Origin of the sequence: Streptomyces sp. NPDC046197, assembly GCF_040646295.1 — a bacterium.
Taxonomy (GTDB): Bacteria; Actinomycetota; Actinomycetes; order Streptomycetales; family Streptomycetaceae; genus Streptomyces.
Genome location: NZ_JBEYZY010000007.1, coordinates 40,408 through 98,078, shown reverse-complemented (window position 1 = coordinate 98,078; position 57,671 = coordinate 40,408). Strand labels below are relative to the sequence as shown.

General features: G+C 72.1%; 48 protein-coding genes and 2 tRNA genes (1 of these 50 running past the window's edge). 20 read left to right on the top strand and 30 right to left on the bottom strand.

The window, feature by feature from the left end; genetic code table 11:
• Positions 1 to 2,991, top strand: the 3' portion of a protein-coding gene (locus tag AB0A61_RS12390; RefSeq protein ID WP_361290267.1) for a S41 family peptidase. Its footprint begins 390 nt before the window's first position; the window shows 2,991 of its 3,381 coding nt (coding positions 391-3,381); its start codon lies beyond the left edge, outside the window; the stop codon is at positions 2,989 to 2,991.
• A gap of 129 nt (positions 2,992 to 3,120) precedes the next feature.
• On the opposite strand, the gene AB0A61_RS12385 is transcribed toward AB0A61_RS12390, so the two are convergent.
• From AB0A61_RS12385 to AB0A61_RS12370, 4 genes are all read right to left on the bottom strand, one after another.
• Positions 3,121 to 3,327, bottom strand: coding sequence for a hypothetical protein (locus tag AB0A61_RS12385; RefSeq protein ID WP_361290264.1), 207 nt, complete (start codon positions 3,325 to 3,327; stop codon positions 3,121 to 3,123).
• 77 nt (positions 3,328 to 3,404) lie between these two features.
• A complete protein-coding gene (locus AB0A61_RS12380; RefSeq protein WP_361290262.1) occupies positions 3,405 to 4,289 on the bottom strand; it encodes an SDR family oxidoreductase in 885 nt (294 codons plus the stop codon).
• The gene (locus AB0A61_RS12375) at positions 4,286 to 5,233 is read right to left on the bottom strand and encodes an alpha/beta hydrolase (protein WP_361290259.1); all 948 of its coding nucleotides are present in this window, start codon (positions 5,231 to 5,233) and stop codon (positions 4,286 to 4,288) included. Before AB0A61_RS12375 ends, AB0A61_RS12380 begins: the two co-directional genes overlap by 4 nt.
• A complete protein-coding gene (locus AB0A61_RS12370; protein ID WP_361290256.1) occupies positions 5,230 to 6,807 on the bottom strand; it encodes an NAD(P)/FAD-dependent oxidoreductase in 1,578 nt (525 codons plus the stop codon). The genes AB0A61_RS12375 and AB0A61_RS12370 overlap by 4 nt, the downstream gene beginning before the upstream one ends.
• A gap of 220 nt (positions 6,808 to 7,027) precedes the next feature.
• Between AB0A61_RS12370 and AB0A61_RS12365 the strand changes: the two genes are divergently transcribed.
• The 3 genes from AB0A61_RS12365 (at position 7,028) to AB0A61_RS12355 (ending at position 9,093) form a co-directional block, all read left to right on the top strand.
• A complete protein-coding gene (locus AB0A61_RS12365; protein WP_361290809.1) occupies positions 7,028 to 7,654 on the top strand; it encodes a MerR family transcriptional regulator in 627 nt (208 codons plus the stop codon).
• A gap of 136 nt (positions 7,655 to 7,790) precedes the next feature.
• Positions 7,791 to 8,309 carry a Pycsar system effector family protein gene (locus AB0A61_RS12360; protein ID WP_361290254.1) on the top strand — a complete coding sequence of 173 codons (519 nt, stop codon included), beginning with the start codon at positions 7,791 to 7,793 and terminating at the stop codon, positions 8,307 to 8,309.
• 52 nt (positions 8,310 to 8,361) lie between these two features.
• Positions 8,362 to 9,093, top strand: a complete 732-nt coding sequence (locus AB0A61_RS12355; protein ID WP_361290251.1) for a Crp/Fnr family transcriptional regulator — start codon at positions 8,362 to 8,364, stop codon at positions 9,091 to 9,093.
• A gap of 37 nt (positions 9,094 to 9,130) precedes the next feature.
• Here the strand turns inward: AB0A61_RS12355 and AB0A61_RS12350 are convergent, their stop codons facing one another.
• The 7 genes from AB0A61_RS12350 to AB0A61_RS12320 form a co-directional block, all read right to left on the bottom strand.
• The gene (locus AB0A61_RS12350; RefSeq protein WP_361290248.1) at positions 9,131 to 10,801 is read right to left on the bottom strand and encodes a hypothetical protein; all 1,671 of its coding nucleotides are present in this window, start codon (positions 10,799 to 10,801) and stop codon (positions 9,131 to 9,133) included.
• On the bottom strand, positions 10,798 to 12,450 hold the full coding sequence (locus AB0A61_RS12345; protein WP_361290245.1) for a protein phosphatase 2C domain-containing protein: 1,653 nt from the start codon (positions 12,448 to 12,450) through the stop codon (positions 10,798 to 10,800). The genes AB0A61_RS12350 and AB0A61_RS12345 overlap by 4 nt, the downstream gene beginning before the upstream one ends.
• 2 nt (positions 12,451 to 12,452) lie before the next feature.
• Positions 12,453 to 13,130 carry a hypothetical protein gene (locus tag AB0A61_RS12340; protein ID WP_361290242.1) on the bottom strand — a complete coding sequence of 226 codons (678 nt, stop codon included), beginning with the start codon at positions 13,128 to 13,130 and terminating at the stop codon, positions 12,453 to 12,455.
• 15 nt (positions 13,131 to 13,145) lie between these two features.
• Positions 13,146 to 14,873, bottom strand: a complete 1,728-nt coding sequence (locus AB0A61_RS12335) for a hypothetical protein (RefSeq protein WP_361290239.1) — start codon at positions 14,871 to 14,873, stop codon at positions 13,146 to 13,148.
• Between the two features lies 1 nt (position 14,874).
• Positions 14,875 to 17,157, bottom strand: a complete 2,283-nt coding sequence (locus AB0A61_RS12330) for a hypothetical protein (RefSeq protein ID WP_361290236.1) — start codon at positions 17,155 to 17,157, stop codon at positions 14,875 to 14,877.
• The gene (locus AB0A61_RS12325) at positions 17,154 to 18,086 is read right to left on the bottom strand and encodes a hypothetical protein (protein WP_361290233.1); all 933 of its coding nucleotides are present in this window, start codon (positions 18,084 to 18,086) and stop codon (positions 17,154 to 17,156) included. Before AB0A61_RS12325 ends, AB0A61_RS12330 begins: the two co-directional genes overlap by 4 nt.
• Positions 18,087 to 18,557: 471 nt before the next feature.
• Entirely contained in the window at positions 18,558 to 19,370 is an 813-nt protein-coding gene (locus tag AB0A61_RS12320; protein WP_361290230.1) for an exodeoxyribonuclease III, read from the bottom strand.
• Positions 19,371 to 19,456: 86 nt separating this feature from the next.
• Between AB0A61_RS12320 and AB0A61_RS12315 the strand changes: the two genes are divergently transcribed.
• Positions 19,457 to 19,933, top strand: a complete 477-nt coding sequence (locus tag AB0A61_RS12315) for a GNAT family N-acetyltransferase (protein WP_361290227.1) — start codon at positions 19,457 to 19,459, stop codon at positions 19,931 to 19,933.
• 52 nt (positions 19,934 to 19,985) lie between these two features.
• On the opposite strand, the gene AB0A61_RS12310 is transcribed toward AB0A61_RS12315, so the two are convergent.
• From AB0A61_RS12310 to galU, 7 genes are all read right to left on the bottom strand, one after another.
• Positions 19,986 to 20,059, bottom strand: a tRNA-Ala gene (locus tag AB0A61_RS12310).
• Between the two features lie 103 nt (positions 20,060 to 20,162).
• Entirely contained in the window at positions 20,163 to 21,425 is a 1,263-nt protein-coding gene (glpR, locus tag AB0A61_RS12305) for a gephyrin-like molybdotransferase receptor GlpR (RefSeq protein ID WP_361290224.1), read from the bottom strand.
• 183 nt (positions 21,426 to 21,608) lie between these two features.
• Complete coding sequence (locus AB0A61_RS12300) at positions 21,609 to 22,304, bottom strand: GNAT family protein (protein ID WP_361290222.1); 696 nt, start codon at positions 22,302 to 22,304, stop codon at positions 21,609 to 21,611.
• Positions 22,305 to 22,324: 20 nt separating this feature from the next.
• Positions 22,325 to 22,897 carry a MogA/MoaB family molybdenum cofactor biosynthesis protein gene (locus AB0A61_RS12295; RefSeq protein WP_361290219.1) on the bottom strand — a complete coding sequence of 191 codons (573 nt, stop codon included), beginning with the start codon at positions 22,895 to 22,897 and terminating at the stop codon, positions 22,325 to 22,327.
• Positions 22,894 to 23,373, bottom strand: coding sequence for a cyclic pyranopterin monophosphate synthase MoaC (gene moaC / locus AB0A61_RS12290; protein ID WP_361290216.1), 480 nt, complete (start codon positions 23,371 to 23,373; stop codon positions 22,894 to 22,896). Before moaC ends, AB0A61_RS12295 begins: the two co-directional genes overlap by 4 nt.
• Positions 23,374 to 23,458: 85 nt before the next feature.
• On the bottom strand, positions 23,459 to 24,781 hold the full coding sequence (gene glp, locus AB0A61_RS12285; RefSeq protein ID WP_361290213.1) for a gephyrin-like molybdotransferase Glp: 1,323 nt from the start codon (positions 24,779 to 24,781) through the stop codon (positions 23,459 to 23,461).
• 5 nt (positions 24,782 to 24,786) lie between these two features.
• Entirely contained in the window at positions 24,787 to 25,713 is a 927-nt protein-coding gene (gene galU, locus AB0A61_RS12280; protein ID WP_361290210.1) for a UTP--glucose-1-phosphate uridylyltransferase GalU, read from the bottom strand.
• 157 nt (positions 25,714 to 25,870) lie between these two features.
• Between galU and AB0A61_RS12275 the strand changes: the two genes are divergently transcribed.
• Complete coding sequence (locus AB0A61_RS12275; protein WP_361290806.1) at positions 25,871 to 26,464, top strand: 5-formyltetrahydrofolate cyclo-ligase; 594 nt, start codon at positions 25,871 to 25,873, stop codon at positions 26,462 to 26,464.
• A gap of 73 nt (positions 26,465 to 26,537) precedes the next feature.
• On the opposite strand, the gene AB0A61_RS12270 is transcribed toward AB0A61_RS12275, so the two are convergent.
• A complete protein-coding gene (locus tag AB0A61_RS12270; RefSeq protein ID WP_361290207.1) occupies positions 26,538 to 29,378 on the bottom strand; it encodes a penicillin acylase family protein in 2,841 nt (946 codons plus the stop codon).
• A gap of 257 nt (positions 29,379 to 29,635) precedes the next feature.
• On the opposite strand from AB0A61_RS12270, the gene AB0A61_RS12265 reads away from it, so the two are divergent.
• From AB0A61_RS12265 to mscL, 6 genes are all read left to right on the top strand, one after another.
• Positions 29,636 to 31,147 carry a potassium/proton antiporter gene (locus tag AB0A61_RS12265; RefSeq protein WP_361290803.1) on the top strand — a complete coding sequence of 504 codons (1,512 nt, stop codon included), beginning with the start codon at positions 29,636 to 29,638 and terminating at the stop codon, positions 31,145 to 31,147.
• Between the two features lie 335 nt (positions 31,148 to 31,482).
• The gene (locus tag AB0A61_RS12260) at positions 31,483 to 32,778 is read left to right on the top strand and encodes an MFS transporter (protein WP_361290204.1); all 1,296 of its coding nucleotides are present in this window, start codon (positions 31,483 to 31,485) and stop codon (positions 32,776 to 32,778) included.
• Positions 32,779 to 32,845: 67 nt separating this feature from the next.
• A complete protein-coding gene (locus AB0A61_RS12255; RefSeq protein ID WP_361290201.1) occupies positions 32,846 to 33,157 on the top strand; it encodes an FmdB family zinc ribbon protein in 312 nt (103 codons plus the stop codon).
• Positions 33,158 to 33,349: 192 nt separating this feature from the next.
• On the top strand, positions 33,350 to 34,183 hold the full coding sequence (locus AB0A61_RS12250; protein ID WP_361290198.1) for an S-methyl-5'-thioadenosine phosphorylase: 834 nt from the start codon (positions 33,350 to 33,352) through the stop codon (positions 34,181 to 34,183).
• A 333-nt stretch (positions 34,184 to 34,516) separates the two neighbouring features.
• Positions 34,517 to 35,053: a hypothetical protein gene (locus AB0A61_RS12245; RefSeq protein WP_361290800.1), complete on the top strand. Its 537-nt coding sequence runs from the start codon at positions 34,517 to 34,519 to the stop codon at positions 35,051 to 35,053.
• A gap of 57 nt (positions 35,054 to 35,110) precedes the next feature.
• The gene (mscL, locus tag AB0A61_RS12240) at positions 35,111 to 35,569 is read left to right on the top strand and encodes a large conductance mechanosensitive channel protein MscL (RefSeq protein ID WP_361290195.1); all 459 of its coding nucleotides are present in this window, start codon (positions 35,111 to 35,113) and stop codon (positions 35,567 to 35,569) included.
• 40 nt (positions 35,570 to 35,609) lie between these two features.
• Here the strand turns inward: mscL and AB0A61_RS12235 are convergent, their stop codons facing one another.
• Positions 35,610 to 35,780 (bottom strand): hypothetical protein, encoded by a 171-nt coding sequence (locus AB0A61_RS12235; RefSeq protein WP_361290192.1) that lies wholly within the window; start codon positions 35,778 to 35,780, stop codon positions 35,610 to 35,612.
• Positions 35,781 to 35,854: 74 nt separating this feature from the next.
• Here AB0A61_RS12235 and AB0A61_RS12230 point away from each other — a divergent pair, with 74 nt between their 5' ends.
• From AB0A61_RS12230 to AB0A61_RS12215, 4 genes are all read left to right on the top strand, one after another.
• Positions 35,855 to 37,093 (top strand): low temperature requirement protein A, encoded by a 1,239-nt coding sequence (locus tag AB0A61_RS12230; RefSeq protein WP_361290189.1) that lies wholly within the window; start codon positions 35,855 to 35,857, stop codon positions 37,091 to 37,093.
• A gap of 87 nt (positions 37,094 to 37,180) precedes the next feature.
• Entirely contained in the window at positions 37,181 to 38,209 is a 1,029-nt protein-coding gene (locus AB0A61_RS12225; RefSeq protein ID WP_361290186.1) for a P1 family peptidase, read from the top strand.
• Positions 38,210 to 38,708: 499 nt separating this feature from the next.
• Complete coding sequence (locus AB0A61_RS12220; RefSeq protein WP_361290183.1) at positions 38,709 to 39,926, top strand: Ig-like domain-containing protein; 1,218 nt, start codon at positions 38,709 to 38,711, stop codon at positions 39,924 to 39,926.
• Positions 39,927 to 40,101: 175 nt separating this feature from the next.
• Positions 40,102 to 40,851, top strand: a complete 750-nt coding sequence (locus AB0A61_RS12215) for a DUF6227 family protein (RefSeq protein ID WP_361290180.1) — start codon at positions 40,102 to 40,104, stop codon at positions 40,849 to 40,851.
• Positions 40,852 to 40,922: 71 nt separating this feature from the next.
• Here the strand turns inward: AB0A61_RS12215 and AB0A61_RS12210 are convergent, their stop codons facing one another.
• The 5 genes from AB0A61_RS12210 to AB0A61_RS12190 all read right to left on the bottom strand — a co-directional run bounded on the left by AB0A61_RS12210 (position 40,923) and on the right by AB0A61_RS12190 (position 47,091).
• Entirely contained in the window at positions 40,923 to 41,183 is a 261-nt protein-coding gene (locus AB0A61_RS12210; protein ID WP_361290178.1) for a hypothetical protein, read from the bottom strand.
• Between the two features lie 185 nt (positions 41,184 to 41,368).
• Positions 41,369 to 43,582, bottom strand: a complete 2,214-nt coding sequence (locus AB0A61_RS12205) for a fructose-specific PTS transporter subunit EIIC (RefSeq protein ID WP_361290175.1) — start codon at positions 43,580 to 43,582, stop codon at positions 41,369 to 41,371.
• Positions 43,583 to 43,742: 160 nt separating this feature from the next.
• Entirely contained in the window at positions 43,743 to 44,690 is a 948-nt protein-coding gene (gene pfkB / locus AB0A61_RS12200; RefSeq protein WP_361290172.1) for a 1-phosphofructokinase, read from the bottom strand.
• Positions 44,687 to 45,448 carry a DeoR/GlpR family DNA-binding transcription regulator gene (locus AB0A61_RS12195; RefSeq protein WP_361290169.1) on the bottom strand — a complete coding sequence of 254 codons (762 nt, stop codon included), beginning with the start codon at positions 45,446 to 45,448 and terminating at the stop codon, positions 44,687 to 44,689. Before AB0A61_RS12195 ends, pfkB begins: the two co-directional genes overlap by 4 nt.
• 206 nt (positions 45,449 to 45,654) lie before the next feature.
• Positions 45,655 to 47,091 carry an MFS transporter gene (locus AB0A61_RS12190; RefSeq protein ID WP_361290797.1) on the bottom strand — a complete coding sequence of 479 codons (1,437 nt, stop codon included), beginning with the start codon at positions 47,089 to 47,091 and terminating at the stop codon, positions 45,655 to 45,657.
• Positions 47,092 to 47,315: 224 nt separating this feature from the next.
• On the opposite strand from AB0A61_RS12190, the gene AB0A61_RS12185 reads away from it, so the two are divergent.
• Entirely contained in the window at positions 47,316 to 48,293 is a 978-nt protein-coding gene (locus AB0A61_RS12185; protein WP_361290166.1) for a YafY family protein, read from the top strand.
• Between the two features lie 85 nt (positions 48,294 to 48,378).
• Here the strand turns inward: AB0A61_RS12185 and AB0A61_RS12180 are convergent, their stop codons facing one another.
• From AB0A61_RS12180 to AB0A61_RS12170, 3 genes are all read right to left on the bottom strand, one after another.
• Complete coding sequence (locus AB0A61_RS12180; RefSeq protein ID WP_361290163.1) at positions 48,379 to 49,068, bottom strand: TetR family transcriptional regulator; 690 nt, start codon at positions 49,066 to 49,068, stop codon at positions 48,379 to 48,381.
• A 346-nt stretch (positions 49,069 to 49,414) separates the two neighbouring features.
• On the bottom strand, positions 49,415 to 50,413 hold the full coding sequence (locus AB0A61_RS12175) for a sigma-70 family RNA polymerase sigma factor (protein WP_361290160.1): 999 nt from the start codon (positions 50,411 to 50,413) through the stop codon (positions 49,415 to 49,417).
• 496 nt (positions 50,414 to 50,909) lie between these two features.
• The gene (locus AB0A61_RS12170) at positions 50,910 to 51,701 is read right to left on the bottom strand and encodes a class III extradiol ring-cleavage dioxygenase (RefSeq protein WP_361290157.1); all 792 of its coding nucleotides are present in this window, start codon (positions 51,699 to 51,701) and stop codon (positions 50,910 to 50,912) included.
• 194 nt (positions 51,702 to 51,895) lie between these two features.
• Between AB0A61_RS12170 and AB0A61_RS12165 the strand changes: the two genes are divergently transcribed.
• Entirely contained in the window at positions 51,896 to 52,423 is a 528-nt protein-coding gene (locus AB0A61_RS12165) for a MarR family transcriptional regulator (protein WP_361290154.1), read from the top strand.
• A gap of 135 nt (positions 52,424 to 52,558) precedes the next feature.
• Here AB0A61_RS12165 and AB0A61_RS12160 read toward each other — a convergent pair whose 3' ends face one another.
• Positions 52,559 to 54,088, bottom strand: coding sequence for an MFS transporter (locus AB0A61_RS12160; RefSeq protein ID WP_361290151.1), 1,530 nt, complete (start codon positions 54,086 to 54,088; stop codon positions 52,559 to 52,561).
• Between the two features lie 364 nt (positions 54,089 to 54,452).
• A complete protein-coding gene (locus AB0A61_RS12155) occupies positions 54,453 to 55,097 on the bottom strand; it encodes a helix-turn-helix domain-containing protein (RefSeq protein WP_361290794.1) in 645 nt (214 codons plus the stop codon).
• 268 nt (positions 55,098 to 55,365) lie between these two features.
• Here AB0A61_RS12155 and AB0A61_RS12150 point away from each other — a divergent pair, with 268 nt between their 5' ends.
• Entirely contained in the window at positions 55,366 to 56,646 is a 1,281-nt protein-coding gene (locus AB0A61_RS12150) for a M6 family metalloprotease domain-containing protein (RefSeq protein WP_361290148.1), read from the top strand.
• 82 nt (positions 56,647 to 56,728) lie between these two features.
• Positions 56,729 to 56,804, top strand: a tRNA-Arg gene (locus AB0A61_RS12145).
• Positions 56,805 to 57,671: the final 867 nt, after the last annotated feature.

Below are 57,671 nucleotides of genomic sequence, written 5' to 3'. Positions count from 1 at the left end.
CGCAAGCTGCCCTGGGGGCCGGTCTCCGACATCCAGGTCGCCGACCTCGACGGCGAGCACAAGACCCTGCTGCTGACCGGCACACCGCCCCACGAGCCGGCCTCCTGGAAGCGCTACCGGGGCGGCGCCATGGGCCGGCTGTGGCTGCACGGGAAGCGGCTGCTCGCCGACATCGGCGGCCATCTGCACTCCCCCATGTTCGTCGCCGGACGCATCGCGTTCCTCTCCGACCACGAGGGCATCGGCAACCTCTACTCGTGCGCCTGCGACGGGTCCGACCTGCGCCGCCACACCGACCACGACGCCTTCTACGCACGGCACGCCGCCAGCGACGGCACGCGGGTGGTGTACCAGTGCGCGGGCGACCTGTGGATCGTCGACGACCTGGCACCCGACTCGGTCCCGCGCCGGCTGGACGTGCGGCTGAGCGGTGCCCGGGCGGGCCGCCGTCCCTACCAGGTGCCGGCCGCCCAGCACATCGACGGCATCTCGGTCGACGAGACGGGCCGGGCGAGCGCCGTCGTCGTCCGCGGCTCGCTGCACTGGCTGACCCACCGGGACGGCCCGGCGCGCACCCTGGTCGACACCCCGGGCGTGCGGATCCGCCTGCCCGAGATGCTCGGTGCCAGCGGGCAGGTCGCCTACGTCACGGACGCCGAGGGCGAGGACGCGGTGGAGATCTCCTACCTGCCCCGCGCCACCGGCGACCGCCCGCCCCGGCGGCTCGCCTCCGGCGAACTGGGCCGCGTGCTGGAGATGGTCTCCGACCCCGAGGGCGAACGGCTGGCGCTGGCGGCGCACGACGGACGGCTGCTGCTGCTCGACGTGACGGAGGAGGCGGGGGCGGCGTCCGCCGGGGCCGCGGAAGCCGCGGAAGTCGCCGAAGCCGCCGAAGTCGCCGAAGCGGCGGGCGATGGCGCCGACAACTCCGGTGACTCCGACGGTGCCGGTGACTCGGACGACTCCGGTGAGCGGGTCGTCGAGCTCGTCCGGTCTGTCAACGGGCCCGTGCGGGACCTCACCTTCTCCCCGGACGGGGCGTGGCTGACCTGGTCGCACCCCGGGATCGGCCGCAGCCTCAGGCAGATCAAGATGGCCCGCATAAAGGACCGTCTGGTCGTCGACGTCACCAACGGCCGCTTCGAGGACGAGAACCCGGTGTTCACCCGGGACGGCCGGTATCTGGCCTTCCTGTCCTGGCGGGGCTTCGACCCGGTGTACGACGTACACACCGGCGACCTGTCGTTCCCGCTCGGCTGCAAGCCCTACCTGGTCCCGCTCTCCTCCGCGACCCCCTCCCCGTTCGCCCTGAACCCGGAGGGCCGTCCGGCCGCCGGCGGGCTCGACCCGATCGAGGACGAGGACACCGGCGAGGGCGGCGCGGTGACCGTGGAGGTGGAGGGCCTGGAGAACCGGGTGACGCCGTTCCCGGTCACCGCCTCGAAGTACTCGGCGCTGCACCCGGTCGCGGGCGGCGGTCTGGTCTGGCTGCGCTGGCCGATCTCGGGCGCGCTGGGCGAGACGTTCGTCAACCCGGACGACACCACCGGCCGGCCGACCCTGGAGTACTTCAACATCACCAAGGCGAAGAAGTCCGAACTCGTCGGCCACCTCGACTGGTTCGCGGTGAGCGGCGACGGCACCCGGCTGGTCGTCGTGGACGAGGGCGACCTGCGCGGGGTGCCGTCCACCGAACTCGGGGACAGCGACACCACGACCTGGATCGACACGCGCCGGATCCTGCACGTGGTCGACCCGGCCGCCGAATGGCGCCAGGCGTACGAGGAGGCGGGCCGGCTGACCCGCGCCTACTTCTGGGAGCCCGGCATGTGCGGCATCGACTGGGACGGGGTGCTCGCGCAGTACCGGCCGCTGGTCGATCGGGTCGCCTCGCCCGACGAGTTCGGCGACCTGCTGCGCGAGGTCCTCGGCGAACTGGGCACCTCCCACGCGTATGTCGCCGCCTCCCGCCGCAACGAGGGGCCGGCCCACTACCAGCGCTGGCAGGGCCTGCTGGGCGCGAACCTGGTCCACCGCGACAACGGGTGGGTGGTCAAGCGCATCCTGCCCGGTGACTCCTCCGACTCCAAGGCCCGCTCGCCGCTGGCCGGCACCGGCATCCGTCAGGGAGCCGTCCTGACCCATGTGGACGGCCGCCCGGTGGATCCGGTGGCCGGCCCGTATCCGCTGCTGGCGGGCTCGGGCGGTACGACGGTGGAGCTGACCTTCGCGCCGCCGGACGGCGACGGACCGCCACGCCGGGTCGCCGTCGTGCCGTTGATCGACGAGCGGCCGCTGCGCTACCAGGACTGGGTCGCCAAACGCCGGGCGGTCGTGCACGAGGCGAGCGACGACCGGTGCGGCTATCTCCACATCCCGGACATGGGCGGCTCGGGCTGGGCCCAGTTCAACCGGGATCTGCGCATGGAGGTGTCCCGGCCCTCGCTGCTGGTCGACGTGCGCGGCAACGCGGGCGGCCACATCAGCGAGCTGGTCGTGGAGAAGCTGACGCGGAAGATCCTGGGCTGGGACCTGACCCGCAACGCGCAGCCGGTGTCGTACACCTCCAACGCGCCCCGGGGACCCGTCGTCGCCCTCGCCGACGAGGCGACCTCCTCCGACGGCGACATGATCACGGCGGCGTTCAAACTGCTGGGGCTGGGGCCGGTGGTGGGCCAGCGCACCTGGGGCGGAGTCGTCGGCATGACCGGCCGCCACCGCCTGGGCGACGGCACGGTCATCACGGTGCCGATGAACGCGGCCTGGTTCGACGCCTACGGCTGGTCCGTCGAGAACCACGGCGTCGACCCCGACCTGGAGATCCCCCGCACCCCCCTGGACTGGGCCGAGGGCCGCCACGCCCAACTCCTCGACGCCGTCCACCTGGCGCTGGAGCGCCTGAAGACCAACCCCCCGGCGACCCCGCCGGACTACCGCGACGTCCCGGACCGCTCCCGCCCCAAGCTGCCGCCCCGCCCGGGACAGCCGTAGCGGCGCGAACACCCGGACAGCCGCGGCAACGCGTGGCCGCGGCTGTCCGTCCGAACGTGCAACGCAAACGTGGGGCGCCCCGGAAGACAGGGCACCCCACGCTTTCAAGGCCCAGGCCGAGCGCGGCGGCTAGGCGTCGTAGTCCTGGTTGAAGCGGTCCTCCATCTCGTCCCGCGTGTCGTCGATGTCCTGACGGGCACGGTCACGCTGCTGGGACGAACGCTCACGCTGCTGCGACGAACGCTGGCCGGCCTTCTCCCGGGACTCGCCGGTCTTGTCGTTGGCCTGCTGCTGCCGCTGCCCGGCCTGGTCCTGGAACTTGTCCTTCATGCCCATGTGGTTTCACTCCCGTTGTGGGTGAGGGGAATCGGGCTCGACCAGATTCACACGGGCGGTGACCGTACGCATGTCGATCAGTCACGGTACGTAGTGCTGCGCTGTTCGTCGGCCGCGCCACCGGCGCCGACCAGGCCCGTACGCATCCCGGTCAACCGGTCCGCGAACCGCCGCATCTCCCGCTGGCCCACGGTCCCGACGATCCCCGGCAGATACCCGCGTACGCCCTGCATCCCGCGCAGCCACCACTGCCCGTACACATGGCTCGACCGGCGCTCGATCCCGGCCACGATCCGGTCGACGGCCGGTCCGAGCGGATAGGTCTTGTTGGACGGCCACGGCAGCCGCTGCCTCAACTCCCGCATGACGTCGTCCTGATCGGCGCCGCGCACCATGTCGGTGTCGGTCCACGACAGATAGCCGACCCCGACGCGTACGCCCGTGTGGCCGACTTCGGCCCGCAGGCTGTGCGCGTACGCCTCCACACCGGACTTGGAGGCGCAGTAGGCGGTCATCATCGGCGCCGGGGTGATCGCGGCCAGCGAGGCGATCTGCAGCAGGTACCCCCGGCTCTTGGTGAGCGCCGGCAGGAACGCCCGGCCGGTCACCGCGGACCCGATGAGGTTGACCTCGATCACCCGCCGCCAGGGCTCCGGGTCGGAGTCGGCGAACGGACCGCCAGTCGCCACACCCGCGTTGGCGACGACGATGTCCACCTTCCCGAAGCGTTCCCCGACCTCCGTCGCGACCCGGGTCATCGCCTCGTGGTCGGTGACGTCGGCGTGCCAGTGGGCGCCGTCGCCGTGCAGCCGCTGGGTGACCTGCTTGAGCTCGTCCGGCTCCAGTCCGACCAGCGCCAGCTTGGCACCGCGCGCGGAGAGTTTGCGCGCGAGCAGTTCGCCGACGCCCCGCGCGGCCCCGGTGACGACCGCGACCTGCCCCTCCAGGCTCACCCTGCTCATGCGCCCTCCTTGATCCGGGCCTCGCTGCCCGCGTCGGCCCGTACGTATGTGGTGACCAGTTCCCTGATCTTCCCGGTGACCAGCTCGGGCGCCTCCACCGGCGTCATGTGACCGAGCCCTGGCAGCTCCGTCAGACCGACGCACTCCGGGAGCGCGGCGGCCAGGGCCCGTGCGTGCACCGGCGGGGTCAGCCGGTCGGCCGTGCCCGCGACGACCGCGGTCGGCACCCGCAACTCCCGTACGCCGTGGTCGAGATCGAGCAGGTCCAGCACCTTCGACCAGGTGTGCCGCACCCGGCGCGGACAGGCGTGCACGATCCGCGCGCAGGCCTCGACCATGTGCGGGGCCGAACCGGCGCCCATCGTGGCGTACTTGAGGATCCGCCGGGCGAGCGGGGTGACCGGCCCGAGCGGCGCCCGGGAGCCGAGGATGTGCCGGGTCAGCCAGGTCCGCAGCGGACCGGCCGGGATCGGTACCACGGTCGACTCGGCGACCAGCCGTGAACTGCCGGTGCTGCACAGCAGGACGGCCGCCGCGTGCTGAAGGAAGGCCGGCCGGGACGACGCGGCCATCACCGTCATCCCGCCCATGGAGTGGCCGGCGATCACCGCCTTCTCACCCGGCGCGAGCGTCGCCGCGAGCACGGCCTCCAGGTCGTCGGCGAGCGCGTCCGTGCCGCACGCCGAACTCGCGGGGCTGCGTCCGTGGCCGCGCTGGTCGTAGGCGATGACGCGGTGGTCGGCGGCCAGGTCCCGGATCTGCGCGGCCCAGAAGGCGGTGGAGCAGGTCCAGCCGTGGGCGAGGACGACGGCCGGGGCCGCCGCGTCGTCGGGTCCGTGCACCTCGACGTGCAGCCGGGCACCGTCGGCCGAGACGACGGTCAGTTCGCGGGTGGGGGCCACAGGGGCGTACGCCCCCAAGGGCACGTGCGTCGGACGGCTCACGCGTCGATCTCCCTCGGCTCCCTCGGCTCCCTGGGCTCCATCGGCTCCACGGGCTCCATCGGCTCCACGGGCTGCTGTGCCGGAGCCCTGCCGGTGGTCTTCCGGGGCGCGCGCACAAGCGTGTACTCCGCAAGGTCCACCCGGCGGGTCGCCCGCCGGAACTCCGTGGTCGTACCGGGCCAGATGGTGGTGTTGCGGCCGCTCGCGTCCAGGTACCAGCTGGTGCAGCCGCCGGTGTTCCACACCGTGCGCTTCATGCGCTCCTGCACCGTGCGGTTCCAGGCGCGCACGGCGCCCGGGCGGGCGTCCAGGGCGGCGCGCCCACCGAGGACGTCCAGCTGCCGCAGGAAGTCGGCCAGGTAGTTCAGCTGGGCCTCGATCATCAGGATCATCGACGAGTTGCCGAGGCCGGTGTTGGGCCCGATGATCGTCATCAGGTTCGGGAACCCGGCTGCCGTGGCCCCGCGCAGCGCCTCCATCCCGTTCTTCCAGGACTCGGCGAGCGTCCTGCCGTCGGCGCCGACGACCCGCTCGGCGATCGGCATGTCGGTGACGCGGAACCCGGTGCCGAAGACGATCGCGTCGGCCTCGGCCTCGCTGCCGTCGGCGGCGATCAGGGTCGAGCCGCGCACCTCGGTGAGTCCGCTCGCGACCACCTCCACATTGGGCTGCGCGAGCGCCGGGTAGTAGGTGCTGGACAGCAGGATCCGCTTGCAGCCGATGCGGTAGTCGGGGGTGAGCCTGGCGCGCAGGGCCGGGTCCTTGATGGCCCGGGCCATGTTGCGCCTGGCCAACTGCTCGACGAAACCCAGCTCGCCCGGGCGCTTGGTGAACGCCTGGACCTGCAACTCCCTGATGCCCCACAGCAGTCCGCGGCGCAGCTGCGCGGTGAGGGGCAGCGCCCGGTGCAGCCCGCGCTCCAGAGGGCTGATGGCGCGGTCGACGCGGGGCATCACCCACGGCGGGGTGCGCTGGAAGAGGGTGAGCCGTGAGACCTCGGGCTGGATGGACGGCACGATCTGGATGGCCGAGGCGCCGGTGCCGACCATGGCCACCCGCTTTCCGCGCAGGTCGTAGTCGTGGTCCCAGCGGGCCGAGTGGAACACCTTTCCGGGGAAGGAGTCCAGGCCGGGGATGTCCGGGATCTTCGGGTCCGACAGCGGCCCGGTCGCGGACACGACGACGTCGGCCGAGAGGTTCCCGCCGGTCGTCTCGATGTCCCAGCGCAGCTGCTCCGCGTCCCAGGTCATCCGCTTGACCTCGGAGTTGAGGCGGATGTGCGGGCGGAGCCGGAACACGTCCGTGACGTGCTCCAGGTAGGCCCGGATGTGCTCCTGCCCGGAGAAGGTGCGCGGCCAGTCGGGGTTGGGCGCGAACGAGAAGGAGTACAGGTGGGACGGCACGTCACAGGCGCACCCGGGATAGCTGTTGTCGCGCCAGGTGCCGCCGACGCTGTCCGCCCGTTCCAGGACGACGAAGTCGGTGATCCCCTCCCGGCGCAGCCGGACGGCAGCACCCAGCCCGCCGAACCCGGACCCGATCACCGCCACCCGTACGTGCTCGTGCTCGGCCATTCACGCCCCTCCATGCCTCGCGCAGCTCTCGGCGACTCGGCCGACCGCCCTGCTCGACTCTGCCAGTGAACACTGGCGCAATGGGGAGAGTAGAGGAGCTGCGTACCGATCGGTAGGGGGCGTGCAAGGCCGATTTGCATCAGCGGCCGCCGCCGCGGCCGGCGGCGCCACACCATAGGCTTCCCACGTGGCAGAAGACGGTGGGCGACGCGAGTACCGCATGGAGGAGCTGGCCCGGCTGGCCGGCATCACAGTGCGCACCCTGCGCTTCTACCGCGAGCGCAAGCTGATCCCGCCGCCCCGCCGCGAGGGCCGCATCGCCTGGTACGACGACCACCACCTGGCCCGCCTGCGCACCATCTCGGCTCTGCTCGAACGCGGCCACACCCTGAACGGCATCGCCGAACTGGCGGAGGCCTTCGACCACGGCCGGGACGTCGGCGACCTGCTCGGACTCGGTGCCCCCACCGAGGAGACCCCGGTCCGCCTCACCCCCGAGCAACTCGCCGACCACTTCGCGGGGGAGGTCACCGCGGAGAACCTGGCGGCCGCCATGGACCTCGGCTACCTCGGCACCGACGGCGACGAGATCGTCCACATCAGCCGCCGCCTGCTGGACGTGTCCGCCGCCCTGGTCCGCGAGGGCATCCCGCTCGCCGAGGTCCTCGCGGCCGGCAAACGCGTGCGCGAACACGCCGACGCCCTGGCCGAGCTGTTCACCGACCTGATCATGCGCCACGGCCCCGAGGACGACGTCCAGCGCCTGCGCCCCCTGGCCCGCAGCGTGGTGGAGGCGGAACTGTCCCTGGCGATGGACCGGCGGTTGCGCAAGCAGGGGCCCGGGTAACGTCCCCTGCGTCGCGTGTACGTGCGCCGTGCCCCGGCCTCCGGGTGAAGAAGAGGGCGGGTGCTCCGGCCACGGAGGGGGCTCTGCGCGGGCCCGGTGCTCAGGACGGCGGCAACTACGAGGGAGGGGACGGACCGTGTCCGAGGGGGAGCCGGTCACCCACGAGGAGGCGACCAGGCACGCCTGGCAGGTGCACGCCGTCCTCACCGAGTGGACACGCACCGCCGACGCCAAGGCGTCCTTCGCCCTGGCCCTGGAGTCCGCGGTGCTCGGCGGCGTGGCCGCCCTGTGGAGTTCCGGACACCGGTTCGGGAACCCGTCGGGCCCGCTGCCGCGCACGCTGCTGTGGACGGGACTGGTCCTGCTCGGGCTGTCCGCCCTGCTCGCGGTGCTCGCCGTACTGCCCCGCCACGAAGGGGAGGGCCGGGTGCGCTCCCCGCACCCCGACGACTTCGTCTTCTACGGGCACATACGCCACTGCGGCCCCGAGGAACTCGCCGACCGCCTCTCCCGGCACCGTCCGCTGCCCGCGCTGGCCCGGCAGCTGGTCGTCATGAGCCGCATCCTGTGGGTCAAGCAGCGGCTGGTGCGGCAGTCACTGCTCACGGCGGTCGGCGGCTGTCTCCTGCTCGCCTGCGCGGCCCTCACCGGCTGACCGCGTGACCGAGGCGGGGAGAACCGGAGAGCGGGAGAACGGGAGAACGTCCATGGGTGCGGAATTCCAGGTCGGCGGCCCGATCGGACACGGGCCCGGCAGGACTCCGTTCTGGGACCTGCTGGACGCTTCCGCCCGGGCGGCCCTGCGGGAGGCGGGCCGTGTCACCTCGTACGCGGCGCGGACACACCTGCTGCGGCAGGACGACCTCACCGACCACCTCCTGGTGGTGGGCCGCGGCTGCGTCAAGGTGACCGCCCTGTCCGCGGGCGGCTACCAGGCGGTGCTCGCGCTGCGCAACCCCGGTGACCTGCTCGGCGAGCAGGCGGGCCTGGACGGGGGACCCCGCTCGGCGACGCTCACCGCGCTCACCCCGGTAAGGGCCCTGGTGATCCCGGCGGAGGCGTTCCGGGCGGCGGCCCGCGACCATCCGGTCATCACGGGCTCCGTCCACCAGGTGCTGTCCGCCCGCCTGCGGGACGCCGACCGGCAGCGCACCGCGGCGGGCGCCGACGCCCTGGCCGCACGGCTCGCCGGCCTGCTGCTGGACCTGGCCGCCGCCTACGGCCGGCGCCATGCCTCCGGTGCCGTGGACATCGGACTTCCGCTGTCCCAGGACGACTTCGCCGGCCTGGTGCTCGGCTCGCGCAGAACCGTCAGCCGCGTTCTGGAGCAGTGGCGCACCGACGGCTGGGTCACCACCGGCCGCACCCACCTCACCCTGGACAACCCCGACGCGCTGAAGCGGGTCCGCGAGGGCGGTCCCACGGCCGGGCGGGGATGAGGCAGGGGACACGGGAGGAGCCGTGCGGCCGTACGCCTCACAGGTCCGTCCACACCCGCGTGCCCAGGCCGAACTCCTGCGCGAGCGGGTTCCACACGGCCACGAAGTCCTGCTTCGCCGCCGTGGCCTGATTGCTGGCGGTGGACGCGTCCTGCCACGCACTCGCCCCGGCGACACTGCCCGACGAGCAGCTCCCGGACACCTCGTCGACCACCCGGGCGTAGGCCTGATCGGCCTCCTTCGAGCTCTGCCAGGCGCTGCGCAGCTCCGACACGAGACCGCCGGGGAGCTGGTCGGTGCTCAGCTCGTCCAGCTTGTCGAGCAGGCTCGTCCGCGCGTCGGCCGCGTCGGAGAACACCTGCCGGGCCTGGTCCAGCCCGCTGCACCGCATCATCGACTGCACGGCGTCGGCGACACCGCTCCGTCGGCCTGCGTTCTCGGACAGCAGCGTGTTCAGCGCCGCGGCCTGCTCCTCCCGCGTGCCGGGCGTGTGCACCGAGGTCCGGCCCGTGCTGCCGCTGCCACCGCTGCCGCTGTCGGAGCCGTGACCGCGCCAGGCCAGCCAGGCCACCAGGGCGATGACGATCAAGGCGATCCAGATCGCCACCTGGGCGGCCCCGTTGGACGACTTGCGCTGCGGGCTGCCCGGCGACTGGGTGTACGGGGGCACGGCCGCGCCGGGTCGGGTCCCGCCCGCGGCCGCTCCGGCCCGCACCCGGGCGGCCGTCGGCACCCCGGCAGCCGCGTTCGCGGTGACCGTCTGCGCCCCGGCCGTCCGGGAAGCACCGGCCGTCCGGGCGGCGCCGGCCGTCCGGGTGGCGCCGGCCGTCCGGCCCGCCGTCGGCCAGGTGGTGGGCGCGTGGTCGACGGCCCGGCGCAGCGGATCGAGCCATTCGGAGAGGGCCGGCCGGTCCGACGGCGTCCGGCTCAGCCCCCGCGCGGCCAGGTCGCCCACGGTCGCGTCCATGCGCGCGAGCGCGGCCGGGTCCTGCCCGTGCTGCTCGTGCAGGAAGAGCCGCACCGCCAGCAGCGCGAACTTGTAGGTGTCCCCCTGCCTGGTCTCCGGCGCCTCGCCCTCGGGCAGCTTCCACCCGAGCGTCTGCACGGGCCGCAGCGCCCAGTCGCCCCCGACGCCCATGGCGTCGCAGTCGATGAGGAAGCAGCCGGGCCGCTGCCCGGACAGCGAGAACAGCAGGTTCTTCGGCGACAGGTCACCGGCCACGACGCCCAGTGCGTGCATGCGCTCCAGCGTGTCGGCCAGGGCGAGCAGCAGACCGAAGGTCTGCCGGGGAGACACCTCCCCGACGGTCCTGGCCACGAAGTCCTGCGGATTCAGCAGGAACTCGAAGCCCCGGGCCTTCCGCTCGCCCGAGGGCACGGTGAGGAAGAAATCGTCCGGGATCTGCCGCATCAGGAAGCCGCAGACGTCCCCTCGCTCGGTCACCAGTGCCGCGGGCCAGGCCGTGTTCCGCGCCAGCCACTCCCCTGTCGCGGTGGGCCGGCCGGGCAGGAAGGCGACCATCCGCTCCAGGGCGTCGACCCTCAACTGCCCCCGCACCTGCGGCTTGTACTCCTTGAACGCCACCGGCCAGGTCTTGTTGATCAGCCGCTTCTCGACCTCCCACACCCTGCCCTGGCCCCCGTCACCCAGGGCGCGGCCCAGGACCAGGTCGGCCCGCGGGATCCGCAGAGCCGCGGACCCGGTCACCGCGGCCCCCGCAACCGGTGCCGCGGCCAGACCGCGAGGAGCGTACGGTCGTCGTCGAACGTCTCCCGTGAGAAGTCCAGCAGGTGGGCCAGGGTCCAGGGTTCCGGCGGTGGAGTCGTCAGGCCCGAGGCGAAGAGCTCCCCCACCACACCGGTGCCGTCGCCGAGCGGGACACCGAAACCGTCCGTGCCGACCAGCAGCACCGCGTCCGCGGGCAGGGTGTACGAAATCGGCCGGGAACCGGACGACAGGCGCGGCAACGCGACCACCGCGGTGCTGGAGATCTCCTCGGAGCCCCCGTCCCCGTCGCCCAGCAACGGCGAGTACTGGCCGCGGTGCAGGCACCAGGCCGAGGAGTCCCCGGCGCGCACCAGCGTGACGTGGGTCCGGCCGTCCTCGGCCGGCGCCACCGTGCCCGCGACCAGGGTCGTCGCCAGGGTCCTGGCCGCCTCGGCCCGGTCGTGCTCCCCCGGTTCCCGGCCCCGCGCGACCCGCATGAGCAACTGGTAGGCGGCGGCCTGCAGGACCCGGGACCAGTCGGGCCCCTGCCGGTCCTGGTCCAGCTGGACCAGCAGGTCGTTGACCGCCGTGCGGCAGGCCAGCGCGGCGCCCACGTGGGACTGGGGTGCCGCCGAGACGCCGTCGGCCACGGCGAAGACGACCGTGCCGGTCGGCTCGTGCCAGGTGACGACCACGTCGTCCTGCCGGGGCAGCCCGCCGAAACGGTGCTGGTCCCCGCGCACGGAGGCCATGCGCACCGTCAGGTGCGGGGTCGACCACCCGTCGTAGATCGTGTCCGGACGGTAGGGGTCGGCCGGCGGCGGCTTCGGTTCCAGGCGCGCGGCGGGTGTGCCCAGCACGATCCGCTGCCACCGGTCGGTCTCCTGCGGGGCGGTCGGCGCGGGCGGGCCGTACCGCTGCTGCTGCGCGCCCGGTTCCGCGGGCGGTGCCGCGTGCCGGGGGCCCGGGGTCCGGTGCGTCGGCGCGCCCGGCTGCACCGGCGGGGCACCCCGCGGGTCGCGCACCACGGGGAGTCCGGCGTCGGGCCGCGACGCCGGGTCCGGGCCGGCGTACTCGGGGACGGTGTACTGCGGCACCTCGTACCCGGGGACGGCGTAGTCGGGGACGACGTACGGAGCCGCCGGGGGCGGTGGTGGGGACGCCCCGGGACCGCCCGGTGCCGCGGGCGGGTTCGCGGGCCGGGGCGGGGCCCCGCCCGTGGAGCCGGGCGGGCCGGACGGCGCGGGATTCGGCCGCGCCTCGCCGCGCCGGGGCCCGCCGTAGCGCGGCTCACCGTGCCGGGGGTCGCCCTGCCGGGGCTCGCCGTACCTCGGCTCACCGTGCCGGGACTCGCCGTACCTCGGCTCACCGTGCCGGGACTCGCCGTACCTCGGCTCACCGTGCCGGGGCTCGCCATACCCCGCCTCGCCGTAGCGCGGCTCACCTTGCCGGGGCTGGTCGTAGCGGGGCTGGTCCGGTCGTGCGTCCGGCGGTGGGGGTGTGCCCGGTGCGTGGGAGGACGGTCCGGGGTCGCCCTGCGGATGTGGCTCCGGGTGGGGCGGGGACGCGGCCGGGTCGGCCGGCCGCGTCTCTTCCGGCTGATCCGTTCCCCGGCCCTTGCCCCGGCGGAACAGCGAGCGCTTGTCCACCGTCAGACCTCGTCGATCGCGAGCCGGAAGCCCTCCGGCTTCTCCACCACGAGCTCGGGCTGCCCGGACGCCATGGCGTTGCCCGACTCCACCACGCTCTTGGTGAGCGCCGTGAAGAACTTGGCGATCGAGTCGCCGAGTTGGGACCCGGGGATCGACATGAACGCGAACTCCTGCCGGGTCGCTACCGACAGGATGGTCTGGGCCTGGGCCTCGCCGATACCGAACGCGATGATGTTCGGCGCCGCGCCCGTGACGGACCGGTCGGTGAGCCGCCGATGCGTCTGACGCCACTCCTCACCACAGGTCGGCTGCCCGTCGCTGAGGAAGAAGACCGCGGGGCGGTGGACCCGGTAGCCCTGGGACTTCAGCGTCCGCACGTCCTGCGGAATGCGCTCCAGCAGCGCCTGGAACGCCGCGTCGTAGTTCGTGCCGCCGCCCGCCGACAGCCGCGGCAGCTCGTTCTCGCTTCTGAGATCGGCCAGAATCAGCCGTTCGGCCACCCTGTTGGCGAAGCCGAGCACGGAGAACCGCACCTTGGCCGCCGCCATCGGCTCGCCCAGCAGCGCGACATGCAGCGACTTCATTCCCTCGTTCAGGTCGCCGACGTACCCCGCCATCGACCCCGACTCGTCCGCAAGGACGTACACCGGCAGCAGCTGCCCCAGCGTCTCGGCCATCCCCGTTCTCCCCTCTTACTGCTCGACCGCGACGGGCCTGAGGCCCTGTGGGCACTCCAGTCGCAGTTCCATCCGACCGGCGAGCGCACTCCGCCCCAGGTGCAGCAGCGTCTGCTGCACCAGCACGGAGAACTGCACCGCCGACTGAGCCAGGTCCGCGCCCTCCACGGCGACGACACCCAGTTCGGGCCGCGTGGCCATCCGCTGCACCGCCCGGACCCGGCCCTCGCCGATGCCGCAGGCCACGATGTGCGGAAAGTAGTGGTGCGCCATCAACTCGGCGCGCGCCGCGGGCCATTCGGCGTCGTCCTCGGCCTGGCCCACGGCAAGGAAGAAGACCACCGGCCGCAGCACCCGCGGCACCTGTTGCTTGAGCCGCTCGGTCTCCAGCGGTACGAGATTGTGCAGCCGCCGCAGCACCGGCCGGTAGCGGCAGCCGGGGGCCGTGCTCAGCCCGGGTACGCCGGTGCGCCAGGACACCTCGGTGAGCGGCAGCACCACATCGGCGCCGTCCGCGTACGTGATCACCGACAGCCGTACGGCCGCGGCCACGTCGGGGCTGTTGGCCAGCAGCGTCTGCACCGAGCGCAAGGCGTTGCCCAGGTCGGTGATGCAGCCGGCCGCGGCCGTCGAGGTGTCCAGGACCACGTAGACCGGGACGAGTCCGCTCGGCGGCGCGGCCACGGGGGCGGGGGTGCTGCCACCCCACTGCACGGGCGCGTCGCCCTGTACGGCCGCCGGCGGGGCCCCCGAGAAGTCCGGGCCCCGCGGTGCCGTGCCCGTGACGAAGGACGCGGCCTGGCCGGCGTCGGGGCGTTCGAGCACGCCGGCGATCCCGGTGCCGGAGGCACTCGGGCCGAGCACGCCCTGGCGCAGCCCCGGCAGGTCGACCTCGCGCACCACGCCCTGCTCGATCAGGTACTTGACCATCGCGGCGTGCCGCTCGTCGCGCAGCTCGTGCTGGGTGGCCTCGGCCTCCCTGACCCGCGCCAGCAGTTCCAGCGCGTGCACGGTCTCGTCGGGGTGACGGACCAGGTGCTCCCGGATGAGGCTCTCGAAGTCGAGCCGGGTGCCGCTCAGTACGGCGCGCTCCGCCTCCTGCCGGCGTCTGCGGCCCTCGGCCCTGATGTCCTCGACGTACTCGTCGGACCGGGCCTCGCCCACCCTCGCCTCGTGGGCGTGCACGCTCAGCCGGGCCCGCCGCTGCGCCTCGGCCAGTTCCTGGATGTGGCGGGCGGCCGCGTCGTCGGGCTCCATCTGGACCTTGCAGTGGTAGATGGTGACGCCCTCGGGCAGCCGTATCTCCCCGGCCAGCTCCTGGTTGATCCGCAGCTGCGCCGCCATGGCCTCGGTGATGGCGAACTGCGCGGCGCACAGCCGGATCCGGTCCGTGAGATAGCCGTAGACGACGGGCAGCGCGTCCCGCACGTTCTTGGCCACCACCAGTGCCGGGTCGTGCACCCGGAAGCCGACGTCGATCGTCGCCCGGAACCGGTGGCCGCCGTCCTTGCAGGTCAGCGGAGTCCGGGTGACGGCGGCCTGGCGCCGGTGGTCGCTGAGGTCGACGACGTGGCAGGGACGGCCCCCGCCGAACCAGCGCTGGCCGAACGTACGGACGGTCTCCACCTCGAAGGGGCGGCCCTCCACCGGATAGACGATCGCGACCGCGGGCGGCAGGTCGGGCAGGTCGCCCACCCGGCCGCGGGCGATCACCCGGTCGTTGAGGATGAGGGAGACGGTCATTTCACACCCTTTCCAGGTCGAGCTGCGCATGCACCACTGCGGCCGTCAGCGGCAGTTGGACGATCCGGTCCGGGCGGATCCAGGAGTCGGCGCAGCCGCGCAGGATCCGGCCCGAGCGCGTGTCCTGGTGGGCGATGGCTCCGACCAGCAGGCGGAACATCTCCCTCAGCTCGGAGTCCCGCTCGGCCAGCTTCGCCCAGCCGCCGATGACCTGTTCCGCCTCGTCGTGGAAGAAGGACTCGTTCAGCGCGCCGCGCCACAACCGGACGAAGGGATCGCGCAGTTCGTGCCGCCAGTGGGCCAGGTGCAGCAGTGTGGGCCACTCGGGCACCGTGGCGTCGGCCCCCGCGTCCTTGAGGTCCTTCGTCTCGACGACCACCTGGGCGGCGACGATCAGGAAGGCGAGCAGCGCCGCACGGCCGGAGCGGTGCTCTTCGGACTTCGCCCGCAGAACGGACAGCACGGATCCGGTCACGTCGGCGTCGTCGGCCACGAGATCGGCCAGCGCACAGCCCACGGCCACCGCCACGGTCACGCTGTCGACGGCGAACAGGCGGGCCAGTTCCTCGACGGGCCGGTCCGACACCGCCCCCAGGCCGTGCACCCGGGCGGCGGCCGCCTGGGCCACGGGCCGTTCCTCCGCGTACCACCCCTGCACGAGCGCGGTCGCCTGCTCGCGCACCCACGGGTTCTGGCAGGCGACGGAGAGCGCGTAGGCCACCGCGGTGCGGCGCAGCGCGCTGTCGCTGTGCGCCCAGGGCCCCAGGACCCGGCGCTCGATGTGCCGGTAGGACTCGGCGGCCAGCACCCCGAGCCCGGAGGCCGCCGCGTACACACGCACCTGCTCCGAAGGGTGGACCACCAACTCGCCCAGCCAGTCGAGCAGTTCTTCCTGGATCCCGTACTGGGTCCAGGCGTGCAGGATGACCCGGCGCGCGTAGTCGGGGTCCTTGTACTCCAGGATCGTGCCGGGCTCCCCGCCGGGCTTGCCGCGCTCCCTGGCGCGCAGTCGGGGCAACTGCCGGCGCAGCGGCGTCTCGAAGGGGTCCTTGGAGCGTACGACGCGCCCGTCGGGCCCGGTGGACCGCAGGTACGGGCCGTCGTCCTCGAGCCGGTCGCGCAGGGAGCGCGCGGCCTGGGCCACGTCCTCCTGCGGCAGCCCGTTGAGCACGGCGAGGGCGAGCGCGAAGCTGCGTGCCCCGGGGTCCGGCAGGCCCTCGGCCCAGATCTCGAAGTCCTCCGCCTCCAGCCGGGCCCGGTGTTCGCGCAGCCGGTCCAGGTCGATGCTGCCGTGCAGGTCGTACTGTTCGCTCAGGGCGGCGGCGAGATCGCCGGCCTGCCGGCAGGCCGGGAGGCCGCCGAGCAGCTCGGTGATGACGTCCCGCACGTCCTCGCGGGCCAGCAGCCGGTCGGCGTCGCGCTCCCCGAGCCGCCAGCGCAGGTGCGCGCGGACGACCTCCAGGGGCTGCGGGGCGTCCCTCAGGTCCTTCACGCCGGCCAGCAGTTCGCCGTCGGTCAGCTCGCCCGTCGTCGCCGTGACCACCATCCAGGCGTCCGCCTGCGAGAGCGCGGCCTGCACCTTGTCGTAGGTCTCCCGGCCGAGATTGGCGATGTCGTCGGGCCGCTCCAGCAGGAATCCGGCGCCGCGCTCGATGACCCCGCCGTCGTTCTCCAACTGCTCGGCCAGGGAGGCGAAGTCGACTCCGCTGTCCAGATGATAGAGGGTGCCCCGGCAGGCCCCGAGCAGCAGCCGTACGGCCATCGCCGACTTGCCGTACCCCGCGGTGCCGCGCAGGATCAGCACCCGCTGGCGGGCGAGCGCCTCCCGGGCGTCGGACAGGGCGGCGGGGGCGCAGTAGGCGAACCGGACACGTTCGGCGATGAGCGGGGACAACGCGCGCAACTTCCGTCTCCGGCCGCCCAGCAGCACCACGTACTTGTCCCCGCCGACCATGTCGCCCTCGACGTTGGCGACGGCGTTCTGCAGGTGGCCCCGGCGCTGGGATCCCTGGCCCAGCTGGCCGGTCGCCTCGTAGGACTCGGCGCCGGGGCCGGACTGCGGCGCCTGCTGCTGGGCGGCCGCCTCCTCCGCGGCGGCGGGGGACTTGGATCCTTGGGGCGCGCCGTCGGGGGCGTCCTTGGCCTGTTCCGGGCCGGGACCCGGGGCGGGCGGATTGGGCGCGTTGCCCGCTCCGCCCGCCGCGGGTCCCCCCGACCCGGCCGCCGGCCGGCTCCCCCCTGGATCACCGGCGGCCGGGGACCCTCCGGCCGCGACTGCCGTCACGGCCGCACGCTCCCGGTGGTGTGGACGGTGACGTGTTTGTCCCCGGCGACCTGGTCGCCCTGCACGGTCTGGGCGTGCTGCGTGACGGAGGGACGGGCGGCCGCGGCGTTCGGGCCGCCTCCGTGAACCGGGGCGTTGGCGCTGCCTCCGCGAGCCGCGGCGTCCGCGCCGCTTCCGTGAGCGGGGGTGTCCGCGCCGCTTCCGTGAGCGGGAGCGGCCGGCCGGTCCTCGTGAGCCGGGGCGCAGGCCTGCCCGTCCTGGCCGGCCGGTGGCCCGCCGTCACCCGGGTGGGCCGGGGCCGGAGCGTCCGGCGGCCCTGCGGGGGCCGCGGGCGGCAGGCCCGGAGGGGCCGGGTATCCGGGGACGGTGATCCAGCTGCTGATCGTCTCGCCGTGCTTGGTGGTGAAGTCGCAGGGCAGGTAGGCGGCGGGGTCGATGCCGCGGTGACCGTGTCTGATCACGCCCGCGTACACCTCGGCGGAGACGGCGAACACCATCCGCGCCGAGGGGGCGGCGGTCAGCACGTCCCGCAGGGGCTGGGCGTCCACCAGGCGGCAGGCCGTGTTGACCGCGTCGCCCGACCAGCCGTGGTCGTCGCGCGCCGCGAGCCCCTGGTGCAGGGCCGCACGCAGCCGCACGGCGTGCTCCGCGTTCGACTCCTGCGCGTACTCGCCGAGTTCCACGTCCAGTTCGCGCACCAGGGGCCCGGCGAGCAGGACCGGAGACACGGACGACCTGACGAGCATCAGCACCCCGTCGCCCCGGTCCTCGGACACCGTGTCCGCCTCCGCGAGGCCGGCCCGCTCCACGGCTCCGGCGAGAACGCGGTACATCGCGGCCCGGACCCGCCGTTGCACGGGGTCGCGGCGCGAACTGAAGTTCTCGACGTCCAGCACCAGGATCCAGTGATGCGTGGCCTCTTCCGCCATGAGCGGACCTCCCCCGTGCTCCCCGCGAACATGCTGCCGACCGATCAGCCCCTCCAGTACAAGGCATGCGGGGAAGACCGGTCCACGCCATTTGGCGCATTCGCGGAATTGGCCGGAAAGGGCCTACAACAAACGTTCGGGGTTGCCAAGCGCCGCTCTCACTCTCATCCGCGACGCCTCAACTCACCGCACAGACGGCGCCACCGAACACGGACGACATGGGAAGGACCGGGTCGCGGCGCACAACGGCGGCAGCGTACGCGGTCGCCGGGTGCTGCGGCCACGGCGTACACCCGTCACCCAGTGCGCGGTCACGGCGCACGGCGGCCGCGAAGGGCGCGGCAATCCCGGAGTGCGCGGTCCCGGAGTGCGCGGTCCCGGAGCGCGCGGCCCCGGAGCGCGCGGCCCCGGAGCGCGCGGCCCCGAGTGCGGCGACCGCGGCAGGCGACGAGGCCGGGGGGCGGCCCGGGGCTACCGGAGCCGGAGGTCGTAGACCACGGTCACCGGCGCGTGGTCCGACCAGCGCTCGGCGTGCGTGGCCGCGCGCTCGACGTACCCCTTGACCGCCCTGGCCGCGAGGCCGGGCGTGGCCATCTGGTAGTCGATGCGCCAGCCGCTGTCGTTGTCGAAGGCCCGCCCTCGGTACGACCACCACGTGTACGGCCCGTCGACGTCCGGGTGCAGGGCGCGGACGACGTCGACGTAGCCGCCCACGGCCGGGGCGAGGACCCCGCCGAGCCACTCGCGTTCCTCGGGCAGGAAGCCGGAGTTCTTCGTGTTGGCGCGCCAGTTCTTCAGGTCGGCCTGCTGGTGGGCGATGTTCCAGTCGCCGCAGACGAGGACCTCGCGGCCCTCGGCCGCGCAGCGCTCGCGCAGTTCCTTGAGGTGGGCGAGGAACTCACCCATGAAGCGGAGCTTCTCGTCCTGCCGCTCGGTGCCGACCTCGCCGGAGGGCAGGTACAGGCTGGCCACCGTGACGCCGGGCAGGTCGGCCTCGACGTACCGCCCGGCGGCGTCGAACTCGGCCGACCCGAAGCCGACCTGGACGCGGTCGGGCTCGCGGCGCGTGTAGAGGGAGACGCCGGCCCGGCCCTTGGCGGCGGCCGGGGCGTGCACGACGTGCCAGCCGTCGGGCGTGCGCACGTGCTCGGGCAGCTGGTGCGGCTCGGCACGCACCTCCTGCAGGCAGAGCACGTCGGCGGAGGTGTCCGCCAGCCACTCCACGAAGCCCTTCTTCGCGGCGGCACGCAGCCCGTTCACATTGGCAGACGTCACAGTGAGCACCCGGGCACCTTACCTGCACACTGGACGGGAACTTCTCCGTCCGACCGGGGTCCCACCCGTCACTGCATTGCTATACGGTTCACCACATGAACATCCGCCCTGTGCCCTTCGACCACCCCGATGCCGTCAAGCTCAACGACCAGGTTCAGGCCGAGTACCACCTGCGCTACGGCGACGGCGGCGACGCCACCCTCCTGGATCCGGCGGACTTCAGGCCGCCGAACGGCGTCTACCTGATCGCGTACGACGAGAACGGCGCCCCCGTGGCCACCGGTGGCTGGCGCAGCCAGGACAGGAACGACGAGGGCAACGAGGACGGGGACGCCGAGCTCAAGCGCATGTACGTGGTCGAGGAGATGCGCGGCCGCGGCCTGGCCCGGTGGCTGCTGGCCGCGCTGGAGGAGGACGCCCGCGCCGCGGGCCGGGTCCGCATGGTCCTGGAGACGGGCACCAAGCAGCCGGAGGCCATAGCCCTGTACACCTCCAGCGGCTACGAGCCGTGCACCAAGTTCGGCTACTACCGCCTCTACGAGGAGAGCCGGTGCTTCGCCAAGAAGCTGTAGCCAAACATGTCGAAGCCCCCGTCAGTTGTCCCGACGGGGGCTTCGAGCTGCGTGGACCTGAGGGGATTTGAACCCCTGGCCCCCTCGATGCGAACGAGGTGCGCTACCGGACTGCGCCACAGGCCCTTGCAACGAGTGAAACTCTAGCATCCCCGTCCGGGTGGTTGGAAATCCGTTCCCGGGCTGGTCAGCGGCGGGCTCTGAGGCGGCGTCCGCAGGGCTCGCGGGACTACTCGTTGGCCGCCCGGGGCCGGTCCCCGTCCTCGTACTGATCGAACAGCGGCGTCCGGCCGCGCTCGCGCGAGCGGCGGGCCGAGGCGGCGCGCCGGGCGTCGCTCCGGTCGCCCGCGGCCGGCCGGTCCTCCGCGCCCGGGTGCGACGGCGGCTCCGCCGCCGCCCCGTCCCGCGCGGCGGCGGCCGGCTCCTGCTCCGGCACGGCGGCGCTGGACCGTGCCGAGCTCCAGGCGTCCGGTGCCCCGAGGTCCACGTCGGAGGTGGCCCGCGGAGCGACCGGCGCGGTCACGTACGTCGGCAGCGGCACCGGCACCGGGTCCCAGCTGTCGCCGTGCCCGGGACGGCGCTGCCGCTCGCGCTGCTGATCGACCCACTCGGCGTGGTCGGTCTGCTCCACCAGGGCGCGCCGGTCGGCGGCGAGCGCGGACAGCCCCGGGTCCGACTCCGTCTCGGGTACCGCGTCCGGCGCGTAAGCGGCGGGGTCCGCCGGGGCACGGCGGCGCGGTGGGCGCTCGCCTTCGCGCAGCCGCTGCGCGGCGGCCTCGGCACGGCGGCGGTCCATGTGGAAGGCGAAGCGACGGCGCTCCTGGGCCCGCAGATAGGCGATGTACGCGCTGAGCAGCACGGCCGGTACGCCCGGTGCCCACAGGAACGCGAGGCCGCCGACGGCCGCGACGATCGCCCCCAGGGTGAAGGTGAGGAAGAGCATGACGGTGGTGCGCCTGCGGCGCGCGAGCACCTTCGAGCGCTGGGCGCGCGCCGCGGCCGCCTCTGCGCCGGGCGCACGCCGGGCGGCGGGCACCCGCTTGCGCTCCGGTGGCACGGGGGGCTCGGCGGACCCGGACGCCGGGGCCGGGACCCTCGCCGCCGGCCTGCCCGCCGGGTCGCCCACCGCCTCCGGCCGGTCCGGTGCCGGAGCCCGGTCGGGCACCTGGTCCCGGTCCTGCGCCTGGGCCGGTACCCGCTCGCGCACCTGCGGACGGGTCGGCGGCACGGCGAAGGCCCGGACGTCCACCGAGTCGGTGACGACGTCCGGTTCCCCGGCGTCCGGCTCCCCCTCCTCGGCGGAGCGCGCCCGCAGGTCCCTGGCGTACCGGCGCTCCATTCCCGCCCGTCCGGACAGCAACCGGATGGCCGTGCTGAAGCGTTCCGTCGGACGGGCCTCATTCAGCTCGTCCTGCCTACGGAGCCACATCGGCACCAAGTAGGCGGCCCAGGCCCCGACAATGACTGCGTAGATGAGGCCGCTGCTGCTCACGCCTCACACGGTAGAGGGGTTTGCGTGAGGCCATCTGCCAATTGGGCCGGTGTGTCGCACGATCTGGCTGATATTTCGAACTTTTTTTGTGACCCATGCGATCAGCAGGCCGTCAAGGTTGCGAATTCAATGCACCCGAGACGATCACGCGCAGATGCGTGGCCGCCAATTTCGAACATGTATTCAATTTCCGGGCTGCGCGGGATTCCCGCCGGTGTTCTGCCGGTCGCGGGTGCCGCCGTACTCGGTGGCGGCCGGGTCCGGCTGGGCGGAGGGCGTGCTGCGCGCCCGCTGCGCCCGCGTCCGCCGCCAGCGGCTCAGCAGGCCGTCCGGCACCTCCTCCGCGGTGAGCGCGAAGACCAGGTGATCGCGCCAGGCCCCGTCGATGTGCAGATAACGCGGCCTGAGGCCCTCCTCGCGGAATCCGAGTTTCTCCACGACCCGGCGGCTCGGCCGGTTCTCCGGGCGAATGCAGACCTCGATGCGGTGCAGTCCGACCGTGCGGAAACAGTGGTCCACGACGAGCGCCACGGCCGTCGGCATGACCCCGCGGCCGGCCACCGCCTGGTCCACCCAGTAACCGATGTGCCCGGAGCACATCGAGCCCCAGGTGATCCCGGCGACCGTCAACTGTCCGACCACCTGGCCCTCGTACTCGATGACGAACGGCAGCATCCGGCCCGCGTGCGCCTCGGAGCGCAGGTACCGGACCATCTGGCGGTAGGTCGGCCGGTGCGCGATCGGACCGGTCGGCGTGGGCGGCGGAATGGTCGCCTCCCAGGGCCTGAGCCAGTCCCGGTTGCGCCGGTTCACCTCGCGCCAGACGCGCTGGTCGCGCAGCCTTATCGGCCGGAGGACGACATCGCCCTCCGCGAGCACGACGGGCCAGGATGGGCTGTTCAGCTCGCACCCCCACGTCTGGAGTGGTCCTCGCCGACGTGCGCCGTCGCGTCGCCGGGCCCGGGGTGGTCGCCGCCCCGGAGCTGGTCGACGGCGTGCGTCAACAAGGGCTCCAGGACGGCCAGTCCGTCCCGTACCCCGCCGGTGGAGCCCGGCAGGTTCACGATCAGCGTCCGTGCGGCCACGCCGGCCAGCCCCCGGGAGAGCGCGGCGGTCGGCACCTTCTGCAGTCCGAACGCCCTGATGGCCTCCGCAATGCCCGGCACCTCGCGGTCGATCACGCGGCGGGTCGCCTCGGGGGTGCGGTCGGTGGGTGAGATGCCGGTGCCGCCGGTGGTGACAACGACGTCGTACCCGGCCCCGACCGCGGCACGCAGCGCGGCCTCCACCGGGTCGCCGTCGGGGACGACCTGGGGCCCGTCGACGGCGAACCCGCAGCGCCTGAGTCCGTCGGCGATCAGCGGACCGCCCTTGTCCGCGTAGACGCCCGCGGCGGCCCGGTTGGACGCGGTCACCACGAGCGCGCGGTAGGGCGCGCCCGGCGCGCCGCCGATCGAGTCGTCCCGTGTCACGTCCGGCTCCAGTCGCCCGACTTGCCGCCCGTCTTCTCCTCCACCCGTACGTCCGTGATGACCGCCCCCTTGTCGACCGCCTTCACCATGTCGATCACGGTGAGCGCGGCGACGGAGACCGCGGTGAGCGCCTCCATCTCCACGCCCGTGCGGTCCGTCGTCTTCACGGTGGCGAGGATCTCCACGGCGTCGTCCGCGACCGACAGATCCAGTTTCACACCCGACAGCGACAGCGGGTGGCACAGCGGGATCAGGTCCGGGGTGCGCTTGGCGCCCATGATGCCCGCGATCCGCGCGGTGGCGAGGGCGTCGCCCTTCGGGACCCCTTCCCCGCGCAGCAGCTCGACCACGCGGGGGGAGACCAGGACGCGGCCGCTGGCGCGGGCGGTGCGCGCGGTCACGTCCTTGCCGGATACGTCGACCATGCGGGCCGCGCCCGCGTCGTCGAGGTGCGTCAGTCGGTCCTGCGTACTCATGGTGTGGCGCTCCCGGTCCGGGGGCCCGTCGCGGTGCGGCGCACGGGCCTGCTGTGCGCGACACGGTACCGCCAACCAGGGGCGCTCAGCCGAGCAGGACCACCTCGACCTCGGTGCCCGGCTCGACGGACTCGGCGCCCTCGGGGACGACGATCAGCGCGTCGGCGTGCGCGAGGGCCGCGACCAGATGGGATCCGGCGCCGCCGACGGGCGTCACCTCACCGTCGGCGTACTTCCCGCGCAGGAACTGCCGGCGCCCCTTCGGCGAGCTCAGCGCCTTGTCCGCGACCAGGGCCGCCCGGGCCCTCGGGCGGTGGAGGTCCGCCAGGCCCATCAGGGCGCGGATGGCGGGGCGGACGAACAGTTCGAAGGAGACGTACGAGGAGACCGGGTTGCCGGGCAGGGCCAGCAGCGGGATGTGGTCGGGGCCGACGACGCCGAAGCCCTGGGGCTTGCCGGGCTGCATGGCGAGCTTGCGGAACTCCACGCCGCTGCCCGCCTCGTCCTCGTCGCCGACGTGCGACAGCGCCTCCTTGACGACGTCGTACGCCCCGACGCTCACTCCGCCGGTGGTGACCATCAGGTCGGCCCGGACCAGCTGGTCCTCGATGGTGGACCGCAGGGTCTCCGCGTCGTCGGCGACCGCGCCCACCCGGTAGGCGATCGCGCCGGCGTCCCGGGCGGCCGCGGTCAGCGCGAAGCTGTTGGAGTCGTAGATCTGGCCCCGGCCGAGCTGCTCGTCCGGCTGGACCAGCTCGCTGCCGGTGGACAGCACCACCACACGCGGGCGCGGGCGCACCCGGACCGTGCCGCGCCCGATCGCGGCGAGCAGCGCGATCTGCGGTGGCCCGAGGACGGTCCCGGCCTCGAGGGCGCGGTCGCCGGCCCGCACGTCGCTGCCCTCGGCCCGCACATGCGCGCGTGCCTCGGCCGGCCGGTGCACGCGCACGTGCCCACTGGCGCCCTCCGGGGACAGGCTGCGGGCGCGCATCCCGCTGACCGGGCCCTCGCCGAGGCCGCCGTCCGTCCACTCCACCGGGACGACGGTCTCCGCGCCCGGCGGCAGCGGGGCGCCGGTCATGATGCGGACGGCCTGCCCCGGCCCCACCCGGACCGCATGGGCCGCACCGGCCGCGACGTCCCCGACGACCTCGAGGACGGCCGGGAACTCCTCGCTCGCGCCCGCGACGTCCGTGACCCGCACCGCGTACCCGTCCATGGAGCTGTTGTCGAACGGCGGCAGGGAGACCGGCACCGTGACGTCGTCGACCAGGACGCAGCCCTGGGCGTCGAGCAGGTTCAGCTCGATGGGTTCCAGGGGGTGGACGGTGGTGAGGATGTCCTCCAGGTGCTCGTCCACCGACCACAGGTGGTCCGGGTCGGCGGTGCGGGTCACGGCGCTGCTCAACGTCGTTACATCTCCTCGGCTACGTACTTCTGAAGCCAGGTCCGGAAGTCCGGGCCCAAGTCTTCACGTTCGCACGCGAGTCTGACAATGGCACGCAGGTAGTCGCCACGGTCACCGGTGTCATAGCGGCGGCCCTTGAAGACGACGCCGTGCACCGGGCCGCCGGTCCTCTCCTCGGCGGTGGTCGCCGAGGCGTGCGCCTGCGCGAGTTGCTGCAGGGCGTCGGTGAGCTGGATCTCGCCGCCGCGGCCCGGCTCGGTGGTGCGCAGGATGCCGAAGATGTGCGGGTCGAGGACGTACCGGCCGATGATGGCGTAGTTCGAGGGGGCCTCCGCCGCGTCCGGCTTCTCGACCAGGCCGGTCACCTGGACGACGTCGCTGTCCTCGGTGGTCGCCACGGCCGCGCAGCCGTAGAGGTGGATCTGCTCGGGCGCGACCTCCATGAGCGCGACGACGCTCCCGCCGTACTGCTCCTGGACCTCGATCATCCGCCGGAGCAGCGGGTCGCGCGGGTCGATCAGGTCGTCGCCGAGGAGGACGGCGAAGGGCTCGTGGCCGACGTGCGGGGCCGCGCAGAGCACGGCGTGTCCCAGACCTCTGGGGTCGCCCTGGCGGACGTAGTGCATGGTCGCGAGGTCGCTGGACTCCCTGACCTTGGCGAGCCGCTTGCCGTCGCCCTTCTTCTCCAGGGCCGACTCCAGCTCGTAGTTACGGTCGAAGTGGTCCTCCAGAGGCCGTTTGTTGCGGCCCGTGACCATGAGGACGTCGTCCAGACCCGCGGCGACGGCCTCCTCGACCACGTACTGGATCGCCGGCTTGTCCACGACCGGCAGCATCTCCTTGGGAGTGGCCTTGGTGGCCGGCAGGAACCGGGTGCCCAAGCCTGCTGCGGGGATGACAGCCTTGCTGATCCGGAAGTGCGACTGAGTCATGAACGCAACCCTATCCGTTGCCTTTGCGGTGAATCTGTCACTCCGGTTAATTGGGCTATGGGCGTGTATACGGGCACATACAGCACATACAGCACATACCGAAGGAAACGGAACGACCTTGAGTCACATCGGACGCGCGGCCGAGCCTGACAAGCGGATGTTGCGGCGAGGCTTCCTCGCGGTGAGGAACAGGTTGACCGTGGACGACGTGCGGGAGGCCGCGACCGCGCTCGCCGAGCGCGCCCTGGGGCTGCCCGAGCTGGCACGGGCACGCACGGTCGCCGCGTACGTCTCCGTCGAGAGCGAACCGGGAACGCTCGCCCTGCTCGACGCGCTGCACGCGCGGGGCGTGCGCGTCCTGCTCCCGGTACTGCTGCCGGACCACGACCTGGACTGGGGCGCGTACACCGGGGAGGGCTCCCTCGGACGCGTGCAACACGGCGGGAAAATGGCGCTGTTCGAACCCATCGGCGAGCATCTCGGCCCGGACGCGGTGACGGCCGCCGACGTCGTTCTGCTGCCGGGGCTCGCCGTGGATGCGCGCGGCATGCGGCTGGGGCGCGGCGGCGGGTCGTACGACCGGGTCCTGGCGCGGCTGGCGGACGCGGGCGCACATCCCGCGCTCGTGATGCTCCTGTACGACTCCGAGGTCGTCGAACGGGTGCCTGAGGAACCGCACGACCGGCCGGTGCACGTGGTGGTGACGCCGTCGGGGGTGCGCCGCTTCACGGACCACCCGGACGACGGCTGACCTCGCGGTCATGCGCCGAAGGGCCCTGCACGCGCGCGTGCAGGGCCCTTCGGCAAAGGTGCGGTCGGCCCGCTCAGGGCTTCAGGACCAGCGTGTCGCTCGTGCTCTTGTCGACCGCGTTCGCCGAGAAGGACCACGACAGCAGCTCGCCCTTGGCCCACATGTCCGTCTGGTCCGTGTAGTGGGCGCTGAAGGCGTGCCCGGAGGCACCCGTCAGGTTGATCCACCTGGACTTGTCGAGGTCGGCGAGGTTGACCACCATCCGCATCGAGGGCACCCACACGACGCCGTACCCGCCTGCGGCGTTCCACCCCGAGGCGTTGACCGTGGCCTCACCGCCGCTGAGCTTCCAGGGGCCGCGGTTGAGGACGTACTTCAGGAAGCCCGGCCCGTCGGTGCCCAGGGTCTGGTTCTTCAGGAACAGCCGGTGCAGGCGGCCCCAGCTCCAGGTGTCGATGTCCTTGCCGAGCTTGGCGGTCAGCTCCCAGCGCGCGTCGATCATGGCGCGCTTGAACAGCTCGTCCCGGTTGTCGGCCTTGGGCCGGGTGCCCGAGGCCGGCGTCTTCCACCAGTCGCTGTCCGGCTGGTCCACGAGGGTGCGGACCACCTCGAACCAGCGGTCGCCGCCGTCCGGCTGGGCCTGGTCGGCGTCCCGCTCACCGCACTCGCGCACCGGCTTGGCCTCGTCCACCGGGCCGGTGTTGTCGGCGGGTGCGACCCACAGGCACTGCCCCTTGACGCGCAGTTCCTTGGGCAGCTTGTTGCCGAAGGCCAGCTTGAGGATGTTGCGCCAGACCGCGTTGAAGTAGGCGGCCGCCGCCGAGTCGGCGTCCTGGGTGTAGTCCCACCCCTCGAGCAGCTTCTGCGCCTGGCGGACGTCCTTGTCCCCGATGTCGATCTTCAGCAGCTTGGGCACGAGCAGCTTGGCGATCTCGCTGCTGCTGTCCAGCTGCATCTGGCGCAGGTCCTCGGTGGAGATCTTGCCGCCGCCGTCGATCTTCGACTGGATCAGGTCGGTGATCCGCTGGCTGCGGGTGCCGTAGCCCCAGTCCGTGGTGAGCGTGTAGGGGTACTTGTCCGGGTCGACGACGGCCTGGTTGGCGGTGACGATGTAGCCGCGCTTGGGGTTGTACTCGTAGGGCAGCTCGTCCTGCTTGAGGTAACCGGTCCAGTCGTACCTGGAGTCCCAGCCCGGGGCCGGGACTGAACCGTCGTCGTTCTTCGCGCGCGCGGGGATGCGGCCCGGCAGCGTGTAACCGATGTTGTCGCCGGTGTCGGCGTAGATCAGGTTCTGCGAGGGCACGTCGAAGAGCGCGGCCGCGGCGCGGAAGTCGCTCCAGTTCTTCGCCCTGTCGATGGCGAAGACGGAGTCCATGGTGGTGCCCGGCTCCAGCGCGGTCCACTTCAGGGCGATGGCGTAGCCGTCGCCGCGGTCCGGCGCCGCGCTGTTCACCTGGGCCTTCTTGCCGACCTTCACGAGCTCGTCGTCGCGGTCGGACAGCAGGGGGCCGTTGTTGGTCTCACGGACGACGATCGTCTTGGACGCGCCGCCGGTGACCTTGATGGTCTCCTCGCGGCTCTTGAAGGGCACGGTCTTGTTGTCACGCAGATAGCCGTCACCGCTGAGCTTCTCCAGGTACAGATCGGTGACGTCGACCCCGGAATTGGTCATGCCCCAGGCGATGGTCTGGTTGTGGCCGATCACCACGCCCGGCATGCCCGCGAAGGTGTAGCCGGTCACGTCGTACGGGCACGAGCTGGAGACGGCGCGGCAGTGCAGGCCCATCTGGTACCAGACCGACGGCAGCGAGGCCGACAGATGCGGGTCGTTGGCCAGGAGCGGCTTGCCGGTGATGGTGTACTTCCCGGCCACCACCCAGGAGTTGGAGCCGATGCCGTTGCCGTTCACGCCGACGGCCGTGGGCAGGTTCTCCATGACGTCGTGCAGGCCCATCAGCTGACCCTGCAGGCCCGAGCCGGAACCGGTCGAGCCGGATCCGCCGGTCGCGCCCGTCGTACGGGTCGTCCCCTTGGTGCCCCTGGTGCCGGTCGTCCCCGTCGAGGTGCCGGTGGATCCGGTGGATCCCGTCGTGCCCGCCGAGGTGCCGGTGCCGCTCGAGCCGCCGCTCGCCTCGAACGACTTGGTGAGCGCGCTGTACTGGCCCTCCGTGATTATCGCCTTGTTGCGGCTGTACGGGTAGTCGGGGTACAGGTCCTTGATCTGCTTGGGGCCGAGGCGGCTGGCCATCAGGGCGCGGTCGATCTCGTCCTGCATGTTGCCGCGCAGGTCCCAGGCCATCGCCTTCAGCCAGGAGACGGAGTCGACGGGTGTCCACTCGGTCGGCTTGTAGTCGTTGGTGAAGCCCAGGGCCGCGTACTCCAGGGAGATGTCCTCGGCGTCCTTGCCCTTGAGGTAGGCGTTGACCCCCTTGGCGTACGCCTGGAGGTACTTCTTGGTGGAGGCAGACAGCTTCTTGTCGTACTCCTCCTGGGCGACCCGGTCCCAGCCCAGGGTGCGCAGGAACTCGTCGTTCTTGACCTGGCTCGCGCCGAACATCTCCGACAGGCGCCCGGAGGTCATGTGCCGGCGCACGTCCATCTCGTAGAACCGGTCCTGCGCCTGGACGAAGCCCTGCGCCATGAACAGGTCCTCGGGGGACGCCGCGTAGATCTGCGGGATGCCGTTGCCGTCGCGCTTGACGTCCACCGGCCCCGACAGGCCCTCGAGCGTGATGGAACCCTTGGTCTGGGGGAACGAGGCGCGGACCGTGCTGATGGACCAGTACGCCCCGTAGGCGATACCGCCGATGATGGCCAGAACCAGAACGAGCACGACCAGTCGGGCTTTTCGCCCCTTCTTCCTGCCGGACTTGCCGGGCTGCTGACCCGATGACGCGGTGGTGTTGGGGGGCATCGCTGTCCTTGCTGTCCTAACGCGAGCGGCAGGCGGTACTGGAGTGCTGGAGCAACCATAGGCGCAGGGCCCGGTACCCCTTGACGCGGAGTCGGGTTCAGGCGGGGACGGACGTTCGATCTTGCCCCCTCAAGCGTCAAGAAAGCGTCAAGAGTTAGGTAAGGTAACGAAGTACTTGGGTTCGGCCTGCCGCAGCCCCGGGTCTTGTACGTGCGCTTTCGTGCCTGCCGCACGCAAGCCAGAGAAGGGAACCGCCGCTGACTATTCATCATCTCGACCAGCTTCTGCTCGTCTGCTCGATCGTCCTGCTCGTGGCCGTGGCAGCGGTCCGGATCTCCTCGCGCAGCGGGCTCCCCAGCCTGCTCGTCTACCTGGGGATCGGCGTCGTCATGGGCCAGGACGGCGTCGGCGGCATCCACTTCAACAACACCGAACTGACCCAGGTCATCGGATACGCGGCCCTGGTCGTGATCCTGGCCGAGGGCGGTCTCGGCACGAAGTGGAAGGAGGTGGGGCCGGTCCTGCCGGCCGCCGCCACACTGGCGCTGGTCGGGGTCGCGGTGAGCGTGGGGATCACGGCGGCGGGCGCCCACTACCTCATCGGGCTGGACTGGCGGCCGGCGCTCATCATCGGGGCGGTCGTGTCCTCGACGGACGCGGCGGCCGTCTTCTCGGTGCTGCGCCGCGTGCCCCTCCCCGCGCGCGTGACGGGCACGCTGGAGGCGGAGTCCGGCTTCAACGACGCCCCGGTGGTCATCCTCGTCCTCGCCTTCACCAAGGCGGGCCCCTTCGAACACTGGTACGTACTGGTGGGCACCATAGCCCTGGAGCTGGCCATCGGCGCGGCCATCGGCGTCGCGGTGGGCTGGCTCGGCTCATGGGGGCTCAGGCACGTGGCGCTCCCCGCCTCCGGCCTCTACCCCATCGCCGTCATGGCGATCGCCGTGGCCGCCTACGCCGCCGGCGCGCTGGCGCACGGCAGCGGCTTCCTGGCCGTCTACCTGGCCTCGGTGGTGCTCGGCAACGCGAAGCTGCCGCACTGGCCCGCCACGCGCGGCTTCGCCGAAGGGGTCGGCTGGATCGCCCAGATCGGCATGTTCGTCCTGCTCGGCCTGCTGGTCACCCCGCACGACCTGGGCGACGACGTGTGGCCCGCGCTCGTCATCGGCCTGGTGCTGACCATGGTGGCGCGGCCGCTGAGCGTGGTGGCCAGCCTGACGCCGTTCCGCGTGCCGTGGCAGGAGCAGGCCCTGATGTCCTGGGCCGGGCTGCGCGGCGCCGTGCCCATCATCCTGGCGACGATCCCCATGGTGAACGGCGTCGACGCGAGCCGGCGCATCTTCAACATCGTCTTCGTACTGGTCGTCGTCTACACCCTGGTCCAGGGTCCGACCCTGCCGTGGCTCGCCCGCTGGCTGGACCTGGGCGAGGGCCCCGAGGCCGCCGACCTCGGCATCGAGTCCGCGCCCCTGGAGCGACTGCGCGGCCATCTGCTGTCCGTGACCATCCCGGAGGGATCGCGGATGCACGGCGTGGAGGTCAATGAGCTGCGGCTGCCCGCCGGGTCGGCCGTCACCCTCGTCGTCCGCGAAGGAAAATCGTTTGTGCCGCTTCCCGCGACCGTCCTGCGACGCGGCGACGAGCTGCTCGTGGTGGCCACCGATCCGGTCCGGGAGGCGGCGGAGAAGCGGCTGCGCGCGGTCGGCCGGGGCGGAAAGCTGGCGAGTTGGCTGGGCACCGACGGCGCCGGGGCGGGCGGCCGTCATTAGCCGTCATCAGCCGTCATCAGCCGTCATCAGCCGTCATCAGTCGACATCAGCCGACGTAAAGACCACGTTTCGCACGATTCACACCCCCCGTAATCGCAGGCGAACGCCGGAGAGTATGCCGATCTTCACAGGTGCACGCGCCAATCCCCCTGTACGATGAAGGCGCACTTTGATCGAACCAACTCTGCCTGACGCAGAGCTGGCGCGACCGTATGGCGGCCAGTCGCCCCCCGCAGTGGGCGCCGGTATCTACCGCAGTCCGCGCAAGAGGACAGCTCTCGGCGCCCGGACCCTCGACGGGGCCCGCGCTACCAGGCGGCAGAAAGGCACGGGCCGTGGGATCCACGGTCACCACCGACGAACCGGCGAAGACCTCGACGGCTTCCTCCCGCCCGGGATACGGGCAGCTGCTGCGCACCCGCGGCGCCTGGACGTTCCTGCTCCCCGGCTTCACGGCGCGCCAGCCGTTCGCGATGCTCACCCTCTCCATCGTGCTGCTCGTACAGCACACCACCGGCTCCTACGGCGCGGCCGGCGCCACCGCGGCCGTCACCGGTGTCTCCATGGCGCTGTTCGCGCCGTACAGCGGCCGGCTCGCCGACCGCTACGGACAGCGCGCCGTACTCGTCCCCGGCGTCCTGGTGCACACCCTTGCGGCCCTGACCCTGACGGCGCTCGCCCTGGCGCACGCCCCCCTGTGGGTCCTGTTCGCGGCGGCCGTACCGACCGGCGCCTCCGTGCCGCAGATCGGGCCCATGGTGCGCGCCCGCTGGGGCGTGACGCTCAAGGACTCACCGCTGATGACCACCGCGGCGGCCTTCGAGTCCGTCACGGACGAGCTGACCTTCGTCGTCGGCCCGCTGCTGGCCACCGCCCTGTGCACCGCCGTCGCCCCGGCCGCGGGTCTGGTCACCGAGGCCGCGCTGACCCTGGTCGGCGGCCTGCTCTTCGCCGCGCAGAAGCGCACCCAGCCGTCCGTCTCGGCCGACCGGCACGCGCGCGTGGAGCACGCCTCCGCCCTGCGCGTCCCCGGGGTGCGCGTGCTGGTGGTGACCTTCCTGGGCATCGGCTCCGTCTTCGGCGGCATGCAGGTCTCGCTGGCCGCCTTCACCGAGTCGATCGGCGAGCCGGGCCTCAACGGCGTCCTGTACGGGACCTTCGCCGCGGGCAACATGCTCTCCGGCGTCGTCTGCGGCGCCCTCGCCTGGAAGGTCGCCCCGCAGCGCCGTCTGGTCCTCGGCTACACGGCCCTGGCGCTGGCCGCCTCCGCCCTGTGGACCGCCCACTCGGTGCTGCTGCTGGCCGCGCTCGGCCTCCTGGTCGGCATGTGCATCGCGCCCGCGCTGATCACCGGCTACACGCTGGTCGAGAGCCTGGTCCCGGCCGGCGCCCGCACCGAGGCCTTCACCTGGCTCACGGGCGCGGTCGCGCTCGGCCAGGCGGCCGCCGTCACCGTCGCCGGGCAGCTGGAGGACCACCTCTGGGGCGGCGCCGGGTTCCTGGTGCCGATGGCCGGCACGGTGCTCGCCCTCGTGACCCTGGTGACCCTGCGGTCGCGGCTGACGGCCCGGCCGCGCAGCCGCACGGTCGCACGTGGCGTCGGTCACCGCGCCCCTGTGACAGTGGACTGATCCCAAGGAATACGTCACTATGGACCGTCGTTAGCACTCATTGAGTGAGAGTGCCAGGAGGAAGACAGTGCCGACCTATCAGTACCAGTGCACCGAGTGCGGCGAGGGCCTTGAGGCGGTGCAGAAGTTCACCGATGACGCCCTGACCGAGTGCCCCAGCTGTGGTGGCCGCCTGAAGAAGGTGTTCTCCGCGGTCGGCATTGTCTTCAAGGGCTCCGGCTTCTACCGCAACGACAGCCGCGGCTCCTCGTCCAGCAGCAGCCCGGCCTCTTCGTCGGCGACGTCGTCGAAGTCGTCGAGCTCCTCCTCGTCGTCGTCCGACTCCTCGGGCTCGAAGAGCTCGTCGTCCACGAGCTCGGCCGGCAGCTCCGCCGCCTGACCTTCCTTCCGCGGGGACCCTGCCGTCGTACTCCGGCAGGGTCTTCGGCGTTTCCGCGAGGGCACCCTTCGCTCGCCCCGTGGCAGCCGTATTCGCTGCCTCGCCGCGGTGGGTTCTTCTCTTTCCGCTGTGCGTTCTTCTCTTTCCGCTGCGGGTTCTTCGGCCCGTCCGCGGGCGGCTAGTGTGCTGGCCATGGCGAACGCAGAGATCGGTGTAATCGGCGGTTCCGGCTTCTACTCGTTCCTCGACGACGTGACCGAGATCCAGGTGGACACGCCGTACGGGTCGCCCAGCGACTCCCTCTTCCTCGGCGAGGTCGCCGGGCGGCGGGTCGCCTTCCTGCCCCGGCACGGCCGCGGCCACCACCTCCCGCCGCACCGCATCAACTACCGGGCCAACCTGTGGGCACTGCGCTCCGTGGGCGTGCGCCAGGTACTCGGCCCCTGCGCCGTGGGCGGCCTGCGACCCGAGTACGGGCCGGGCACGCTGCTCGTGCCGGACCAGTTCGTCGACCGTACGAAGTCCCGGGTGCAGACCTACTTCGACGGGCTGCCGCTGCCCGACGGCACCGTGCCGAACGTGGTGCACGTCTCGCTGGCCGACCCCTACTGCCCCACCGGACGGGCGGCCGCGCTCAAGGCGGCCCGCGGCCGGAACTGGGAACCCGTCGACGGCGGCACACTCGCCGTGGTGGAGGGGCCGCGCTTCTCGACACGTGCCGAATCGTTGTGGCACCAGGCACAGGGCTGGGCGGTGGTGGGCATGACCGGCCATCCCGAGGCGGCGCTCGCCCGGGAACTGGAGCTGTGCTACACCTCGCTCACGCTGGTCACCGACCTCGACGCGGGCGCCGAGACCGGCGAGGGCGTCTCGCACGAGGAGGTCCTGCAGGTGTTCGCGGCCAACGTGGAACGGCTGCGGGGCGTGCTCTTCGACGCGGTGGCCGCGCTGCCGACGGCCGAGGAGCGGGACTGCCTGTGCGCGAACGCGCTCGGCGGGATGGATCCGGGGTTCCCGCTGCCGTAACGGGCTGCGGCGGGGGATCCGGAGTGCCCACTGCCGTAACGGGCTGCGGCAAGGATCCGGAGTTGGCGTTGCCGTAGCGGCTGCGGCAGGGGCGGAAATTGCCGTTCGGGTGAGGGAGTTTTCCACAACCCGTCGGTAATGCACGGGCTCCGGCGGGCGCCGCCGCGAGGCGTCATCGTGGCATCGCAAGCCGATTCCACGCCGCAGGTGGTGATTCCCGTGTCCCTGTCCTCCCGCTCTCCGTCCTTCTCCCCCAGCTCTTCGCCGGTCTCTTCTCCCTCACCGGCGCCTCCCAGTCCCCTTTCGTGTCCACCGCTTTCGTGTCCACCGCCCATTTCGTCTCCGCCCGGGGCGGACGCGCCCGCCACCTGCCAGGTGCCGCACTTCGCGCCGGTGCGGGTGCGCGGCGGCCGGGGCCGGCTGCGTCGGCTCCTGCGGCACAGGAAGCGGGCCGTGGCGGCCGGGCTCGCCGTCACCGCGGCCGCCCTGGTGGCGGCGGGCCCGCGGGACGCGCCGGATGCGCCGCGCGGCGGCCGGGCCCGCGGGCATCCGCCGACGGCCGACCCGGCGCGGGAACGCCACGGCACGGACGGCGTGGACCTGGTGACCGCGCCCGTGCGGATCGCCGACGCGGCGACGGTCCGGCTGCTGCGGCCCGGCGACCGGGTCGACGTCATCGCGGCACAGGATCCGGCCGTGGGCGGTGAGGCCCGCGTCGTCGCGCGCGGAGCACGGGTGACCAAGGTGCCGGAGGCCGTGGACGACACGGCGGGGAGCGGGGCACTGGTCGCGCTCTCGGTGCCGCGCTCGACCGCGGCGCGCCTGGCCGGGGCGAGCGCGACGGCCAGGCTGGCGGTGACGCTGTGGTGAGCCGTAGGTTGCGGAGCTGTTTGTTCCACAACATGTACGACCGAGGAGGACCCCGCAGTGAGCGAGAAGAAGGACCCGAGCCTCTGGCACGGCTTCAAGGCCTTCCTGATGCGCGGGAACGTCGTCGATCTGGCAGTCGCGGTGGTGGTCGGCGCCGCCTTCAGCAACATCGTCAACTCGGTGGTGAAAGGTTTGATCAACCCCGTCGTCGGGGCGATCGGCACCAAGAACCTCGACCACTACAGCTCGTGCCTGAGCGCGCCGTGCAAGGGCGACCAGGGCATCCAGATATTTTGGGGTTCGGTACTCGGCGCCACTCTCCAGTTCCTGATCACCGCGGCGGTGGTCTACTTCCTGATGGTCCTGCCGATGGCCAGGTTCCTGGCACGTCAGGAGGCCCGCAGGAAGGCGAGGGAGGGCACCAACGAGGTCGCCCAGGTGACCGAGCTGGAGGTGCTCGAGCAGATCCGCGACGAGCTGGTCGCCCAGCGGAGCGGGGAACGCAGCGGACGGTAGCGTCGAACGGCGCGGCCACCGCCGGGTGGCACCGCGGGCTTCAGAGGTGGTGGGGCGGCTTCTCGTCGAGGAAGCGCTTCAGGTCGGAGGCGCTCTCGCCGTCCGTGCGCTCGCCCCACCCGCGGTCGGTGTCGTCCGTGGACTGCTGGTTCAGCGGGTCGTCGAAGATCAGTGCGCTCTTCGGGTCGCGCGGTTCGGGGGCGGTACTCATGACCCCAGGGTACGGTCCGCCGCCGACGCCACCGTCCCGGGCATTTCCGGCGGCTTTCTGCTGTGCTGGGAGCCATGACGTCCAGTTCCCAGCCGGGGCCCGGCTCCCCGGGCCCCGGGCCGGCCTCCCGCCCCCTGCGCCCACTGACCGCACGACGGCGCCACGAGGCGCACCGGGTCGCCTCGCCGCTGGAGCTCTTCTTCGACCTGTGCTTCGTGGTGGCCGTGGCGCAGGCGGGCGTGCAGCTGGTGCATGCCGTTGCGGAGGGGCATGCGGGCCACGGCATCCTGAACTACGCGATGCTGTTCTTCGCCATCTGGTGGGCCTGGATGAACTTCACCTGGTTCGCCTCGGCGTACGACAACGACGACGTGCTGTACCGGGTCGTCACCCTGGTGCAGATCGCCGGAGTGCTGGTGCTGGCCGCCGGGGTGTCCCAGGCGTTCGAGGGCCACGACTTCTTCGCGGTGTGGCTCGGCTACGTGATCATGCGGCTGGCGATGGCGTCCCAGTGGCTGCGGGTCGCGCGCTCGGCCGAGGGCCCGGAGAGGCGTATGGCCGTGCGGTACGCGGGCGGTGTGCTGCTGTGCCAGGTCGGCTGGCTGGGGCTGCTGCTCCTGCCGGCGTCCGCCCGGATGTGGGTGTTCCTGGTGATGGCGGCCGCGGAGCTGTGCGTGCCTCCGTACGCGGAGAAGGCGCGCGCCACCTCCTGGCATCCGCACCACATCGCCGAGCGGTACGGGCTGTTCACGCTGATCGTGCTGGGCGAAACCGTCTCGGCGGCGACGATCGCCGTGAAGTCGGGCATGGACGAGCACGAGGCGCTGGCCGAACTGCTGCCGATCGCGGCGGGCGGTCTGCTGATCGTCTTCTCGGCCTGGTGGATCTACTTCGTGGTGCCGATCCACGGGCATCTGCGCTCCAACCGGCAGGCGTTCCTGTGGGGATACGGCCACTACGTGATCTTCGCCGCCGTGGCGGCGATCGGCGCGGGCCTGGAGGTGGCCGTCGAGCAGGTCGTCGGCAAGACGCACCTGTCCACCCTGGCCGCCTCGGCCGCGGTGACCCTCCCGACGGCGCTGTATCTGCTCACCGTCTGGGCGTTGCACGCGCGGCACTTCAAGGCGGGCGCAGTCCAGCAGCTGGTGCTGCCCACGACCGCTCTGCTGGTGATCTGCTGCACCTTCCTGGGCGGCTGGTCGGTCCTCGTCTCAGGCCTGGTCTCGGCGCTCTCGGTGGCGGCCGGGGTGACGCTGGCCGCACGCACGGCAGCCCGGGAGAGCGGGGAGCAGGCCGCGGCGCCGGTCACCTGAGCGGCTGGGCCGGTCCGTGTCTGAGTGGGGTCCAGGGGGTGTCGTTTGGATCACCCCGGCCTGGCGGACCGGGAGAGACTGGGGCCCATGACAGTCGACGCATTGACGGACGTGGCCGGTGTGCGGGTGGGGCATGCGACGCGCACGGGCGGTGGTTGGCTCACCGGCACCACGGTCGTGCTGGCGCCGGAGGGCGGCGCCGTGGCGGCCGTGGACGTGCGCGGCGGCGGGCCGGGCACCAAGGAGACCGACGCGCTCGACCCGCGCAACCTGGTGGGGAAGGTCGAGGCGGTCGTGCTGACCGGGGGCAGCGCCTACGGGCTGGACGCGGCAGCCGGTGTGATGGCCTGGCTGGAGGAGCGGGGGCGCGGGGTGCGCGTCGGACCCGATCCCTCGCACGTCGTGCCGGTGGTGCCCGCGGCCTGCGTCTTCGACCTGGGCCGGGGCGGCGATTTCCGGGCCCGGCCGGACGCGGCCACCGGGCGCGCCGCGGTCGAGGCCGCCGCCGCGAGCGAACCGGGTGACCCGGTGGGTGAAGGGTGTGTCGGCGCCGGGACGGGGGCGGCCGTGGGGCGGCTCAAGGGCGGGGTCGGCACGGCGAGCACGGTGCTCGACTCGGGGATCACGGTGGCGGCGCTGGTGGTGGCCAACGCGGCGGGTTCGGCCATGGATCCGGAAACGGGTGTGCTGTACGGGGAGTTGTTCCACGGGCGGGTGCGGTATCCGGACGCGCGGGTCCACGAGGCAGCTCGGCGGCGGGTGTCCGAGGCCGCCGCGCGGAACACACCGCCCCCGCTGAACACCACGCTCGCGGTGGTCGCCACGGACGCGGACCTGTCCAAGGCGCAGGCGCAGAAGCTGGCCGGGACGGCGCACGACGGCATCGCGCGCGCCGTGCGGCCGGTGCACCTGCTCAACGACGGCGACACGGTGTTCGCACTGGCCACCGGGTCCACCCCGCTCGACCACGGCCAACCGCTCGCGCTGAACGACCTCCTCGCGGCGGGCGCGGACCTGGTGACCCGCGCCATCGTGCGGGCCGTACGCGCCGCCGAGTCGGTGGACGGACCGGGCGGAGTGTGGCCGGCCTACGAGGAGTTGTACGGGAACCGGTAGCGGCGGGCCCGGCCGCGCTCGGCGGCGGTGCCGTGCACCGCGTGCCCGGCCGTACATCGCCGGGCCGGTCGCGCCCCGCCGGGCCGACCGCACCCGGCCGGACCGACCATGCACCATCACACCGGCCACGCACCACCGGACCGGCCACGCACCACCGGACCGGCCACGCACCACCGGACCGACCGCACCCCACCGGACCGGCGCGCCCCACCGGACCGGCGCACCCCACCGGACCGGCGCACCCCACCGGACCGGCGCACCCCACCGGACCGGCGCACCCCACCGGACCGGCGCACCCCACCGGACCGGCGCACCCCACCGGACCGGCGCGCCCCACCGGACCGGCCGTCGGCGCAATGTCTCGCGCGGTCCGCGATTGTCCCGGTTCTGTCACGTGACGGCACCCGGCGGGGACGGAGGGAACCCCGGGGGCAGGCGGTCCCCTCCTTACTCACGTACTGCAGCGGACCACGCACATCACACGAACCTGGAGCAGCCCGTGACAACGCCGGACATAGCAGCGCGGCGCGTACTGGGGGCCTGTGCCGCCCTGATGGTCGGCACCCTCACCCTGACCGGATGTGGCGGCAACGCCAACGCCGACGCCGGCAAGGGCGACGGCAAGGACGCCACCAAGACGTCGACCGCGAAGATCGTCATCTCGGCCAAGGACGGCTCGACGGACGCCTCGATCAACGCGACCGGCGTGAAGGTCAGTGACGGCAGGCTGACCCAGGTGAAGATGACCGTGGCCGGGTCGGGGCAGGCCGTGGCGGGTTCCGTCTCGGCGGACGGCACCAGCTGGAAGCCGACCGAGCACCTGGAGCGCGGGACGAAGTACCAGATCTCGGCGACCGCGAAGGACCCCGACGGGCGCCCGGCCGCCGCCAACTCCATCTTCACGACCGTCACGACGGCGAACAGCTTCATCGGCACGTACACGCCGGACGACGGCTCGACGGTGGGTGTCGGCATGCCGGTGTCGTTCACGTTCGACAAGGCGATCAGCGACAAGAAGGCCGTGCAGTCGCACATCACGGTCACCTCCAGCAGCGGGCAGAAGGTGGTCGGGCACTGGTTCGGGCCGCAGCGGCTCGACTTCAGGCCCGAGGACTACTGGAAGGCCGGTTCGAAGGTCACGATGAAGATCGACCTCGACGGCGTCCAGGGCGCGAACGGCGCCTACGGCGTGCAGAAGAAGACCGTGACCTTCACCGTCGGCCGCTCGCAGGTCTCCACGGTCGACGTCAGCACGCAGATCATGACGGTCGTGCGCGACGGCCAGACGCTCAAGACGGTACCGATCTCGTCGGGCAGCCCGGAGCACACCACCTACAACGGGCAAATGGTGATCGCCGAGAAGTTCATGCAGACGCGCATGAACGGCTCGACGGTCGGCTTCGGCGGGGAGTACGACATCGCGGACGTGCCGCACGCGATGCGACTGACCTCGTCCGGCACCTTCATCCACGGCAACTACTGGTACAACAAGGGCAACCCGCCCTTCGGTCGCGAGGGCACCAGCCACGGCTGCGTCGGACTGGCGGATGTCCAGGGCGCGCAGGGCGACACCAGCGCCAAGTGGTTCTTCGACAACTCGCTCGTCGGGGACGTGGTGGTCGTCAAGCACTCCCCCGACAAGACCGTCGCCCCGGACAACGGGCTCAATGGCTGGAACATGTCATGGAGCGAGTGGCTCGCCGGAAGTGCTGCCTGATCGGCAACCCGCCACTGGCCAGCGGTTTCTGACAGACCGGCGGGCCGCGCGGGAACTTTCCGCGCGGCCCGGCAGTTTTCCCGGCGTACGTTTTCTCGGTTCCCGGACATGATGTCCGACCGAGGGGCTACGGTATGCACCCACAAGGTGACATGCAGCAACGCCGGGAGAAACCTTGAGCGTTCCGTACGAGACGGCAGCGTACGAGCCACGCGAGTCGCCCGAGTCTCCGGAGGAGCACCTCGCGCGACTCCTCGGCCGCGCGCTGAACTCCTTCGAGCTGCCCGACGAGACGATACGGCAGCTCGACTGCGCACTGGCGTACGACGGTTCGCTGTACTCCGCGCACCACAGCGCGGGCCTGCACCGCGAGACGTACCGCCACACGTGGCTGCTCGCGGACGGCGCGGCGCTCACCCTCTGGGAGCTCGTCCACAACACCGTGCCCGGCGGCGAGCCGCAGCACGAGGTGTACGTCGACGAGGAGGAGCTGCGCACCGCCACCGCCCGGCTGCCGCTCCCACCGGACGCCCCGGAGTTCGAACTGCCGGTGCTGGTGCAGCTGTCACCGGTGCCCGAGCCGCGGCACGCGTACACCCCCGACGACTCCGCCGATCACGCGCGCCGTCTGCTGCGGCGGGCGGAGAACCCGGACCGGCCGGGCGCGGACCTCGCCTCCCTGCTGGCGACCTCCTGCGCCCACCAGATCACCCAGGCCTTCGGGCGGCCGCGCCGCGCGGGCCGCGCGCCCGGCCTGTGCTTCTCGCTCTACGAGCACGCGTTCCTGCTCCGCGACGGCATGGAGATCTCCCTGTGGGAGGTCGAGCACACGGCGACTCCGGACGGACGCCACATGTGCGAGGTGTACGCAACGGAGGACGCGGCCCGGGACGCGATGGAGCGTCGGGCGGCGCAGATCTCGTAGGGCGCGACCGGCGGGCCGGGGGTGAACGGCGCTCCGGCGGGGTGCCGCGCCGCACGGGCGGCCGGGCAGGCTCAGTTGCCGTCGTCCAGCTGCCGTACCAGGCCCGCGAACGCGTCCCTCTCCGCCGGGGTCAGTTCGACGAACTCCCGCCGCGGGCCGGACCCCGGCTGGGGCGGCACGGCCGGCAGGCTGGGAGCGGGTGCGGGGCGCCACCGGGCCGTCTCGAAGCGGACCCGGCGCCGGATGCGGGCCAGGCCTATCATGCAGGCGACGGTCAGCGCGGCGGGGAAGGCCACACCCATCCACATGAAGGTCGAGACGTGCTCAGGCATGTGTTCCAGTAGACACCAGGGCCCGGGACTTCAGCCCGGACCGTGATGTATCTCGCATGTGCCGTGAACAACTCACAGCACCCCAAAGGGACAAGGCGTCGGCCGCGGCCCGTAGCCGATGGTTTCACGGCCGACGCCGTGGGCTTCGCTGGCGATGCCGTGGGCATCGGGGCCGACGCCGTGGTTCACGCGGCCACCGGTTGCCTGCGCTCCCCCGTCGCGCCCTGCGCGCTTCCATCCGCCCCCTGAGCCGCCCCCGGCGCGGGCTTGCGCAGCGTCTTGAGTGCGACCACCAGGACCGTCGTCACGCACACACCGGCCGCGATGGCGATCAGGTAGAGGAACGGGTTGCCGATCAGCGGGACCACGAAGATGCCGCCGTGCGGGGCACGCAGCGTGGCGCCGAAGGCCATCGACAGGGCGCCGGTGACCGCGCCGCCCACCATGGAGGCCGGGATGACGCGCAGCGGGTCGGCCGCCGCGAACGGGATCGCGCCCTCGGAGATGAAGGAGGCGCCCAGCACCCAGGCGGCCTTGCCGTTCTCGCGCTCGGTCTGCGTGAACAGCCTGCCGCGCACGGTCGTGGCCAGGGCCATCGCCAGCGGCGGAACCATGCCCGCCGCCATCACCGCGGCCATGATCTTCATCGCGGACCCACTCGGGCTCGCGACCGCGATGCCGGCGGTGGCGAAGGTGTACGCGACCTTGTTGACCGGGCCACCGAGGTCGAAGCACATCATCAGGCCGAGCAGCGCGCCGAGCAGGATGGCGTTGGCGCCGGAGAGGCTGTTCAGCCAGTGGGTCATGCCCTTCTGCGCCGATGCGATGGGCTTGCCGATCACCACGAACATCAGGAACCCGACGATCGCCGAGGAGATCAGCGGGATCACCACCACCGGCATGATGCCGCGCAGCGCCTGCGGAATGTTGAGCCGCTGGATCGCCATCACCACGCCACCGGCGATCAGACCGGCCGCCAGACCGCCGAGGAAACCGGCGTTGATGGTGAGGGCGATCGAGCCGCCCACGAAGCCGGGCACGAGGCCGGGGCGGTCCGCCATGCCGTAGGCGATGTAACCGGCCAGGACCGGGACCAGGAAGGCGAAGGACACCAGGCCGATCTGGAAGAGCAGCGCGGCCCAGCTGTCGGCCTGGGTCCACACGAAGTGGTGCATCACCGACGGCGCCTTGTTGATCTTGTAGCCGCCGATGGCGAAGCCGACGGCGATCAGCAGACCGCCCGCGGCCACGAACGGGACCATGTAACTGACGCCGGACATCAGCCACTTGCGCAGCTTGGTGCCGTAGCCCTCGCCCGCTTCGCCGGCCCGCTCGACCGGGGTACCGCCACCGGCCGCGGCCGACGCGGCCACCTCACCGCGCGCGGCCTTCTCCCGCACCTCGGCGATCAGCTCGCCGGGACGGTTGATGCCCGCCTTCACTCCGACGTCGACGGTCGGCTTGCCGGCGAAGCGGTCCTTGTCCCGTACGGGGACGTCGTGCGCGAGGATCACGCCGTCGGCCGCCGCGACCACGGCCGGGTCGAGCCGGGTGAAGCCGGCCGAGCCCTGCGTCTCGACGGCGACCTCGATGCCCGCCTCACGGCCCGCGTTCTCCAGGGACTCGGCCGCCATGTAGGTGTGGGCGATGCCGGTCGGGCAGGAGGTGACGACAACGATCCGGAACGGTTGTCCACCGCCGGACTCGCCGGAGATGGCGCCGGGCACCGGGGCGGATCCGCCCGCGATGGCGCCCGGCGCCGGGGCCGCGCTGCCCGCTGCGGCGCCGGCGGAGGCCGCCCCCGGCGCCGCAGCGGTGTCCTCGACGGTGCCCGCGGCCGCCTTCGCACCGGCAGAAGCGCCGGCGCCGTGCGCGGCCGCCGGCTTCACGCCCGCGGCCGCACTCTTCGCGCCCTTGGACGCCGTCGCGTCGGGCGAGGCGCCGTCTGCCGCCGGGGCCTGCTCCCCGCGGATCAGCGCCGCCGCGGCCGCCGCGTCGTCCGCCGACCGCAGTGCGGAGGTGAACTCGGCATTCATCAACTGCCGGGCCAGCGACGAAAGGATCGTCAGGTGGACGTCGTCGGCGCCGGCCGGCGCGGCGATCAGGAAGATCAGGTCGGCGGGGCCGTCCGGCGCGCCGAAGTCGATGCCGGCGGCGCTGCGCCCGAAGGCGAGCGTCGGCTCGGTCACGTGCTCGCTGCGGCAGTGCGGGATGCCGATGCCGCCGTCCAGTCCGGTCGGCATCTGGGCCTCGCGGGCCGCGACGTCGGCGAGGAAGCCCGCCAGGTCGGTCACCCGGCCCAGGGCCACCATGCGCTCGGCGAGGGCGCGCGCCGCCGTTTCCTTGGTGTCGGCGGACAGGTCGAGGTCGACCAGGTCCGCGGTGATCATGTTGCTCATCGCGGGCTCCAATGCACGCGTATCGCCCGGGGAGTGGAGTGGGCGGGAGTGGGGAGGGGGGTGCTGTGCGGGGTTGCGGGGGGTGCAGGGGTGGCGGCGAGTAACGGGGAGCCTTGCCACGTCCGGGCCCAAGCCGCCGTACGGCACCTCGTGCGGGCGCTCATGACACCGGCTCCTTGAGTATGCGGTCCACCGGCACCCGGGCCATGACCGTCACCGCGGCCGGATCGAGGTCGACGGGCGTCGGCATGACACTGCCCGGCAGCCGGACGGCGGCCGCGCCGTGCGCGACGGCGGAGGCGAGGGCCTCCGGGCCGCTGCCGCCCGCGATCAGGAAGCCGGCCAGCGAGGAGTCGCCCGCACCGACGTTGCTGCGGACGGTGTCGACGGGCGCGCTGCCGAACCAGGCGCCCGCACCGTCCACGAGCAGCTGACCGTCGGCGCCCAGGCTCGCGAGCACGGCTCGCGCACCCAGCTCCCGCAGCTCCTCGGCCGCCTTCACCGCGTCGCCCACCGTCGCCAGCGGGCGCCCGACGGCCTGAGCGAGTTCCTCGGCGTTCGGCTTCACCACGTCCGGGCCCTCGCGCAGCGCCTCGAGGAGTGCGGGCCCGGACGTGTCGAGGGCGATCCGTACGCCGGCACCGTGCGCCCTCGCGACCAGGTCGGCGTACCAGGAGGGGGCGAGGCCCCGCGGCAGACTGCCGCAGCACGCGATCCAGTCCGCGCCCCGCGACTGCCGCCGCACGGTGTCCAGGAGCAACTCCTGCTCCTCGGCCGAAAGTTCGGGGCCCGGTGCGTTGATCTTCGTCAGGACGCCGGCGGACTCGGCGAGCGCGATGTTGGATCGGGTGTCCCCGGCGACCGGGACGGGCGCCACCTCGATCCCCTGCCGGTCGAGCAGGTTCGCGACGAGCGCGCCCGGCGCCCCGCCGAGGGGCAGCACCGCGACCGTGCGCCGCCCGGCGGCCGCGACGGCGCGCGAGACGTTCACGCCCTTGCCGCCCGGGTCCACGCGTTCTCCGGTGGCGCGGACGACCTCGCCACGGTCGAGCGACGGGACCTCGTAGGTGCGGTCCAGCGAGGGGTTCGGGGTGACGGTGAGGATCATGCGCGCACTACTTCCGTGCCGCCGCGCTCGATGGCGGCGGCGTCTTCGGGGTTCAACCCGCTGTCGGTGATCAGCAGGTCCACGTCGTTCAGGCCGCCGAAGCGGGCGAAGTGCTCCTGGCCGTGCTTGGTGGAGTCGGCGAGCAGCACCACGCGGCGGGCGGCGGCGATCGCCGCGCGCTTCACCGCTGCCTCGGCGAGGTCGGGGGTGGTCAGACCGTGCTCGGCGGAGAAGCCGTTGGCGGCGACGAACAGCACGTCGGCGCGGATCTCGCCGTACGCGCGCAGCGCCCAGGCGTCCACGGCGGCGCGCGTACGGTGCCGCACACGCCCGCCGACGAGGTGCAGCTGGATGCCCGGGTGGTCCGCGAGGCGGGCGGCGATGGGCAGGCTGTGCGTGACGACGGTGAGCGAGGCCTCCAGCGGGACGGCCCCGGCCAGACGGGCGACCGTCGTGCCGGCGTCGAGGATCACCGCCCCCTCGGTCGGCAACTCCATGAGGGCCGCCTTGGCGATGCGGTCCTTCTCGTCGGCCGAGCTGGACTCGCGTTCGGCGAGGTCCGGCTCGAAGTCGAGCCGGCCGGCCGGGATCGCGCCGCCGTGCACGCGCCGCACCAGGCCGGCCCGGTCGAGGGCCTTCAGGTCGCGGCGAATCGTCTCCGCGGTCACCTGGAACTCCTCGGCGAGCGACACGACGTCCACCCGGCCGCCGTCACGGGCGAGCCGAAGGATCTCCTGCTGCCGCTCCGGTGCGTACATGTCCGTTTGCCTCCGACCGATGCCCGACTGTGTGGTTTCTCTTCGAGGCTACGTCCGGATATCCGGAAAGTAAACAGGTTCGGGCGTAATCGGGCGCGAACAGACTTCCTGCGTGGATGAGGCGGGTGCGGTGGGTGCGGTGGGTCCAGCTCACAGCCGCAGGGCCCGGCGCCTCGATCGGCTCCGGGCCCTGCGGTGGTTCGTACTCAGCCGACGGGTTCGGGTTCCAGGGTCTGCGCCGGGATCTGCTCCTCGGCCTCCTCCACCTGCGGCGCCGACCGCTTCGGCAGGGCGGCCATCAGGACGAAGATGACGCCCATCACCGCGGCCACCCACACCAGCGCGTGCTGGAAGGCGCGTACGAAGGCGGGCCCCACCTCGGCCGGGGTCAGCCGGTCGCCGATCACACCGAAGAACACCACCGACACCAGACCGAGACCCAGCGCGTTGCCCATCTGCTGCACGGTGTTGATCAGACCGGAGGCCGAACCCGCGTGCTCGCGCGGCACCTCCGACAGCACCGCGTCCGTCAGCGGGGCGACGATCAGGCCCATGCCCACCCCCATCACGACCAGCGGAAGCGCCATCTGCCAGGAGGCGATGCGCAGCCCGTACCGCTCGGACTCCCAGACGTAGAGCAGTACGCCGACCATCATCACCAGGGCGCCCGCCTGGAGCACCTTGCGGCCGAAGCGCGGAACCAGCTTCTGCACCGACATTCCGGCCGCGGTGGACACGGCGATCGAGAACGGGACACCGGTCAGACCGGCCCGCAGCGGGCTCCAGCCCAGGCCTATCTGCATGTACAGCGTCCAGACGAGGAAGAAGATGCCCAACGCGACCCCGAAGACCGTCTGCACCGCGATGCCCGCCGCGAAGCTCTTGACCCGGAACAGGGACAGTTCGACGAGCGGGGAGCCGTCCCGTGCCGTCTTCCGCTTCTCGTACGCCACCAGGGCCGCGAAGACCACGAGCGAGCCCGCCATCGACGCGTCTCCCCACAGCGGCCAGCCCAGCTCGCGGCCGCGGGTCAGCGGGTAGAGCAGCATCAGCAGGCCCAGCGTGACGAGGGCGACGCCCACCAGGTCCAGCTTCAGCGCCCGCGGAGCCCTGGACTCGGTGATGAACCGCCTGCCGAGGAGCAGGGCCGCGATGCCGACCGGCAGGTTGATCAGGAAGATCGGGCGCCACTGGAGTCCGAACAGGTTCCACTCGGTGAGCAGCGCGCCGAGCAGCGGACCCGAGACCGCGCCCAGGCCGACGATCGCGCCGAACAGGCCGAAGACCTTGCCGCGTTCGTGCGCCGGGAAGGTGGCGTGCACGATCGACAGGACCTGCGGGACCATCATCGCCGCCATGCCGCCCTGGAGAATCCGGGAGGCGACCAGCATCTCCGGGTTGGCGGCGAAGCCGCACAGGGCGGAGGCAAGGGTGAAGCCGCCGATGCCGACGAGGAACAGCCGCTTGCGGCCGTGGATGTCACCGAGGCGGCCGCCGGTGATCAGGCCGGCGGCGAAGGCGAGGGCGTAACCCGCGGTGATCCACTGGATCTGGCTGAAGGAGGCACCGGCGTCCTGCTGGATGGAGGGGATCGCGATGTTGACGATCGTGACGTCCACCAGGTCCATGAAGGCCGCGGTCATCACGATCGCCAGGGCGAACCAGCGGCGGCGGTCGGTTGCGTGCTTGCCCTCGGCGGGGCCCGTGGTGTCACTGGCGCCTGCGGTGTCGGTGGTGCCTGTCGTGTCAGTGGTGCCTGTGGGCTCTGGCGGCTGGGGCATATGAGGGGTCTCGCGGGAGGTCATGGTTCGACAGTAGGACCGCATTAGGTCAGATCATGTCCTAGTTCTACGGCATCCTCGGAGCCATGACGACGGACACTCCGGCACGGCTGCTGCAGCTTCTCTCGCTTCTTCAGACGCCCCGTGAATGGCCCGGTGGTGAACTGGCCGAGCGGCTCGGGGTGTCGCGCCGCACGGTGCGGCGGGACGTGGAGCGGCTTCGCGAACTGGGCTATCCCGTGCAGGCGAGCAAGGGCGCCGACGGCGGGTACCGGCTGGTCGCCGGGAAGGCGATGCCACCGCTCGTGCTCGACGACGAGGAGGCGGTGGCGATCGCGGTCGGGCTGCGGGCCGGAGCCGGGCACGCGGTCGAGGGGGTGGACGAGGCGTCGGTGCGGGCGCTGGCCAAACTGGAGCAGGTGCTGCCGGCGCGGCTGCGGCACCGGGTCTCCACGCTGCAGGCCGCGACGACGCCGCTCACCAGCGGGGACGGGGCGAGCATCGCTCCCGAGACGCTGACCGTGATGGCGTCCACCGTGGCGGGGCAGGAGCGGCTGCGGTTCGGGTACCGGGCCGCGGACGGGTCCAAGACGCGACGGCTGACCGAGCCGTACCGGCTGGTGTCGACCGGGCGGCGCTGGTATCTCGTCGCCTACGACCTCGATCGCGGGGACTGGCGGACGTTCCGGGTGGACCGGGTGAGCGAGCCCTTCGCCACCGGGGCGCGGTTCGCTCCGCGGGAGCTGCCCACGGGGAGCGCGGCGGAGTATCTGCGGCGGTCGATGTACTGGAGGCAGGACACGTACGCGGTCACCGTGACGTTCGCGGAGTCCGCCGAGGTGGTCGCGGAGCGGTTGCCGGCCTGGCTCGGTGCGCCGGAGTCCCTCGGTGAGCGCTCGTGCCGACTGCGGGCCGCGGTGGGGGACTCGGTGGAGTGGCTCGCGGTGCGGCTCGCGACGCTGGGGGTCGAGTTCACCGTGCAGGAGCCGGCGGAACTCGTGGAGTGCGTACGGGAGATGGGAGCACGGCTGAGCCGGGCGGGTGGTGGTGCCTCCGGCGGTTGAGCCGGGTGCGGTGCGCCATCTTTGTGGCGCACCATTCCCTCCAGCCCCACACGAACGCCCACCGCACACAACTGCTGCCGTCAGGTCAATCCGTGTTCTCAGGGCTCCAGCGAAAGCCGCTGAGGGAGTTCAGGTTGTGCAGGGCCAGTGCGGCTGGGCCGTGGGGGCCGTCGGCGGGGGCGTTTCCGGTTGCCCAGGTCTCCAGGGCTACTCGGACGGCCGCGCAGGCCACGGCGGCGGCGAAGCGTAGTTGGGGCGTGTCGGCAACGTTGTCGGGTTCCGTGGCCGTCCTGGCGGCCAGCACCTGCGCCAGGGTCCGTTCCGACGCCTGGCACACCTGCGCCCACACCTTGCGCACCGCCGGGTTCGTGTCCGCCAGGCGGATGAGGGTGCGTACCCACTGCCAGGAGGAGGCCGAGACGCCGGCGCCGGGGGTGAGCGTGTAGCGGACCGCGTGTTCCAGGGCCTTGGGGACGGAGAGGCCGGCGGGGGCCTCGCGGACCGCCTCGGCCCAGCGCTGGGCGCCCGCCGCGTAGAGCGGGGAGACGGCCTCCTCCTTGGTGGCGAAGTAGCGGTAGAAGGTGCGCGGGGCGATGCCGGCCGCCTGGGCGATGTCCTCGGCGCGGGTGGCGCGCAGGCCCTGGGTCACGAAGAGGTGGGCCGCCGCGCGGGCGATGTCCATGCGGGTGGCGGCCTTGCGGCGCTCGGTCAGCGAGGTGTGGGAGGTGGGCGAGGCCGGGGTGCGGGACTGCTTGGGGTCGGGGGTGGTGCTCACCTCGGCAGGCTATGCCGGTGTGGCACAATCTGCCATCTGGCGGGCCACCCCGGGGTTCAGGTCCGGGGTGCCCCGTCTCCCCCAGTTCCCGTGGGGCACGGAGAAGAGCCGGGCCCCGGCGCCTGGGGGGTGAGGCGCCGAAGCCCGGCTGGGGAGAGTCCCGGCGCCGGGGGGGGATTGCGTCGGGACTTGGTTCACGAGGTCTCGGGGCTGGCCCCGGACGCGAACTACCGCGCCCTGAAGGTTTGTTCCCGAGGCCCTGTCGGTTGAAGCGACGGGACACGGCCATGTTTGCGCGGTCTTTCGCCACCGGGCGTACGCGGCCGCCGACGGTCGTGCGCCGCCGTCAGGCCGCCGCGTCGAAGCCGGTGTCGCGCGCCAGCTTCTTCAGCTCCAGCAGCGCGTGCTTCTCGATCTGGCGGATGCGTTCGCGTGTCAGGCCGTGCTCCTTGCCGACCTCGGTCAGCGTGCGCTCGCGGCCGTCCTCGATGCCGTAGCGCATCTTGATGATGGAGGCCGTGCGCTGGTCGAGGCGGCCGATCAGGTCGTCGAGCTCCTCGCTGCGCAGCAGGGTCAGGACCGACTGCTCCGGGGAGACCGCCGAGGTGTCCTCCAGGAGGTCGCCGAACTGGGTCTCGCCGGCGTCGTCCACCGGCATGTTCAGCGACACCGGGTCGCGGGCCCAGTCGAGGACGTCCGAGACGCGCTCCGGCGCGGAGCCGAGCTCGGCGGCGATCTCCGCGGGCTCCGGATCCCGGCCGTTCTCCCGGTTGAACTCGCGCTGGACACGGCGGATGCGGCCCAGCTCCTCCACCAGGTGGACGGGCAGGCGGATGGTGCGGGACTGGTCGGCTATCGACCGTGTGATCGCCTGCCGGATCCACCAGGTCGCGTACGTCGAGAACTTGAAGCCCTTGCGGTAGTCGAACTTCTCCACCGCGCGCACCAGACCGGCGTTGCCCTCCTGGATCAGGTCGAGCAGGGGGAGGCCACTGCGCGGGTACCGGCGGGCGACCGCCACGACCAGGCGCAGGTTGGAGCGGATGAAGACGTCCTTGGCCCGCTCCCCCTCGGCGACCAGAGCCTCCAGCTCCTCGCGGCCGGCCTCCGTCCTGGACTCCTCGTAGCCGTCGAGGATCTGCCGTGCGAACACACCCGCCTCGATGATCTGGGACAGCTCGACTTCCTTGGCGGCGTCGAGCAGCGGTGTACGTGCGATCTCGTCGAGATACATGCCGACCAGGTCGCGGTCGGCGATCTCGCCGCCATGGGCGCGAACACTGCTTGCCGCGTCGGCCGTCTCGCCGGTGGCGGACTGGCGACGGGCGACGGCACGGGTTGCCATGCGTGCTCCCTTGCGAATGGGGTCCCCCCAGGCCGTTGAGGCACTGGGGACGGTCAGCGGGTGGTCCTTGAGACGCTTGGCACTCTCTTCGGAACTCTCCTCGGGTGCCCTGCATCCGATGGAAACAACGACTGGAATCCGGACAGAATTCCCAACCCGCCCCCCAATTTTTCGATCATGCAGTACCCTGTTCCGCCGCACGGACCGCGGACGACCCGTCCGCACCTACGGAGGTGCAGGTCAGAAGGGAGCCGAGCACTCCCGCCGAGCCCTCGCGCGCCCACCGTTCACCCCGTGCGTGAGATGTGCGTCACACTGGATACCGCCACCTTCGCCGTGAGGGAGTGCCGCCGTCGACCGCTCGCCCTCACCCCTGATGACGGGTCGTACCGGCGGAAGGTTGCCGCAAACCCGGACTCCCAGGAGATTCCCAGACTCCGCACACCCAGGTCTTACGCACCGCACCCGCGGACGTCTCACCGCGGGCGCGCCCGTCTCAGCCGAACTGCACCGACCGCTTGGCCATTCCCATCCAGAAGCCGTCGATCACGGACCTCTGCGCGTCCAGCTCACCGCCGGCCTCCGCCGCGCCCATGGTCACGAACAGCGGGGCGAAGTGCTCGGTACGCGGATGGGCGTACCGGCCGGCCGGGGCCTTGTTCAGGAAGTCCAGCAGAGCGTCCCAGTCGCGGTCCTCCAGGGCGCGCCGGCCCCAGTCGTCGAACTCGGCGGACCAGCTCGGCACCCCGTTCCCGGCGTACCGCAGGGCGGACAGGTTGTGGGTGAAGAAGCCGGAGCCGACGATCAGCACGCCCTCGTCGCGCAGCGGCGCGAGCCTGCGGCCCATCTGCATCAGCCGGACCGGATCGAGGGTCGGCAGGGACATCTGCAGGACGGGGACGTCGGCCGCGGGGAACATCTCCGCCAGCGGGACGTAGGCGCCGTGGTCGAGGCCGCGGTCGGGGACGTCCTGCACCGGCAGACCCGGGGCCCGCAGCAACTTCCGTACGCTCTCGGCGAGTTCCGGGGCGCCGGGGGCGGCGTAGCGCACCTGGTAGTAGCGCTCGGGGAATCCCCAGAAGTCGTAGACCAGCGGAGCCGTCCCGGTCGCACCGAGGGCGAGCGGCGCCTCCTCCCAGTGGGCGGAGACCACGAGGACGGCCTTGGGGCGGGGCAGGCCGGCCGACCAGGCGGCCAGCTCGCCGGGCCAGACCGGGTCGTCGGCGAGCGGCGGAGCGCCGTGGCTGAGGTAGAGGGCGGGCATGCGCTCCTGGACGGCGGCGGACATGACGACGACTCCTTCCGGGGATGCTGGCGCGGTCGCGGATTGTGGCCCGGGCGCGCGAGGGTGTTACTGGACTACGGGCTCCAGGGCCACGGGTCACAGTAACGAAGTTACTTGAACTCTAAAGCTCCAGCTCATGAGCGAGCTTACGGCCAGGTTGTTTAAGTTTCAAGGAGCAGGCTCGTACAGTGGACTACATGAACACGGCACCCGCTTCCGCCCGCGACTCCGCCCCCGCCGACACGCCCCGCTGGCTGACCGCCGAGGAGCAGCGCGTGTGGCGCTCCTACCTGCACGCCACCACACTCCTGGACGATCACCTCGACCGTCAGCTGCAGCGCGACGCGGGCATGCCGCACATCTATTACGGCCTCCTCGTCCAGCTCGCGGAGGCGCCGCGCCGCAGGCTGCGGATGACCGAGCTGGCCATGAGCGCGAAGATCACCCGCTCCCGCCTCTCCCACGCCATCGCGCGCCTGGAGAAGAACGGCTGGGTCCGCCGCGAGGAATGCGCCTCGGACAAACGGGGTCAGTTCGCGGTGCTCACCGACCAGGGCTACGACGTGCTGCGGCGCGCCGCGCCCGGCCATGTGGACGCCGTACGCCAGGCGATGTTCGACCGGCTCTCCCCCGAACAGCAGAAGTCCCTCGGCGAGATCATGGAGGTCATCGCCGAGGGACTGCAGCCGAACGAAGCAGGTGCGGACCTGCCCTGGCTCCGCTGATCCGCTCGGTCAGGGAGCCGGGGCAGGCCCGGGGCGGGTGCGTACGAGGCGTCCCCACACCCCGTACGCACCGGTGGTGCGAAGCGGTACGACCTTCAGTGATCCGAAGCAGTACGCCGTACGCCGGTCAGCGGCTCAGTGGGCGACCACCGGCACCGCGATCTCGTCCTCGACACCCTCACCGGAACCGGCGACCGTGGTGGTGCCCGGCCGGCCGGCGTTGACGAAGGTCACCACGATCGCCGCGGCGAGCACCAGCATGCCGACGGCGAACCAGATGGCGTTGGTGTAGCCGTGCACCATGCCCTGCAGCTGGACCAGCTGCTGCTGGGGCTTGGAGGTGGCGGTCGCGATGTGGTCCTTGTTGTACGCGGCCGTCGCGGAGGAGGCGATGGTGTTCAGCAGGGCCGTACCGATCGCGCCGCCCACCTGCTGCGAGGTGTTGACCATCGCGGAGGCGACACCGGCGTCCCGGGGCTCGACGCCCTGGGTGGCCAGGGACATGGCGGGCATGAACGCCGTACCCATGCCGAGACCGAGCAGCAGCATCGACGGCAGTACGAGCGAGGCGTACGACGAGCCGATCTCCAGCTGGGTCAGCAGGAACATGCCGGACGCGGCGACCAGGAAGCCGGGGCCCATCAGCAGCCGGGCCGGGACGCGGGTCATCAGGCGGGTGCCGATCTGGGTCGAGCCCACCATCATGCCGACGATCATCGGCAGGAAGGCGAAGCCGGTCCTGATCGGCGAGTAGCCCTTCACGACCTGCAGGTAGTAGGTCAGGAAGAGGAAGGTGCCGAACATCGCGATGATCGCGATGCCGAGCGAGAGGTAGATGCCGCCGCGGTTGCGGTCGGTGACCACGCGCAGGGGCAGCAGCGGGGCCTTCACCTTCGCCTCGGTGAGGACGAAGGCCAGCAGGAAGACGGCCGACGCGACGAAGAGGGTGACGGTCAGGGAGTCGCCCCAGCCGTCGGACTCGGCACGGGTGAAGCCGTAGACCAGCGAGACCAGGCCGATCGTCGACAGCAGCACGCCGGGTATGTCGAGCGGGGACCGGTTGCGGGCGCCCTCCGGCTCACGGATGACGAAGTAGGCACCGGCGGCCGCGACGATCGCGAACGGGATGTTGACGAAGAACGTCCAGCGCCAGTCCAGGTACTCGGTGAGCACACCGCCGAGGATGAAGCCGACGGCGCCGCCGCCACCGGCGATCGCGCCGTAGATGCCGAACGCCTTGGCGCGCTCCTTGGCGTCGGTGAACATCACGGCGAGCAGGGAGAGCGCGGCCGGGGCGAGCATGGCGCCGAAGACACCCTGGAGGGCGCGGGCGCCGAACATCGTCGCGCCCGACGTGGCCGCGCCGCCCAGCGCCGAGGCGGCGGCGAAGCCGGTCAGGCCGATGACGAAGGCGCGCTTGCGGCCCCACAGGTCGGCCACCCGGCCGCCGAACAGCAGCAGACCGCCGAAGGCGAGGGCGTAGGCCGTGACGACCCACTGCCGGTTGCCGTCGGAGATGCCCAGGTCCTGCTGCGCCGAGGGCAGGGCGATGTTCACGATGGTGGCGTCCAGGACGACCATCAGCTGGGCGAGCGCGATGAAGACGAGCGCTTTCCACCGGTTGGCGTCGGCGGCGCCGGGAGCCTTTGAGGCTGTGTCAGACATGGGGGTACCCACTTCGGTACTTCGTGACGGAAAAGGGCGTCGTAGAACGGGAGTTGTTGACGGGAAGGACGACGTAGAACAGGAGTCGTCAGCGTAAAAAGCCGACGCGGAACAGGAGTTGTTGACGGGAAGGACGACGCGGAGCAGGAGTCGTCGGCGTAAAAAGCCGACGCGGAACAGGAGTTGTTGACGGGAAGGACGACGCGGAGCAGGGCTTGGTGACGGAAAGGGGGCCGTGGGGCTTGGTCGCGGAAAGGGGGCCGTGGAGGGCGTCGAAGAGGCGCTGCTGTCGGGTTGGACGGGTGGGGCGGGCGGAATCAATCGCTCGCCGCTGATCGCTCGGTCGCTCGCCGCGACGCCTTGCTCAGGCCTGGCGCAGATCCTCCATGGTCGCGGCCGTGCCCGGCAGGACGGATCGGGCCGGGGCCCGCAGTCCGTCCAGGAACAGCTGCAGATGACGGTGTACGAAGCGGTCGATGCTGAGGCAGCCGGTACCGGCCAGGGGCCGGCTCAGCTGGGTCACGGCCACCATCAGGTCGCCGACGCCCACGTCCGGGCGGAGCTGCCCGGCCGCCCTGGCGCGGTCCATGACCTCCTCGACGAGGTGCTCGATCCTTTCGCGCGCGGCTTCCAGGTCGGGGTGGTGCTGGTCGAAGGTGCTGGAGACCATCGGGCACAGCGCGCCGATCCGCTGGTCGGCGGCGGCGTGCACGAAGCGCTCCAGGGCCTCGAAGGCGTCGCCGGTCTCCCTGAGTGCCTGTTCCGCCGCCGCTGCTGTGCGGTCCATGACGGAGCAGACGACCTCGCGGACGAGGGCGTCGCGGTCCGGGAAGTTGCGGTACAGCGTGGCGTTGCCGACGCCGGCCCGGCGGGCGATCTCGTCCAGCGGCACCTCGGGGCCGAACTCGACGAACATCTCCCGGGCGGCGGAGACGATCCGCTCCCGGTTGCGCACGGCGTCGGCGCGGGGCCGGGTCGCCCTGCGCTGCACGGGGTCGGCGGTCGTCACGGCCTGCACGACGTACTCCTCGGAAAGTCGGTGGGACACGAACCGGGGACGTGCTCCCCGTTTCGCTCGGACACAGGGCTAAACGGGGAAACGATCCCCGGTTATTTCCCACTGCCGAAAAGAATGCATGTGAGCCCGGTCACACCCTTATGGATGGCCTGTTCCCACGATCGGTCCGCTCCAGCGCGCGCCCAACGCCCCCTCGACCCAGGGTGATCGCAAGGGTGCAGTCGGAAACCGGCGGCTGCCCGGAGCGAGAGGTCCACGCATGCAGCCGCAGCCGACCCGCCGCCGGATACCCAAGCGCCGTGCGGCCGCCCTCGCGTCCGTGACCGCCCTGACCTTCGTGGTCAGCACCTCGGCGGGGACGGGGCACCCCATGGCGGGCTCCACGGTGGCAGGGGCCGGAGCGGCGGCGCTGGCCCGCATCCTCACCCCGTGCAGGATCGGCGGCGCCCAGAGCGTGCAGATGTCGGAGGGCATACCCACCTCGGGCGGCTACGCCCGCTCCACCGGCACCGTCCACGCCCTGACCCTGATGGTCGACTTCTCCGACGCCCCCGGCCAGGGCAACGCGCTCGACCGCCTCCACGAGTTCTTCCCGCAGACCCAGGAATGGTTCCGCAACGCCTCCTACGGCCGGCTCGACTACCGCCCCGAGACCCCGATACCCCGGTGGCTGCGCATGCCCAAGCCGTTCAAGGCCTACGGCATAGAACGCGGCGCCCCCTTCGACCCCGGCTACCGGCGGCTGGTCCAGGACATCGTGGCGGCGGCCGACCCGACGGTGAACTTCCGGGACTACGACCTGCTGAATGTGCTGATGACCCCGAACGCGGGCCCGTCCGCGCTGGACACGGTGCTGTCGGTGACGTTCGCCGGCAACACCGAGGCCCCGGTCGCCGACGGCGTCCCGGTGGCGAACGCGTCCTTCGTCTACTCCCGGCAGGACGACGGCTCCGGCTCCTACGCCCGCACCGGCTACCGGGTCCTGCCCCACGAGAACGGCCACGTCTTCGGCCTGCCCGACCTGTACACCCAGGAGGGCGGGGGCGCGGTCGGCCACTGGGACATCATGAGCGAGGACTGGGGGGCCGACAACGACCTGCTCGGCTGGCACAAGTGGAAGCTCGGCTGGCTGGACCCGTCCCAGGTGAGCTGCGCGGCGAAGCCGGGCTCCACGGAGTACACACTGACCCCGCTGGAGCACGCGGGCGGCCCCAAACTGGTCTTCGTCCCTCTAGACGGCCGTACCGGGTACGCCCTGGAACTGCGCACCCAGGAGGGCAACGACGAGGCGGTGTGCCGCCCGGGCATCCTGATCTACAAGGTCGACGCGGACGTCGACACCGGCCGCGGGCCGATCACCGTCTACGACGCCCACCGCGACTCGGGCGGCTGCACGCGCAGCCCGAACGTCCAGGCCGAACTCTCCGACGCCCCATTCGCCCCGGGCGAGGCCTTCACAGACCCCAAGGCGGCCATCCGAATCGACGTGACAGCAGCCGACCTCGGGGGCACCTACAAAGTGCGGGTGACCCGGGGGTAGCCGACCCCACCACACCCCCCAACCCGAGCCATCGGCCTCGCACCCACCGCCCCACCAACATCCGCTACGCTGTCAGCGACCGGCCTTCGTAGCTCAGGGGATAGAGCACCGCTCTCCTAAAGCGGGTGTCGCAGGTTCGAATCCTGCCGGGGGCACCAGGTCAAAGGCCTCGCACCTACGGATCTCCGTAGGTGCGAGGCCTTTGACATCCACGGCGGCGAAGGTGTGGGCGCGGCCGTCGATGACCGGGCCGTCGACGCGGACCTTGCCAGCGGCGGCCTCGATGGCGTCGGGTCGATCACCGCATGCGACGGTCAGAACAGTGCCTCCGGCGGGGGATCGGCCGGCACCGGGATGGAGGGGGCGCCGTCGCCGACCGCCGGTCCGTTGTGGCGGATGCCGGGGGCTCCCATCCCGCACGCCATCGACCCAGGCAGAGCCGAGCAGACGCGGTCCATGGTGTGTGGGTCGACGGCGTACGGGATGGGAGCTGGGGGTTGAGGTTGTTTGACCGGGCCGCAGTCGTTCCGCCCACCTCGCAAGCACCCGCCCTGTACGGCCCGTATTGCCTAATGCGCTCCTTTTTCCTTGGGCTGCGCCGTAGCGGTTGCGATCAACCATGCGGCGACTAGCGTGGGTTAACGAGAGGTCTGGCACGGCGGCATACGCGATCCGTCAGATTCTCTTCACGAGGAAAGCGGCCGCAGCGTAGTCGGCGAGGCCCACGCTGCGGGGGCGGCTTCGACAGGGAGATGCTCCCCACACGTACGCGGCCAATCGTAGACCGCGCTGCACACCCTTATTGCGGCCGCGAACAGCCGCATGCGTCTGACCGCGTGCGGGCCGATCAAGAAATAGGAAGTGGAACGATCATGCGAGCACGACGTCTGAAGCACCTCTTCGCCGTTTCGGCGGCAGGCGTTCTCGTGGCCGGCGGTGCCGCGATCGGCACGGCCGGGACCGCGATCGCATCCGCTCCGACTCACGCTCCTCAGGCCTCCGTCGGCTACCACAGCGACCACGTC

Bases quoted from the DNA above. Each gene is read 5' to 3' on its own strand.
- AB0A61_RS12150 (WP_361290148.1), top strand. From the start codon at position 55,366: ATGCAGCCGCAGCCGACCCGCCGCCGGATACCCAAGCGCCGTGCGGCC.
- AB0A61_RS12225 (WP_361290186.1), top strand. From the start codon at position 37,181: ATGACAGTCGACGCATTGACGGACGTGGCCGGTGTGCGGGTGGGGCAT.
- AB0A61_RS12270 (WP_361290207.1), bottom strand. From the start codon at position 29,378: ATGCCCCCCAACACCACCGCGTCATCGGGTCAGCAGCCCGGCAAGTCC.
- AB0A61_RS12355 (WP_361290251.1), top strand. From the start codon at position 8,362: ATGGGTGCGGAATTCCAGGTCGGCGGCCCGATCGGACACGGGCCCGGC.
- AB0A61_RS12175 (WP_361290160.1), bottom strand. From the start codon at position 50,413: ATGGCAACCCGTGCCGTCGCCCGTCGCCAGTCCGCCACCGGCGAGACG.
- AB0A61_RS12385 (WP_361290264.1), bottom strand. From the start codon at position 3,327: ATGGGCATGAAGGACAAGTTCCAGGACCAGGCCGGGCAGCGGCAGCAG.
- AB0A61_RS12380 (WP_361290262.1), bottom strand. From the start codon at position 4,289: ATGAGCAGGGTGAGCCTGGAGGGGCAGGTCGCGGTCGTCACCGGGGCC.
- AB0A61_RS12230 (WP_361290189.1), top strand. From the start codon at position 35,855: ATGACGTCCAGTTCCCAGCCGGGGCCCGGCTCCCCGGGCCCCGGGCCG.
- moaC (WP_361290216.1), bottom strand. From the start codon at position 23,373: ATGAGTACGCAGGACCGACTGACGCACCTCGACGACGCGGGCGCGGCC.
- AB0A61_RS12160 (WP_361290151.1), bottom strand. From the start codon at position 54,088: ATGTCTGACACAGCCTCAAAGGCTCCCGGCGCCGCCGACGCCAACCGG.
- AB0A61_RS12235 (WP_361290192.1), bottom strand. From the start codon at position 35,780: ATGAGTACCGCCCCCGAACCGCGCGACCCGAAGAGCGCACTGATCTTC.
- AB0A61_RS12340 (WP_361290242.1), bottom strand. From the start codon at position 13,130: ATGGCCGAGACGCTGGGGCAGCTGCTGCCGGTGTACGTCCTTGCGGAC.
- AB0A61_RS12335 (WP_361290239.1), bottom strand. From the start codon at position 14,873: ATGACCGTCTCCCTCATCCTCAACGACCGGGTGATCGCCCGCGGCCGG.
- AB0A61_RS12190 (WP_361290797.1), bottom strand. From the start codon at position 47,091: ATGACCGCGGCCTTCATGGACCTGGTGGACGTCACGATCGTCAACATC.
- AB0A61_RS12315 (WP_361290227.1), top strand. From the start codon at position 19,457: ATGAACATCCGCCCTGTGCCCTTCGACCACCCCGATGCCGTCAAGCTC.
- AB0A61_RS12165 (WP_361290154.1), top strand. From the start codon at position 51,896: ATGAACACGGCACCCGCTTCCGCCCGCGACTCCGCCCCCGCCGACACG.
- pfkB (WP_361290172.1), bottom strand. From the start codon at position 44,690: ATGATCCTCACCGTCACCCCGAACCCCTCGCTGGACCGCACCTACGAG.
- AB0A61_RS12250 (WP_361290198.1), top strand. From the start codon at position 33,350: ATGGCGAACGCAGAGATCGGTGTAATCGGCGGTTCCGGCTTCTACTCG.
- AB0A61_RS12195 (WP_361290169.1), bottom strand. From the start codon at position 45,448: ATGTACGCACCGGAGCGGCAGCAGGAGATCCTTCGGCTCGCCCGTGAC.
- AB0A61_RS12210 (WP_361290178.1), bottom strand. From the start codon at position 41,183: ATGCCTGAGCACGTCTCGACCTTCATGTGGATGGGTGTGGCCTTCCCC.
- AB0A61_RS12370 (WP_361290256.1), bottom strand. From the start codon at position 6,807: ATGGCCGAGCACGAGCACGTACGGGTGGCGGTGATCGGGTCCGGGTTC.
- AB0A61_RS12275 (WP_361290806.1), top strand. From the start codon at position 25,871: ATGTTGCGGCGAGGCTTCCTCGCGGTGAGGAACAGGTTGACCGTGGAC.
- AB0A61_RS12325 (WP_361290233.1), bottom strand. From the start codon at position 18,086: ATGGCGGAAGAGGCCACGCATCACTGGATCCTGGTGCTGGACGTCGAG.
- AB0A61_RS12170 (WP_361290157.1), bottom strand. From the start codon at position 51,701: ATGTCCGCCGCCGTCCAGGAGCGCATGCCCGCCCTCTACCTCAGCCAC.
- AB0A61_RS12185 (WP_361290166.1), top strand. From the start codon at position 47,316: ATGACGACGGACACTCCGGCACGGCTGCTGCAGCTTCTCTCGCTTCTT.
- AB0A61_RS12365 (WP_361290809.1), top strand. From the start codon at position 7,028: ATGGAGGAGCTGGCCCGGCTGGCCGGCATCACAGTGCGCACCCTGCGC.
- AB0A61_RS12205 (WP_361290175.1), bottom strand. From the start codon at position 43,582: ATGAGCAACATGATCACCGCGGACCTGGTCGACCTCGACCTGTCCGCC.
- galU (WP_361290210.1), bottom strand. From the start codon at position 25,713: ATGACTCAGTCGCACTTCCGGATCAGCAAGGCTGTCATCCCCGCAGCA.